Origin of the sequence: Halodurantibacterium daqingense (assembly GCF_042666235.1) — a bacterium.
In the GTDB taxonomy this organism is placed as follows: Bacteria; Pseudomonadota; Alphaproteobacteria; order Rhodobacterales; family Rhodobacteraceae; genus Halodurantibacterium; species Halodurantibacterium daqingensis.
Window position 1 is genome coordinate 1 of record NZ_JBHTFQ010000016.1, and the last position, 48,855, is coordinate 48,855.

Annotated in this window: 49 protein-coding genes and 1 tRNA gene; 23 read left to right on the plus strand and 27 right to left on the minus strand. The window is 64.9% G+C overall.

The genetic code is table 11. The features are described 5' to 3' along the window. Positions 1-50: 50 nt before the first annotated feature. Positions 51-127, plus strand: a tRNA-Met gene (locus tag ACFQXB_RS18865). Here ACFQXB_RS18865 and ACFQXB_RS18870 read toward each other — a convergent pair. From ACFQXB_RS18870 to ACFQXB_RS18885, 4 genes are all read right to left on the minus strand, one after another. After that, positions 84-1,781 carry a recombinase family protein gene (locus ACFQXB_RS18870; RefSeq protein WP_377406822.1) on the minus strand — a complete coding sequence of 566 codons (1,698 nt, stop codon included), beginning with the start codon at positions 1,779-1,781 and terminating at the stop codon, positions 84-86. The genes ACFQXB_RS18865 and ACFQXB_RS18870 overlap by 44 nt on opposite strands. 26 nt (positions 1,782-1,807) lie before the next feature. Beyond that, positions 1,808-2,233: a hypothetical protein gene (locus ACFQXB_RS18875; protein WP_377406777.1), complete on the minus strand. Its 426-nt coding sequence runs from the start codon at positions 2,231-2,233 to the stop codon at positions 1,808-1,810. Next, positions 2,220-2,498: a type II toxin-antitoxin system prevent-host-death family antitoxin gene (locus ACFQXB_RS18880; RefSeq protein WP_377406778.1), complete on the minus strand. Its 279-nt coding sequence runs from the start codon at positions 2,496-2,498 to the stop codon at positions 2,220-2,222. Before ACFQXB_RS18880 ends, ACFQXB_RS18875 begins: the two co-directional genes overlap by 14 nt. Before the next feature lie 61 nt (positions 2,499-2,559). Then, entirely contained in the window at positions 2,560-2,943 is a 384-nt protein-coding gene (locus ACFQXB_RS18885) for a hypothetical protein (RefSeq protein WP_377406779.1), read from the minus strand. Here ACFQXB_RS18885 and ACFQXB_RS18890 point away from each other — a divergent pair. Further along, positions 2,943-3,530, plus strand: a complete 588-nt coding sequence (locus tag ACFQXB_RS18890; protein ID WP_377406823.1) for a LysR family transcriptional regulator — start codon at positions 2,943-2,945, stop codon at positions 3,528-3,530. The two genes, ACFQXB_RS18885 and ACFQXB_RS18890, sit on opposite strands and share 1 nt — an antisense overlap. On the opposite strand, the gene ACFQXB_RS18895 is transcribed toward ACFQXB_RS18890, so the two are convergent. The 3 genes from ACFQXB_RS18895 to ACFQXB_RS18905 are packed head-to-tail and all read right to left on the minus strand — an operon-like array spanning position 3,508 to position 6,611. Continuing rightward, positions 3,508-4,449, minus strand: coding sequence for an AEC family transporter (locus ACFQXB_RS18895; RefSeq protein ID WP_377406780.1), 942 nt, complete (start codon positions 4,447-4,449; stop codon positions 3,508-3,510). The two genes, ACFQXB_RS18890 and ACFQXB_RS18895, sit on opposite strands and share 23 nt — an antisense overlap. A 10-nt stretch (positions 4,450-4,459) precedes the next feature. Then, on the minus strand, positions 4,460-5,383 hold the full coding sequence (locus ACFQXB_RS18900; RefSeq protein ID WP_377406781.1) for an NAD(P)-dependent oxidoreductase: 924 nt from the start codon (positions 5,381-5,383) through the stop codon (positions 4,460-4,462). A gap of 19 nt (positions 5,384-5,402) precedes the next feature. Next, positions 5,403-6,611: an aminotransferase-like domain-containing protein gene (locus ACFQXB_RS18905; protein ID WP_377406782.1), complete on the minus strand. Its 1,209-nt coding sequence runs from the start codon at positions 6,609-6,611 to the stop codon at positions 5,403-5,405. Between the two features lie 251 nt (positions 6,612-6,862). Between ACFQXB_RS18905 and ACFQXB_RS18910 the strand changes: the two genes are divergently transcribed. Then, positions 6,863-7,327 (plus strand): Lrp/AsnC family transcriptional regulator, encoded by a 465-nt coding sequence (locus tag ACFQXB_RS18910; RefSeq protein ID WP_377406783.1) that lies wholly within the window; start codon positions 6,863-6,865, stop codon positions 7,325-7,327. Positions 7,328-7,474: 147 nt separating this feature from the next. On the opposite strand, the gene ACFQXB_RS18915 is transcribed toward ACFQXB_RS18910, so the two are convergent. From ACFQXB_RS18915 to ACFQXB_RS18935, 5 genes are all read right to left on the minus strand, one after another. After that, complete coding sequence (locus ACFQXB_RS18915) at positions 7,475-8,140, minus strand: MarR family winged helix-turn-helix transcriptional regulator (RefSeq protein ID WP_377406784.1); 666 nt, start codon at positions 8,138-8,140, stop codon at positions 7,475-7,477. Between the two features lie 416 nt (positions 8,141-8,556). Beyond that, a complete protein-coding gene (locus ACFQXB_RS18920; protein ID WP_377406785.1) occupies positions 8,557-9,330 on the minus strand; it encodes an enoyl-CoA hydratase-related protein in 774 nt (257 codons plus the stop codon). A gap of 11 nt (positions 9,331-9,341) precedes the next feature. After that, on the minus strand, positions 9,342-10,109 hold the full coding sequence (locus tag ACFQXB_RS18925) for a glucose 1-dehydrogenase (protein ID WP_377406786.1): 768 nt from the start codon (positions 10,107-10,109) through the stop codon (positions 9,342-9,344). A 40-nt stretch (positions 10,110-10,149) separates the two neighbouring features. After that, positions 10,150-11,784 carry an AMP-binding protein gene (locus ACFQXB_RS18930; protein ID WP_377406787.1) on the minus strand — a complete coding sequence of 545 codons (1,635 nt, stop codon included), beginning with the start codon at positions 11,782-11,784 and terminating at the stop codon, positions 10,150-10,152. Positions 11,785-11,877: 93 nt separating this feature from the next. Then, positions 11,878-13,875, minus strand: a complete 1,998-nt coding sequence (locus tag ACFQXB_RS18935; protein ID WP_377406788.1) for an oxidoreductase — start codon at positions 13,873-13,875, stop codon at positions 11,878-11,880. 389 nt (positions 13,876-14,264) lie between these two features. Here ACFQXB_RS18935 and ACFQXB_RS18940 point away from each other — a divergent pair, with 389 nt between their 5' ends. The 19 genes from ACFQXB_RS18940 to ACFQXB_RS19030 all read left to right on the plus strand — a co-directional run bounded on the left by ACFQXB_RS18940 (position 14,265) and on the right by ACFQXB_RS19030 (position 32,386). Beyond that, positions 14,265-15,464: an ABC transporter substrate-binding protein gene (locus ACFQXB_RS18940; RefSeq protein WP_377406789.1), complete on the plus strand. Its 1,200-nt coding sequence runs from the start codon at positions 14,265-14,267 to the stop codon at positions 15,462-15,464. 72 nt (positions 15,465-15,536) lie between these two features. After that, complete coding sequence (locus ACFQXB_RS18945; RefSeq protein WP_377406790.1) at positions 15,537-16,703, plus strand: acyl-CoA dehydrogenase family protein; 1,167 nt, start codon at positions 15,537-15,539, stop codon at positions 16,701-16,703. A gap of 30 nt (positions 16,704-16,733) precedes the next feature. Beyond that, positions 16,734-17,882 (plus strand): acyl-CoA dehydrogenase family protein, encoded by a 1,149-nt coding sequence (locus tag ACFQXB_RS18950; RefSeq protein WP_377406791.1) that lies wholly within the window; start codon positions 16,734-16,736, stop codon positions 17,880-17,882. An 18-nt stretch (positions 17,883-17,900) separates the two neighbouring features. Then, complete coding sequence (locus ACFQXB_RS18955; RefSeq protein ID WP_377406792.1) at positions 17,901-18,671, plus strand: enoyl-CoA hydratase/isomerase family protein; 771 nt, start codon at positions 17,901-17,903, stop codon at positions 18,669-18,671. A gap of 24 nt (positions 18,672-18,695) precedes the next feature. After that, positions 18,696-19,811, plus strand: a complete 1,116-nt coding sequence (locus ACFQXB_RS18960) for a CaiB/BaiF CoA transferase family protein (RefSeq protein WP_377406793.1) — start codon at positions 18,696-18,698, stop codon at positions 19,809-19,811. A gap of 10 nt (positions 19,812-19,821) precedes the next feature. Beyond that, entirely contained in the window at positions 19,822-20,823 is a 1,002-nt protein-coding gene (locus tag ACFQXB_RS18965; RefSeq protein ID WP_377406794.1) for an NADPH:quinone oxidoreductase family protein, read from the plus strand. Continuing rightward, entirely contained in the window at positions 20,820-22,349 is a 1,530-nt protein-coding gene (gene paaH / locus ACFQXB_RS18970; protein ID WP_377406795.1) for a 3-hydroxyacyl-CoA dehydrogenase PaaH, read from the plus strand. The genes ACFQXB_RS18965 and paaH overlap by 4 nt, the downstream gene beginning before the upstream one ends. 57 nt (positions 22,350-22,406) lie before the next feature. Then, complete coding sequence (gene paaG, locus ACFQXB_RS18975; RefSeq protein WP_377406796.1) at positions 22,407-23,201, plus strand: 2-(1,2-epoxy-1,2-dihydrophenyl)acetyl-CoA isomerase PaaG; 795 nt, start codon at positions 22,407-22,409, stop codon at positions 23,199-23,201. A 50-nt stretch (positions 23,202-23,251) separates the two neighbouring features. Beyond that, positions 23,252-24,394: an acyl-CoA dehydrogenase family protein gene (locus tag ACFQXB_RS18980; RefSeq protein ID WP_377406797.1), complete on the plus strand. Its 1,143-nt coding sequence runs from the start codon at positions 23,252-23,254 to the stop codon at positions 24,392-24,394. Then, a complete protein-coding gene (locus tag ACFQXB_RS18985; protein WP_377406798.1) occupies positions 24,391-24,582 on the plus strand; it encodes a hypothetical protein in 192 nt (63 codons plus the stop codon). The genes ACFQXB_RS18980 and ACFQXB_RS18985 overlap by 4 nt, the downstream gene beginning before the upstream one ends. Beyond that, a complete protein-coding gene (gene pcaF / locus ACFQXB_RS18990; RefSeq protein ID WP_377406799.1) occupies positions 24,575-25,780 on the plus strand; it encodes a 3-oxoadipyl-CoA thiolase in 1,206 nt (401 codons plus the stop codon). Before ACFQXB_RS18985 ends, pcaF begins: the two co-directional genes overlap by 8 nt. 23 nt (positions 25,781-25,803) lie before the next feature. Next, positions 25,804-26,592: an ABC transporter ATP-binding protein gene (locus ACFQXB_RS18995; RefSeq protein WP_377406800.1), complete on the plus strand. Its 789-nt coding sequence runs from the start codon at positions 25,804-25,806 to the stop codon at positions 26,590-26,592. Beyond that, a complete protein-coding gene (locus ACFQXB_RS19000; protein ID WP_377406801.1) occupies positions 26,585-27,304 on the plus strand; it encodes an ABC transporter ATP-binding protein in 720 nt (239 codons plus the stop codon). Before ACFQXB_RS18995 ends, ACFQXB_RS19000 begins: the two co-directional genes overlap by 8 nt. Positions 27,305-27,313: 9 nt before the next feature. Next, positions 27,314-28,201, plus strand: coding sequence for a branched-chain amino acid ABC transporter permease (locus ACFQXB_RS19005; RefSeq protein WP_377406802.1), 888 nt, complete (start codon positions 27,314-27,316; stop codon positions 28,199-28,201). Continuing rightward, positions 28,198-29,202: a branched-chain amino acid ABC transporter permease gene (locus tag ACFQXB_RS19010; RefSeq protein ID WP_377406803.1), complete on the plus strand. Its 1,005-nt coding sequence runs from the start codon at positions 28,198-28,200 to the stop codon at positions 29,200-29,202. Before ACFQXB_RS19005 ends, ACFQXB_RS19010 begins: the two co-directional genes overlap by 4 nt. 7 nt (positions 29,203-29,209) lie before the next feature. Continuing rightward, positions 29,210-29,971 (plus strand): electron transfer flavoprotein subunit beta/FixA family protein, encoded by a 762-nt coding sequence (locus ACFQXB_RS19015; RefSeq protein ID WP_377406804.1) that lies wholly within the window; start codon positions 29,210-29,212, stop codon positions 29,969-29,971. After that, positions 29,971-30,885 carry an electron transfer flavoprotein subunit alpha/FixB family protein gene (locus ACFQXB_RS19020; RefSeq protein ID WP_377406805.1) on the plus strand — a complete coding sequence of 305 codons (915 nt, stop codon included), beginning with the start codon at positions 29,971-29,973 and terminating at the stop codon, positions 30,883-30,885. Before ACFQXB_RS19015 ends, ACFQXB_RS19020 begins: the two co-directional genes overlap by 1 nt. Positions 30,886-30,949: 64 nt before the next feature. Continuing rightward, positions 30,950-31,306 (plus strand): hypothetical protein, encoded by a 357-nt coding sequence (locus tag ACFQXB_RS20330; RefSeq protein ID WP_449301255.1) that lies wholly within the window; start codon positions 30,950-30,952, stop codon positions 31,304-31,306. Between the two features lie 156 nt (positions 31,307-31,462). Beyond that, positions 31,463-32,386: a LysR family transcriptional regulator gene (locus ACFQXB_RS19030; RefSeq protein WP_377406806.1), complete on the plus strand. Its 924-nt coding sequence runs from the start codon at positions 31,463-31,465 to the stop codon at positions 32,384-32,386. 108 nt (positions 32,387-32,494) lie between these two features. Here ACFQXB_RS19030 and ACFQXB_RS19035 read toward each other — a convergent pair whose 3' ends face one another. The 14 genes from ACFQXB_RS19035 to ACFQXB_RS19100 form a co-directional block, all read right to left on the minus strand. Next, on the minus strand, positions 32,495-32,725 hold the full coding sequence (locus ACFQXB_RS19035; protein ID WP_377406807.1) for a DUF2274 domain-containing protein: 231 nt from the start codon (positions 32,723-32,725) through the stop codon (positions 32,495-32,497). 2 nt (positions 32,726-32,727) lie between these two features. Continuing rightward, positions 32,728-33,873: a TrbI/VirB10 family protein gene (locus ACFQXB_RS19040; protein ID WP_377406808.1), complete on the minus strand. Its 1,146-nt coding sequence runs from the start codon at positions 33,871-33,873 to the stop codon at positions 32,728-32,730. Then, entirely contained in the window at positions 33,870-34,865 is a 996-nt protein-coding gene (gene trbG, locus ACFQXB_RS19045; protein WP_377406809.1) for a P-type conjugative transfer protein TrbG, read from the minus strand. The genes ACFQXB_RS19040 and trbG overlap by 4 nt, the downstream gene beginning before the upstream one ends. Then, the gene (gene trbF, locus ACFQXB_RS19050) at positions 34,862-35,551 is read right to left on the minus strand and encodes a conjugal transfer protein TrbF (RefSeq protein WP_377406810.1); all 690 of its coding nucleotides are present in this window, start codon (positions 35,549-35,551) and stop codon (positions 34,862-34,864) included. Before trbF ends, trbG begins: the two co-directional genes overlap by 4 nt. 6 nt (positions 35,552-35,557) lie before the next feature. Next, positions 35,558-36,898, minus strand: a complete 1,341-nt coding sequence (trbL, locus tag ACFQXB_RS19055) for a P-type conjugative transfer protein TrbL (protein ID WP_377406811.1) — start codon at positions 36,896-36,898, stop codon at positions 35,558-35,560. A gap of 6 nt (positions 36,899-36,904) precedes the next feature. Further along, positions 36,905-37,189: a putative entry exclusion protein TrbK-alt gene (gene trbK-alt / locus ACFQXB_RS19060; RefSeq protein ID WP_377406812.1), complete on the minus strand. Its 285-nt coding sequence runs from the start codon at positions 37,187-37,189 to the stop codon at positions 36,905-36,907. A 15-nt stretch (positions 37,190-37,204) separates the two neighbouring features. Then, the gene (gene trbJ, locus ACFQXB_RS19065) at positions 37,205-37,987 is read right to left on the minus strand and encodes a P-type conjugative transfer protein TrbJ (RefSeq protein WP_377406813.1); all 783 of its coding nucleotides are present in this window, start codon (positions 37,985-37,987) and stop codon (positions 37,205-37,207) included. Beyond that, on the minus strand, positions 37,984-40,494 hold the full coding sequence (gene trbE / locus ACFQXB_RS19070; RefSeq protein ID WP_377406814.1) for a conjugal transfer protein TrbE: 2,511 nt from the start codon (positions 40,492-40,494) through the stop codon (positions 37,984-37,986). The genes trbJ and trbE overlap by 4 nt, the downstream gene beginning before the upstream one ends. 11 nt (positions 40,495-40,505) lie before the next feature. Then, the gene (locus ACFQXB_RS19075) at positions 40,506-40,787 is read right to left on the minus strand and encodes a VirB3 family type IV secretion system protein (RefSeq protein ID WP_377406815.1); all 282 of its coding nucleotides are present in this window, start codon (positions 40,785-40,787) and stop codon (positions 40,506-40,508) included. Further along, positions 40,787-41,119, minus strand: a complete 333-nt coding sequence (locus ACFQXB_RS19080; RefSeq protein ID WP_377406816.1) for a TrbC/VirB2 family protein — start codon at positions 41,117-41,119, stop codon at positions 40,787-40,789. The genes ACFQXB_RS19075 and ACFQXB_RS19080 overlap by 1 nt, the downstream gene beginning before the upstream one ends. Next, complete coding sequence (trbB, locus tag ACFQXB_RS19085) at positions 41,116-42,099, minus strand: P-type conjugative transfer ATPase TrbB (protein WP_377406817.1); 984 nt, start codon at positions 42,097-42,099, stop codon at positions 41,116-41,118. Before trbB ends, ACFQXB_RS19080 begins: the two co-directional genes overlap by 4 nt. 174 nt (positions 42,100-42,273) lie before the next feature. Beyond that, positions 42,274-45,546 carry an error-prone DNA polymerase gene (locus tag ACFQXB_RS19090; RefSeq protein ID WP_377406818.1) on the minus strand — a complete coding sequence of 1,091 codons (3,273 nt, stop codon included), beginning with the start codon at positions 45,544-45,546 and terminating at the stop codon, positions 42,274-42,276. After that, positions 45,543-47,066, minus strand: coding sequence for a Y-family DNA polymerase (locus ACFQXB_RS19095; RefSeq protein ID WP_377406819.1), 1,524 nt, complete (start codon positions 47,064-47,066; stop codon positions 45,543-45,545). Before ACFQXB_RS19095 ends, ACFQXB_RS19090 begins: the two co-directional genes overlap by 4 nt. Continuing rightward, positions 46,981-47,742, minus strand: coding sequence for an ImuA family protein (locus ACFQXB_RS19100; protein ID WP_377406820.1), 762 nt, complete (start codon positions 47,740-47,742; stop codon positions 46,981-46,983). Before ACFQXB_RS19100 ends, ACFQXB_RS19095 begins: the two co-directional genes overlap by 86 nt. A gap of 163 nt (positions 47,743-47,905) precedes the next feature. Here ACFQXB_RS19100 and ACFQXB_RS19105 point away from each other — a divergent pair, with 163 nt between their 5' ends. After that, complete coding sequence (locus tag ACFQXB_RS19105) at positions 47,906-48,109, plus strand: hypothetical protein (protein WP_377406821.1); 204 nt, start codon at positions 47,906-47,908, stop codon at positions 48,107-48,109. Between the two features lie 153 nt (positions 48,110-48,262). Here the strand turns inward: ACFQXB_RS19105 and ACFQXB_RS19110 are convergent, their stop codons facing one another. Next, complete coding sequence (locus tag ACFQXB_RS19110) at positions 48,263-48,754, minus strand: GIY-YIG nuclease family protein (RefSeq protein WP_377406824.1); 492 nt, start codon at positions 48,752-48,754, stop codon at positions 48,263-48,265. Positions 48,755-48,855: the final 101 nt, after the last annotated feature.

Here is a 48,855-nt window from a genome sequence, read left to right on the forward strand (position 1 = left end):
ACCTAGAAAGAAACACAAAGTATCCCTCAATACGTGCAAAAAACAACCACCGCGGGGTGGAGCAGCCCGGTAGCTCGTCAGGCTCATAACCTGAAGGTCGTAGGTTCAAATCCTACCCCCGCAACCACTGATGCCAACACTCCCGTAGTTTCTACTGCGGGAGTTTTTGCTTTTGGGCTTCCCGCACTTTCCTGACGCGCCAACCAATGCAGGATCGTCCGCAGATCGCCATAGAGCGTCGCGTAGATCTCGCCGCGCGTGGAACCGGGAGTCAGGATGATCTTCTCGATCAGGCCACGGAGTGCCTCGGCCGCCTCGACCTGTTCGCCGGGATTGTCCAGGGCCTCGGTAAGGCGGGTGACCCGCTTTGCGTAGATCGTCGAGGCGATCGGCAGGACATCCGGAATGTCCTGCGGAACCTCGGCGAGACGGGCAGTCAGTTGCGCCTTACGTTCCTCCAGCCCGTCCATCTCGGCTTTCATGCTCGGATGGAGCATGCCGGCCTTGATCGCGTCGATGATGCCCCGGATGTCCTTCTCGACCTTGGCGAGTTCGCTCCGCCAGGCGTCGCCATTGGCGCGACGCTCGCGGTTCAGCCGGTTGGTCTCCTCGGCATAGGCCTTCATCGCATCGGCGGCGATCTCGGGCGCCATCAGCCGATCCTTGATCCCGGCCAGCACCCGTTGTTCGAGTTCCTCCTGGCGGATTGTGGCCTTGTTGGTGCAATTGCCTTTGCTGATATGGTTCGAGCAGGCGAACCGCCCGGCGCCGCGCAGCGAATAGGGACCCTGACAGCAACCGCAAAAGACCAGTCCGGACAACAGTGACCGCGGTCGGCGGGTGGTGTTCAGCCTGTTGTTCTGGTGGTGCGCGCGGATCGCTTCGGTCACGTTGACGTATTTCTCGGCGATGTCAGCCTGCCGCGCCTTGACCGCCTGCCAGAGTTCGTCGTCGAGAATTCGCAGTTCCGGCACCTCGGTGGTGATCCATTCGGAGACCGGGTTCATTCGCGAAACCCGTTTGCCGGTGCGGGGATCCTTGATGTAGCGCATCCGGTTCCAGACCAGGCGGCCGATGTAGAGCTCGTTGTTGATCAGCCCTGTGCCGCGCTTGACGTGGCCCCGAATTGTCGTGTCGCCCCACGGTTTGCCACCGGGGCCTTGAATGCCTTCCGCGTTCAGGGTCCGGGCGATGGTGCGGGGACCGATCCCGGCCGCGAATTCCCGGAAGATGCGGCGGACGATATCGGCTTCGGCTTCGTTGATCTCACGGTCGCCGCGGATCAACTCGCCGCGGGCATCCATCTGCTTGATGACGTTGTAGCCGAACGAGATGCCACCGCCTGATTTGCCCTCCTCGACCCTCCCGCGCAAGCCGCGGCGGGTCTTGGCGGCGAGGTCCTTCAGCATCAGGGCATTCATCGTGCCTTTCAGGCCGACATGCAGCTCGGTGATCTCACCTTCGGCCAGCGTGAACATCGGCACGCCGGCGAACTGGAGATGCTTGAACAGGGTAGCCGTATCGGCCTGGTCGCGGCTGATCCGGTCCAGAGCCTCCGAGAGCACGAGGTCGAACTGGCCCGCCTGTGCGTCCTGAAGCAACGTCTGGATGCCGGGTCGCAAGATCATGCTGGAGCCGGAGATGCTCGCATCCTTGTAGGCGCCGACGACCTTCCAGCCCTCGCGTTTCGCCTGCTCGCGGCAGATGCGGAACTGGTCCTCGATCGAGGCATCGCGCTGGTTGTCGGAGGAATAGCGGGCATAGAGGGCAACGCGGGTCATTCCCGGGTCCTTTCGCAACTCAAGGGTCAGCGGCGCACGGCGCCGCTTTTCTTTGCTCTCGCCAGTTCGAGGAAGGCAGCCTTGATCGTCGAGAACAACCCAGGCGGGATGAAACCGTAGCTGAACTCTCCGCGCTTGCCGGGAACCGGCGACAGCCCGCCATTGGGCCATTCATCGACATTGTGCTCCGAGACGATCACCCAACTCGGCGCGTCGTCGAGTCCGATGGCCTGCTTCACGCTCAAAGGGATCTTGATGCCGACCGTTTCGCCGGAGGGCGGCGTGTGGGTGATCGGCAGCAACACCACATAGCGGGGCCGAACCAGCGCATCGGTTGCAGCGACCAGGCAGGTCGGCCGGTCCTTTCCCTGAGTCTGGCCGCCGGCAGCCTCATGCGTCCAGAGATAATCGTAGCGGATGACGAGGCCGGGCTTCGGTTCAGGTGCTGCCACGTCGCCGGCCCTGTTTCAGGAGATCGTCGAGAGGCGCGTGTTCCGGGTCCATCTCGGCACGCTCCACCGCGTCGATCACCACATCGGCGGCATCCACCGTGCGATGCGTCCGCTGCGCGGCGGCGCGGAGCCAGTCATAGTGATCGGCGGACATCAGCACGAACTCGCGGCGACCGTGCCGGGTGATTTCCACCGGCTCGCGCTGCGCCTGATGCTGGAACTCGCCGAACTTGCGCTGGAATTCGAGGGAACCGACTGTCGGCATGGCGGGCATCCTATTCCTCGGGATGCCTGCATTATACGTATAGTCCGACTGAAGGCAAGCGTCATGGACTCTTGTCCGCTGAGCGTGTGGCGTGCGAGCTGGTCTGGGCCTTCTGCTCCCGCGCGACAGCCCGCTGGAATTCTTCCCGGGCGATCTGCCGACCGATGATGCGGGCCAGGGCGCGCACGGCTTGGTCGGCGGCTTCGAATGATGCCTCTCGTCCGGTCGGCGGCAGGACTTCGATCACCAGCTTTTCTTGTCTTGCATCCATCGCCTCGGATCCAAACTGCGGTTCCAGGAGAAAAGGGAAGCAGGGATTGTCATTTGGGGGAAGGGTGCTTGGGCGATCGGAGTAGTGGCGGATACCCAGGCGTAGAAATAGGACAGTCTGGCTCGAAGCCTCGGCAATAAGACAGACGTCGAGAGAGGCCTCATGACCTGCCACTGAATTTTCAGTCAGCGACGAGCGGAGCCCGGCATGGGTCGTTCGCCCGCGCCGGCGAAGCCGTCGGGCTGAGGCAGTCGGCGATCAGCTTGCAGGTGAAGGGGTTCGAGGATGAGTTTGGCGTCCGGTTGTTCGACCACTCGCGGCGGCGGCGGTCGGTTCTGACCGAGGCCGGCAGGATCGTACTGGTCAAGGCCGAGGAGATCCTTGCGCTCTACGATCAGATCGAGCCGGCACTCAGCGACGAACAATCGCTTGCTGGCCAGTTGAAGCTCGGGGCGATCCAGTCAGCGCTCAAAGGCGTACTGCCGGCCGCGCTCGCGGTGCTAAACCGCGAGCATCCGCGTGTTCGCGTGCATGTTGCGAGCGGCATGTCTCAGGACCTAGCTACAAAGGTTGCAGCAGGCGATTTGGATGCGGCGATCACATCCGAACCCATGCGGCCCCATCCGCAGGATCTCGTCTGGACGCCGCTTTACGAGGACAGATTCTGGATCGTGGCACCGCCCGGTTGCGAGCGAACACAGCTGCGCGCCGTTGGTTTCCTCTCGTGCACGGCTGATACTACAGATATGGCATCGCGCTGACGAGTAAGGTAATGGTCAAGACGGACAGCAGTGTCGAACCGATGATGGTGCGCGAAGACACCGCAGCGTCACGGCGGTAAAGTTCGGCAAGCATGAACGAACCCGTTCCCGCCGGGAGCGCGGCCAGCAGGACCACGGCCTGGGTGGCGAATGTCGAGAGATCGAAGACGAAACGCGCCAGGATCCATGCCAGCAGCGGGTGCAGCAGGAGCTTGCAGACGATCAGGAACACAGTCGCTCCGTAGCGGGCATCGCCTCCGGGCCGGTTCGACGCGACGAACAGGCCGAGTGCTACCAGAGCACAGGGCGCGGCCGCTCCTCCGAGCAGTCTCAGAAAGGTCTCTGCCGGAGCGGGCAGGACAAGGCCGGTGAGTGGAAACACCGTCGCGACAGCCGGGGCAACGAGGACCGGGTTGCGGATCAACGTGACCGCGACTTTGATCGCCAGCCGCAGCGGCCGGGCCTCGTCCTGTCGCCCGATCTCGATGAGCACGATCGCGGCGGCGAAGATCACGCACATGGTGATGATCGAGCCAATCGTGGCGGGGACCAGCGCTTCGGGGCCGAGCGCGACCAGCACGATCGGGAAACCGACGAAGCCTATGTTCGCATAGCCGGCGTTCAGCCCATCGATGGCCCCGTCTACCAGATTGCCGGTGCGGCGGACGCTGATGATCAGTGCAAGCGCCATGCTGAGCGCGGCGCTGATGGTGAAGGATGCGATGAAGCCCGGCTGCCTAAGGTCGTTCCAGTCGGCCGTGGCAACGACGTGGAACAAGAGCGCCGGCAGGGCGAGCCAGACAACGAAGCGGTTGATCTCGGCCGTGGCGTGCGGGCCGAACACGGCGGTTCGCCCCGCGAGCCAGCCTGCGAGGATCAGCGCGAAGACGGGCAGGACAATCAGAAGGGCGGCAAGCATTCCTGCCACCTTATCCGGCTGATTGTGGGGAACCGCCAGCGGCGCCGAGGGCTTCGGTCCGGGCCTCGATGGCTTTGACCGCCGAGATCATATCCTCCCGGCCGTTGCCGAGCGCGACGCTCTCGCCATAGAGCGCGCTGGCCAGGTCGAGCAGTGGCGTGGCGATCCCGAACGCTCGCGCCGCGTCGGCGATGAGCCGTGTGCTGTTGAGGGCATCCTCGGTCGCGGCCTGGACGGAGAAGTCCCGCGCGATGAACTTCGGCAGTTTCATTCGGGTGAAGTCGCAGCTCATCGGACCGGAGTCGATCGCCGCCTTGAACGTGTCGAGGTCGAGCCCGAGCCGGTCGGCGAAGTGGATCGCTTCCGCCATGCCCGCTAGCATGGTGTTCAGATAGTGGTTGACCGCGAGCTTCATCAGCAGCGCATCGCCGACCGGGCCGCAGAGCACGCTTTCCCGGCAGACGGGCGAAAGCAGCGGGCGGATCTCGGCCACCGTTTCCGGTTTGCCGCCAAGAAGTACGACTAGTTGACCGGTTTCGGCCGGTTTGCGTGATCCCGAGACAGGCGCCTCCACATAATGGCCGCCGGTGGCCTCGATCTCCCTTGCAAGCTTGCGGGAGTAGTCCGGCGGGTTTGAGCCCATTGAGACGACTACATGGCCTTTGACCAGATCGGCGAAGTGCGGCGTGCCGCGCCGCAGGACGGCATCCAGCGCCGCCTCGTTGACCAGCATGCAGATGACGACACGGGCGCGGGCGAAGACCTCATCGGCATCCGCCGCCACCCTGGCGCCGGCCTCGCGCAAGGGCTCGCAAGCCTGGGGCGAGCGGTTCCAGACCACCAGCCGCGTTCCCGCCTTCGCCAGATTGAGCGCCATCGGCTGGCCCATGACGCCGAGCCCGATGAAGCCGATATCTTCCGCTCTTTCCGTCATCACCCTGTCCACGTTTCTATCAGCTATCATTCCGCCGCAGCGCTTTCGCCAGCCGCTCGATCCCGCGTTCGAGCTTTTCCTCGTCGTTGAAGGTGAAGGAGAGCCGGATCGCCGGGGGCGTGATGCCGAGCGGATCGAACGGCTGACTGCCGCCGACGAGCACGCCCTCGGCCATGCCGAGATCGACCAGCCTGTCGAGGTCGATCCCCGGATCGCGCGCCGTAGCCCAGACGAACATGCCGCCCACTGGCGCCTCCCACGTGAACCAACCGCCGATATGCCGCGCCATGGCGGCGCAGAGCGCGTCGCGGCGCGCGCGGTAGAGACCGACGATGCGCGGATGGCATTCCTCGATCAGCCCTTCCTCGATAGCCGCTGCGGCCATGCACTGGGCCAGCCCGTTCGAGCAGAGGTCGCTCGCCTGTTTGGCAGTGGTCAGCGCCCGGATCGTGTCTGGCGCGGCGATGATCCAGCCGATCCTCAGACCCGGGGCGAGTTGCTTGGACAGGCTGGCCAGATAGATCACCGGACAGTCGTCGAGGTTCTCGCGGCCCTCGGAGGAAAGTTGCAGCAGGGTCGGCACCGGCGCTCCGTCATAGAAGAGCGAGCCGTATGGATCGTCCTCGACGAGCGGCGTTCCGGAGGCTCGCGCCGTCGCGATCAACCGCCGCCGTTCCGCTTCGCTCACCAGATGCCCGGTTGGATTGGAGAAGTTCGGGATCATGTAGGTGAAGGCTGCGCCTGCCATTGAGACTGCGAGGTCGTTGCCCGCGCGCAGCCCGAGATGGCGATAGCGCGGCCCGCGCGGCCGCCACGCATCGAACGCTCCGGCGTAGCTCGGGAACTCGCAAACCACCGTGTCGCCGGGCGTGACCAGGACCTTGCCGACGAGATCGAGCGTCTGTGTGCCGCTGGCCGTGACCAGCACGTTCTCAGCCGAGGCCGGGACACCGCGTTCCCGGTAGCGGCGGGCGATAGCCTCGCGCAGCGCCGGCAGACCCGCCGTCGGGCCGTAGCCCAAGGCATCCTCCGGCCGTTCGCGGATCACCCGTGTGGCGATTTCCGCCAACGCTGCGGACGGCAGGAGCGAGGGATCGGGCAAGCCACCCGAAAGGTTGACAAGGCCAGGAATGCGGGCAGCTTCGATGTTGCGACTGGTCAGATCGTTGGTCTCGGCAAGCCAGTGTGCGAATCGCGGAGCTAGAGCGGCGGCGGACTGGTCGGTCATGATGGCAGGGTTCCGTGGACGGCGAAGATGGTGACGGAAAGGTGTCCCCGCCTCAGCGCCTCAGCTTTCACACCCGGAGTGGGGAGAAACCATGCGATACCGTCTGCGGTCCTTCCGAACTCGACGGCGCAGAAGATAGCGCCAATCCAATGGATAAAATCACCAAATAATGCCCTATGTGCTAGAATATGTGGCTGACCATGCTACGATGTCGACTAATGATAGTCGATTGCTCCACATAGCCGAACGCCATGCCCAGAACCCTGGATGAGATCGACCTGCGCATCCTGCGCGTCCTCCAGCAGGATGGGCGCAGGACCAACGCGGAGATCGCCGAAGCGGTCGGCCTTTCACCCACACCCTGCCTGCGGCGGATTCGGCTGTTGGAGGAAGAAGGGGTCATCCGCCGCTACGTTGCGCTGCTCGACGCTGCACAACTGGGGCTTGGGCTTTCGGTGTTCGTCCGGGTCTGGCTCAAAGGGCAGGACGCGGATTCGGTCAGCAGTTTTATCGCGGCGGTCCGGCGAACGCCGGAAATCGTCGAATGCCACCTGATGGCGGGGGACTGCGACTACATCCTGCGGGTGGTGAGCCGCGACATGGACGACTATCGACGCTTCCAGATGGAGCGGCTTTCGGGGTTGCCGGGAATCCTGAACTTCAAGACAGATATCCCGATGCAGCTTGTCAAATGGTCCACCGAATTGCCGATCTGAAGCGTACCGACCAGAACAGCATCACAGTGCGTCCAAGGGCGAGGAGTCACAGGCGGCCGCTTCTCCGTTCTTTGCATGGCTCCGGTATCGGATCGGAGCGGCGCCCGCCCTGTGGCCATGAGCCGGATTGCAGGCCGCCGGGCGCATCTATTCCCGATCGGAGGAGTCTTTCGTCTCAACGCGACTAAGGTCGACATTCGCAAGATCCTTGCGAAGTTCATTGAGATAGTGAACCAGCGCAACCCGTTCGTCGAAGGTGAAACGTGATGCGGCCTGATCGTAAAACTGGTAGATCCGCTGAAGAACCTCCGACCATGTGGCACGGCCGTGTTCAGTAAGCTGAACGATTCTCGACCGTTTGTCTCCGTCGCCTGTGACGCGGCGGACGAGGCCATCGCGTTCGAGCCGCTTCAGAACGCCGTCCAGGTTTTGGCGGCTGACGACAAGATAGTCGCCAAGCTGGCTCAGAGGAATCCCGGAGGCATACTTTTCCTGTGAAAGCGCTCCGAGAACGGACCACTGCACGGTCGTAATTCCCAATTGTTGTACGGCCTGTCTTTGCAGCTCGTTCCCCAGCTGAAAGAGGCGGAAGAAGATGCGGTTGTTGAGCTGATCGTATCCAGGACCCCGTCGAGAAATCGACGCGCCCTTTTGCTGGTCCGTCCTCGTCTCCGGGCCGTTGGACCCGGGCGTGCGACGTCTCTGCTCCCGCAAGCGAACGCTTTCGGGACTTGCTGCGCCAGCGGCTGACCCATTGGGCAGGCGGTCAGCAGGTCTGCTCGCTTCCTGATCGTCTTTCATCGTTGAGCTCATGTACCCTTCCTGCCCTGACCCTGCCACGCATACTCCGCGGCAATCATGGTCGTGATCACAACGCCTCAGCCCTCTCTTTTACCTCCAGAATGGATGATCTTGAAGAACCCTTCTAGGAATGCGGGTACGGACGTCCCCGTGCAACCCCGGACACCAACTCCACAAACGGCCACATCCTGCCTTGAGGAGCAAACGAAATCTCGGCCACCGAGCCAGTGGCTACGGCGCGCTTCGACATTGGCTTCTTCCACCGCTGCGGGGATGCGACCGCCACGCCACGGAACTGGGCGTGGCGGTCGCCCCGCGAGCGAAGAGAGGCCAGGCTGGCGTGGTCCGCTGGCCCAGAAGCTGGTTCCTACGCATGCATGGCCTTCCGTCAGCAGCGGGCCGCTAGCGGCTCGGTCAGTGTGGCATGGCTAGCCGCGGAACCTCGCGGGGCGTTTCTCGAGGAAGGCCTTGACACCCTCCTTCGACTCTTCCGTCTGGTAGAACAGGCTCAACGCCTGCATGCCGATGGCCGAGATGCCGCGGATCGATTCCGAGTCCAGATTGAACGACTTCTTCGCGATGGAGATCGCCGTGGGGCTGAGCGCGGCGATTTCGGCACACCAACGCTCCACCTCCTCGTCGAGTTCCTCGGGCGGTACAACCGCGTTGATCAGGCCCATCCTGAGCGCCTCATCCGCGGGATAGCGGCGGCAGAGGAACCAGATCTCGCGTGCCTTCTTCTCGCCGACGACCCGCGCCAGCAGGGCCGTACCAAAGCCGGGATCGACGGAGCCGACCTTCGGGCCGACCTGGCCGAACTGCGCGTTCGAGGACGCGATTGCGAGATCGCAGCAGGTCACGAGGACGTTGCCCCCTCCGATGGCAAAGCCGTTGACCCGAGCGATGACAGGCTTGGGCGCATCCCGGATGACGGTCTGGAGCTCTTCGACCGGCAGGCCGATGGTCCCGCGCCCGTCATAGGCGCCATCATGGGCGGATTGGTCGCCGCCGGTGCAAAATGCCTTGGGTCCGGCTCCGGTCAGCACGATCGCCGCGACAGATTTGTCCCAGCTCGCCTTGCCGATGGCGTGGATCAGCTCCTCGCAGGTCTGGCCCCGGAAGGCATTGTATTTCTCCGGGCGGTTGATGGTGATCCAGGCCGCGGCGCCCCGGGTTTCGTAGATGATGTCCTGATATTCCATGGGGATTTTCCTCAACCGTGCATCGTAAGACCGCCAGAAACGCTGATCACCTGGCCGGTGATGAAGTCTGCGTCGCTGCTGGCGAAGAAGGCGACCATCCCCGGAATATCCGCGGGCTGGCCAAGGCGTTTCAGCGGGATCGCCTTCTGGAGCTTGTCGTAGATCTTCTGGCCATACTCGCCTTCACCGATGAAGGAGCGCAGCAGCGCGGTGTCGGTCGGGCCCGGGCAGACGACATTTACCCGCACGTTGTCGCGAGCATTTTCCCGTGCGATCGTCTTGGAGAAGGCGATCAGGCCGCCCTTGCACGCGGAATACACCGACTCTCCCGACGAGCCGACGCGTCCGGCATCGGAGGCGATGTTGATGATTTTGCCCCCGCCAGAGGCGATCATGACGGGTAGCACCGCCTTGTGGAGGTTGAGCGGCCCGAACAGGTTGATCGAGACGATCTTCTCCCAGAGGTCGGGATCGGTGTCGAGGAAAGGCTTCGCGATGTCCCAGCCCGCGTTGTTGACGAGAATGTCGATCTGGCCGAACCGCGCTTGAGCCTGCTCGACGGCGCTGCCCACTGCCTCGAAATCGGTGATGTCGAAGGCGAGGGGCAGCACATCGCCGCCTTTGGCACGGAGATGTTCAGCCAGCTTTTCAAGCGCGGCAGCATTCACGTCGGCCGCGACGAGATTCACGCCCTCGTCCACGAGACGTTCGCAGATTGCCTGCCCGATCCCGCCTGCGGCGCCAGTCACGATCGCTGTGCGTCCTTCAAGTCCTCTCATTGGTCGTCTCCATTTTGCGCCAGCGGCGCCTCAACTTTCTTCACGCAACCTGCTCGACGAGCTTGCGCAGGCGGAACTTCTGCACCTTCCCTGTCGCCGTCCGCTCGATCGGCCCAAAGATGATGCGGCGCGGCACCTTGAACTTTGCAAGGTGGGCGCGGCAGAACTCGATCACCTCTTCCTGGGTGACCTGGTTGGCGGGGCCAGGCTTCAGTTCGATGAAGGCACAGGGCGTCTCGCCCCAGCGGTCGTCCTTCATCGCCACGACCGCGGCATAAGACACCGAAGGGTGCTGGAAGAGCACATCCTCGACCTCGATGGAGGAGATGTTCTCGCCGCCCGAGATGATGATGTCCTTCGAGCGGTCCTTGATCTCGACATAGCCGTCCTCATGCACGACGGCGAGGTCGCCCGTCCGATACCAGCCGCCCGCGAAAGCCTCCTCGGTGGCTTGCGGATTCTTGAGGTAGCCCTTCATGCCGGTGTTGCTGCGATAGAGGATCTCGCCCATTACCGCCCCGTTGTGCGGCACCGGATCCAGTGTGACCGGATCGGCGACGATCATCGCATCCGTCACCACCGTGCGGACGCCCTGGCGCGCCATCATATGCGAGCGCTCCTCGGGCGGCAGGTCGTCCCATTCGCGATGCCAGTCGCAGAGCGTGGTGACGCTGTGCAACTCGGTGGCGCCATAGACGTGGCGGACAGTGAAGCCGAGCGCTTCGGTGTCGCGCAGGATCGCTGCCGGCGGGGCCGCCCCGGCCGTCATCACCGCGACCGGCCGCGTGAGCTTCAGCCCGGTCCGCGCGGCACCGTCGATCAGCATTCCCAGAACGGTCGGTGCGCCGCAGAGATGGGTGACGCCATGCTCTTCGATCGCGTTGAAAATGTCCTCGGCGATGACCTTGCGCTGGCAGACATGCGTGCCGCCGACCGCCGCGACCGCCCAGGAAAAGCACCAGCCGTTGCAGTGGAACATCGGCAAGGTCCACAGGTAGATCGAGTTGCTGTCCATCCGGTGATGCAGCAACTGGCTGAGGCAGGTCAGATACACGCCGCGGTGGTGATAGAGCACACCCTTCGGATTGCCGGTCGTTCCCGACGTGTAGTTGAGCGAGATCACCTCGAACTCGTCCTCGGGCCAATAGGTCGGCTCTTCCGCGTGGCCCTTGCGGAGCAGTTCCTCGTAGGTCAGTGTGCCGATCCTCTCGCCGCCCTCGGCCAGCGGGTCCTCGATGTCGACGACCAGCGGCTTCACCTGCGCGATTTCGAGGGCTGCCTTCGCGACCTCGCTCAGCTGCTTGTCGACGAGGAAAACCCGCGCCTCGCAGTGGTCCAGAATGAAGGCGATGGCTGCCGCATCGAGACGGATGTTGAGGGTGTTCAGAATGGCACCTGCCATCGGCACGCCGAAATGCGCCTCCAGAACGGCAGGCGTGTTGGGCGCGAGGATCGCAACCGTCTCGCCGCTGCGCACCCCGGAATGCATCAAAGCGGACGCAAGCTGCTTGCAGCGTTGAGCATGTTCGCGCCAGGTGAAGCGTTGCTCGCCATGGATGACGGCCACGCGATCTGGAAACACATCGGCGGCGCGCAGCAGGAAGTTGAGCGGGGTCAGCGGCCGGAAGTTTGCGGGCCGCTTCTGAAGGTAGCTTGCATCCAGATCGAGTGACATTTTTCCTCCTCCAAGTCTGATATTCGCGCTGTTTGTTTAGCCCCGGGTCTGCTCACGACGACCCGCCGGCGAAGGATGGGGCCATCGAGACGGTCAGATGCGATTGCCGGTGACAGCGCCTTCGAAGATCGCGCGCTTTGCGTCGAGTTCTCCCGCGAGCTTCGCGCCGCCAATGACGTGGACCGACTGGCCACGCGCCTCGAGATCATCTGCGAGCGCGCGCACCGATGTCTGGCCAGCGCAGACGACGATCGTGTCCGCCGGCAGCACCTCGACCTGCCCTCCGACCTCGATGTGAAGCCCTTCGGCGTCGATCTTCAGGTAGTTCACCTCGCCGATCTGGCGGACGCCCAGATCCTTGAGTTCCTTGCGCAGGATCCAGCCTGTGCTCTTGCCGAGCGTCTTGCCAAAAGCTCCGGGAGAACGCTTCAGTATCGTCACCGAACGGCGCGGTTTGGGCAGAACCGTCTGTCCCCCAACGCCCCAGCGACGCTCGAACTCCGCAACCGTCTGGCTGCGGTGATCCTCACCGAGCGCAAGGGTCAGGGCGACGTCATGTCCGATCCCGCCCGCACCGATGATGACAACCCGCTTGCCTGCTTTGACCGAACCGTCGAGGATGCTGGTATAGCCGACCACCCTGGGATCGTCGGCACCCGGAATGTCCAGATGCCGCGGGGCGACACCGGTGGAAACGATGACCTCATCGTAGTTCTCGCGCCCGAGGGCGGCGCTCTCCACGCGGCTGCCCGTCTGGACATGGATGCCTGCATCTGAAAGCTGACGCCGGAAGCTCTCGATCGCCCGGCCATAGTCCTCTTTGCCAGGGACCTGAGCGGCAAGGGTGAACTGGCCACCGATCTCCCTGCCTGCCTCATAGAGCGTCACATGATGACCGCGGCGTCCGGCCTCAAGCGCTGCGGCGATCCCCGCCACCCCGCCGCCAACCACCGCTACGCGCTTGGCCTCGGGCGCGGGCTCGTCGGAGAACTCCCCTTCGCGGGCCGCACGCGGGTTCACCAGGCAGCTGATGACCTGTCCGGTGAAGTAGTGGTCCAGACAGGCCTGGTTGCAGGCGATGCAGATATTGATCAGATCTCCCTTACCGTCGTGCAACTTGTTCACGAAGGCCGCATCGGCAAGGAAAGGCCGCGCCATCGAGATCAGATCCGCGGTGCCTTCGGCCACAAGACGCTCGGCATCCTCGGGAAGGTTGATCCGGTTGCTCGCGGTCACGGGGATCGAGACGACTGATCGAATACGGCGGGTCGCCTCGGCAAAAGCGGCATGCGGCACCGTCCCGGCAATGGTCGGGACAGTAGATTCGTGCCAGCCGATTCCGGTGGAGAGACAGTCGGCTCCGGCCTTTTCGACCTCACCCGCCAGCCATTGGGTCTCCTCGTCGTTCAGGCCGCCGTCGATCAGTTCCAGGGCCGATATGCGGTAGGAGAGTATGCGTTCCGGGCCGATGGCCTCGCGCACCGCGCGCACGACAGAGAGCGGGAAGCGGGCGCGGTTTTCGAGTGCGCCACCCCATTCATCGGTCCGCGCATTGGTGCGCGTGGCGAGGAACTGGCTGATCAGATAGCCTTCCGAGCCCATCACCTCGACGCCGTCGTAGCCCGCCGCGATAGCGAGCATCGCGGTATTGGCGTAGTCCGCGATCGTCTGGGTGACCTCCTCGGCGTCCAGCTCGCGCGGCATGTCGCGGTTGATGGGCGACTTGATTGCCGAGGGCGCCACGATCGCCGGATGATAGCCGTAGCGGCCCGCATGGAGGATCTGCAGGAGTATGCGCCCACCGGCGGCGTGAACGGCATCGGTAATCTTGCGGTGATCCTCGACCTGGTCGGGCCTTTCCAGCGTACCGGGTTCGTCCTTCATCCGGCCGGCAAAGTTCGGGGCGAATCCCCCGGTCACGATCAGGCCGACACCGCCCTTCGCGCGTTCGGCATAGAACCGGCCGAGCTCGTCGAACCGCTCCGGATGGCATTCCAGCCCGGTGTGCATGGACCCCATGACCACCCTATTGGGCAATGTGACCGATCCCACACGCACGGGTCGCAGCAGCGCGAAGCGCTCGTCCTGCATAGCTACCTCCTCCCTATTGGCTGTCGACGGGCACCTTCGACAGCTCCTCCTCTAAGGCTATCCGGTAGCCATTCCTGCAATCTGTGTCAATATCATTACTTGTTAGACGGACTTCCGGTTAGTGGGCCTCCACCTCCCGGCACGATCACACAAGACCTGCATCGCCAAATTTCCAAGTTTCCAAGCAGAGACAGGGATGTTGTCGCCCGACACGGCCGCTCCATGGGGTCATAGCTGTCGGAGACTGAATCAACATATTGACAGTTATTCGGATTCGCTGGTAGTCGATGTGCACGGTTGCCGAGCGCAGCCAAACAACCCGGCTTGAACCCTGGACTTGAGGAGCAGTCCCCGAGCAAGCCGCTGAAAATGGGATGGAGGAGACCCCCATGAAACTGAAAGGCGCTTTGCTCGCCTGTGCGGTCGTGCTTTCTCACGCACCCGCATGGGCGGAAACGACGATTCGGCTCGGTGTCCTCACCGACCTGAGTGGACCCTACGCCGATCTCTCCGGACGGGGGTCGGTGATCGCGACCGAAATGGCAGTCGAGGAGTTCCTCGAGCAGAACCCCGGTTTCACGATCGAGGTTCTTTCGGCCGACCATCAGAACCGGCCTGACGTCGGCTCGGCGATTCTGCGTGAATGGTACGACGCGCGCGGGGTCCATGCTGTGGTGGATGTGGCGAGTTCCGCCGTCGCCCTCGCCGCGAGCAACATCACGCGCGACGCGAACAGGGTGTTCCTTGCGTCTGGACCGGCCTCGTCCGACATCACCGGCAGCGCCTGTTCGCCCAACACGATCCAGTGGACCTATGACACCTATGCCCTGAGCCGCGGGACCGGAACGGCACTCGCGGAAGCGGGAGGCGATCGGTGGTTCTTTCTCACCGCCGACTATGCCTTCGGCCACGCAATGGAACGCGATACCTCGCACTTCGTCGAGGCCGCGGGTGGCACCGTCCTCGGCCAGGTTCGCCATCCCATCAATACGCCCGACTTTTCTTCCTTCCTGCTGCAAGCCCAGGCCTCGGGCGCCAATGTCGTCGGCCTCGCCAACGCGGGGGCCGACACGATCAACGCCGTCAAGCAAGCCTCGGAATTCGGGCTGACCTCCAGCGGAATCCGGCTGGCCGGCCTCCTCGTCTTCATCACCGATGTCTTCAGCCTGGGGATCGACGTGGCACAGGGCCTCGTGGTGACCGAAGCCTACTACTGGGACCTGAACGACGACACGCGGGCCTTCGCCGAGCGTTTCGCCGCGCGCATGAACGGGCGAATGCCGAGCCAGATCCACGCCGGTGCCTACTCGGCGACCCTCCACTATCTGCGGGCGGTGGCGGAGGCTGGCTCGCCTGAGGACGGCGCGGGGATCGTTCAGATCATGGTGGCCACCCCCACCGAGGACCAGGCCTTCGGCACCGGCTCGATCCGGATCGACGGTCGGAAGCTCCACGATATGTATCTGTTCGAGGTGAAGGCCCCGTCCGAATCCACGAGCCCCTGGGATCTCTACACGCTTCTCGCAACGATCCCGGCCGAGGAGGCTTTCCGCCCTCTCGAAGAGAGCGAGTGCCCGCTGGTCCAGTAAGCCATCATGCGGCCGCAGGAAGGTGACCTCCAGCGGCCGCACCTTGTCCTTGTTCCGCCAACGAGATCAGCCATGCAATCCTATATGCGTTTTGAACAGTCCCGCGACTGGACCGAAGAAGAAGAATTGATCATCGAACAGGTGAGGCGGATCGCGGCGGACATCGTCGCCCCCAGGGCGGGCGAGTACGACGAGACCAAGGAATTTCCCTGGCCGAGCTTCGAGGCCTTCCGGGATCTCGGCCTGAACGGGATCTTCGTGCCCGAGGAGTACGGCGGATCGCCTGTCAGCTATCGGTGCTTCCTCGAGATCGTGCGGATCATCTCCGAAGCCTGCGCCGCGACCGGGATCACCTTCGGCACCACCGGGGCAACGGTGAAACCGATCATCGAATTCGGAACCGAGCATCAAAAACAGACGTTCCTGCCGCGCTTCGCCGAAGGCGCGATCGGCGCCCTCGCCATTACCGAGCCGCATGCCGGATCGGATGCGAGCAACATGCGCACGAGGTTCCGCCCCGATGGCGACGAAATCGTCATCGACGGCGGCAAGATCTTCATCACCTCGGGCAGCGTTGCAGACTACATCCTGCTGTTCGGCAAGTGGACCGATCTGGGCGATTCCGCCAAAGCCGTTTCGGCGCTGCTGCTCGAGAAGGGTACGCCCGGCTTCGATATCGTCCGGCTGGAAAGGAAGATGGGCACAAATGCCTCGCCGACGGCCGAGATCGCGTTCAGCGACTGTCGCGTGCCGCGCGCCAACCTGATCGGCGAGCCCGGAGACGGCATGAAGATCATGCTGTCCGTACTGAACAAGTCACGCCCCAGCGTCGCCTCGCAGGCCCTGGGGATCGCTTCGGCCGCGCTGAACGACATGCTCGCCTATGCCAACGAACGGCAGCAGGGCGGCAAGCGCATCATCGAGCATCAGGCGATCTCCTTCATGATTGCCGATCATGCCACCGAACTCCTGTCGGTGCGCTTGCTGCTCGACCATGTCGGGCGGCTGGTTGATGCCGGTGTCCGCGACATGAGCGTCGAGGCGTCGATGCTGAAGACGAAGGCTTCCGATCTCGCGATGCGGCTGACGACGGATGCCGTCCAGGTCTTCGGCGGCCATGGCTATGTCAAGGAGCACCGCGTCGAGCGCCTGATGCGCGAGGCAAAGATCACGCAGATCTGGGAGGGTACCAACCAGATCCAGCGTCAAGTCGTCGCCCGCGACCTCATCGCGCGCTGACAATACCCAAAGTCGGAAAGGTGGTGGATCGTGGCTCTTGATCCCGAAACATTCAGTCTTTTGCTCGATACCGTCGGGCGCTTCGTGAACGAACGCCTGATCCCGCGGGAAGAAGAGGTCGTCGAAGCCAATGCGATCCCTGCGGACGTCGTTGCCGGGATGAAGGAACTGGGCCTTTTCGGACTCTCCATCGCCGAGGAGTTTGGCGGCCTCGGCCTGTCGATGGAGGAAGAGGTCCGCGTCGTCTTCGAACTTGGGCGCGCCTCGCCGGCCTTCCGCTCGGTCGCCGGGACGAATATCGGCATCGGCTCGCAGTCGATCGTCATCGCCGGCACTCAGGAGCAGAAGGAGAAATACCTTCCTGCGCTCGCCTCCGGCGATCTGGTCGGTTCCTTCGCATTGACCGAGCCCGACGCCGGGTCCGATGCGATGGCATTGCGCACGACGGCACGCAAGGACGGTGACCACTACATCCTCAATGGAACCAAGCGCTACATCACCAATGCGCCGAGTGCCGGTCTTTTCTCGGTCATGGCACGCACCGCGCCCGAGCGGAAGGCCGATGCGATCTCCTGCTTCCTCGTCGAGGCGGGCACCCCCGGCATCAAGCTCGGCCCGCCCGACAAGAAGATGGGCCAGCGCGGCGCGCTGACCTGCGACGTCGTCTTCGAGGACTGCCTCGTGCCGGCCTCGGCATTGCTGGGCAATCAAGAGGGCAACGGCTTCCGCACCGCAATGAAGGTACTCGACAAAGGGCGCTTGCACATTGCCGCGCTCTGCGTCGGCATCGCCGACCGGCTGATCCGCGAGTCCGTCCTCTATGCGAAGGACCGCAAGCAGTTCGGCCAGCCGATTGCCGAGTTCCAACTCATCCAGGCCATGCTGGCCGACAGCGAGGCCGATACCTATGCCGCGCGCTGCATGATCCTCGATGCCGCCGCGCGCCGCGACCGTGGCGAGAACACCACGCGACAGGCGGCCTGCGCCAAGATGTTCGCGACCGAGATGGTCAGCCGGGTCGCCGACCGGGCCGTCCAGATCTTCGGCGGCGCGGGCTACATGGCCGAATATCCGGTCGAGCGGTTCTACCGCGACGTGCGCCTGTTCAGGATCTTCGAAGGCACCACGCAGATCCAGCAGCTGGTGATCGCCCGCGAGCTGCTCAAGGCAACCGGCTGAGGGAAAGGCAAGGAAGACATGGCAGTCGAACTGATCCGGCAGGAAGAATTCGCGGTCCTGACGCTCAATCGCCCGGAAGCGCTCAACGCCCTCAACGCCCAGACGATCGGCGAGATCTCCGATGCGATCGACCAGGCGGCGAGCATGGATGTGCGCGCGCTGATCATCACCGGGGCGGGGGACAAGGCTTTCTGCGCCGGCGCCGATGTGAAGGAGATGGTCGGCATCAGCCTGATCGAGAAGAAGCGCAAGGCTGAGCGCGGACAGGCTTGCTTTGCCAAGCTCGATGCTCTGCGCGTTCCCTCAGTAGCGCTGGTCAACGGATATGCCTTTGGCGGCGGGCTGGAACTGGCACTGGCCGCGACCTTCCGGCTGGCGACCCCGAAGGCGTCGGTCGGCCTGCCTGAAGTGAAGCTGGGCCTGATGCCCGGGTATGGTGGAACGCAGCGCCTTCCCCGCGTCGTGGGGGAAGCCCGTGCGCTGGAGATGATCATGACCGGGCGCTCCGTGCGCGCCGAGGAGGCGCTGTCGATCGGGCTCGTCAATCGGATCGTCGATCACGAAAACCGCCTCGCCGAGGCCCTCGCCTTTGCGCGCGAGTTTTCGGGGTTCAGCCTCGTCTCGCTTTCCTACATCCGCGAGGCCGTCAAGCGCGCGCAGTCGGTTCCTCTGAACGAGGGGCTGAAAATGGAGGCCGAGATCTCGACGCTCGCCTTCCAGTCCAGGGACGCTGCCGAAGGGATCGCCGCCTTCATCGACAAGCGGCCTGCACAGTTCACAGACAGCTAAGCTTGCCGGGGACCGGGGGACTACATGGCACCGCTGAAGAACATTTCCGTCCTCGATTTCTCGACGCTCCTTCCCGGACCGCTCGCCAGCCTCATGCTGGCTGAAGCCGGGGCGGAGGTCGTCAAGATCGAGCGGCCGGACGGCGGCGACGCCATGCGCGGCTATGCGCCCGTGGCGAATGGGGAAAGCCTGCTCTTCGCGATGCTCAACCGCGGCAAGCGTTCGCTCACGCTCGACCTGAAATCCCCGGAAGCAATCGCGACGCTGCTGCCGCTGATCGAGAAGGCCGACGTGCTGATCGAGCAGTTCCGGCCCGGCGTCATGGATCGCCTTGGTCTTGGCTATGCCGCCCTGCGTCGGTGCAATCCGCGGCTCATCTATTGTTCGATCACCGGCTGGGGCCAGTCCGGCCCGAAGGCCACGAAGCCCGGCCACGACCTGAACTTCGTGGCGGAAGCGGGTCTGCTCGGGCTGACCACGGGACGGGACGGTGTGCCGGTTCCCTCGGCCCTTCTGGCTGGCGACATAGCGGGCGGCGCCCTGCCTGCGGTGATCAACATTCTGCTGGCGCTGCGGCAGCGCGACCTTACCGGTGAGGGAGCGCATATCGATATCGCGATGACGGAAAACCTTGTCGGCTACTTGCCCTGGGGACTTGCACGAGGTCTTTCCGGCACCGGCTGGCCGGGTCAGGGCGGCGATCTGGTGATCGGCGATTCCCCCCGCTACCAGATCTACCGGACGGCGGACGACCGCTTCCTCGCGGCGGCCCCGATCGAGGACAAGTTCTGGGCCGAGTTCGTCGCGATCATCGGCCTTCCCGACGAATTTGCAGATCCTGGCGCCCCCTTGGAGGAGACGGTTGCAGCGATCGCCGGGCTGATCCGTAGCCGCACAGGTGCGGAATGGGAAGATGCCTTCGCCGGCCGGGAGGTCTGCTGCTCGCTCGTCCTCACGCTGGAAGAGGCGGTCGCCGACGCGCACATGGGTGCGCGAAGGGTCTTCGACAGAACCTTGACGGCTGGAGGGAGGACAATCCCCGCCCTGCCCGTACCGATCGTCCGGCCCTTTCTTTCAGACCGGATCAACGCCGCGTCGCCGCGCCTCAGCGACGACACGCCGCTGTCGGCAAATTCCTGAAGGAGTCCCGATGCGCAGTTATCGAGTGTGGGAGGTCGGCTCCCCCAACAACCTGAAGCTCGACGCGATAGGCGATCTGACCCCAGCGGAGGGCGAGGTTGTTGTGGATGTCGAAGTCGCTGCCGTGGGGTTCGTCGACACGCTGGTCGTGTCCGGCCGGTATCAGGCCATCCCGCCGGCACCGTTCACGCCGGGTATGGAGTTCGCAGGTATCGTCCGAGCGGTGGGGACGAACGTGGAGGGATGCGCAATCGGTGACCGCGTCGCGGCCTATGTGCCGGGCGGTGCGTTCGCCGAGCAGGCAATCGCCAAAGTGGGTGAGTTCTATCCGGTGCCAGAGGACATCCCGCTAGACCGGGCCGTCCTGCTGTCTGGAGCCTATCTGACTGCGCATTTCGCACTCGTCGAACGGGGCCGGTTCGAGCCGGGCGAGACTGTTTTGGTCGGCGGCGCGGGCGGTGCGGTGGGTCTCGCCGCAGTTCAGATCGCGAAAGCGCTCGGAGCGGGGAAGGTCCTCGGCGCGATCCGCTCTGAGCGCGACCGCGATGCGGTCCTCGCCGCCGGCGCCGACGCGGTTGTCGATCTCGCGGGGGCCGAGCTGCGCGACGCAGTTCGTGACCAGGTATTCGCTGCAACAGGCGGACGGGGCGCCGATCTCGTCATCGATCCGATTGGCGGCGATTTCTTCGGCGCTGCGCTGCGCGCCATGGAATGGCGGGGCCGACTGGTGGTCGTCGGCTTCGCCGCAGGGGAGATTCCCACCGTCAGGGCGAACTACCTGCTGCTCAAGAACATCGCGGTGCTGGGACTGGAGGTCGGCCAGTTCCGCCGCCGCGCGCCCGCAGCGATGCAGGCCGTCCAGGCGGAACTCTTCGACCTCGCGCGCCGGGGCCTGTTGGCCCCCCGGGTCGCGCGGGAATTCGCTTTCGAGGCTCTGCCCGACGCCCTGGAGTTCGTAGCGGCCGGGCGAACCGGCGGGCGGGCGCTTGTAAGCATCGGAGGGGCGCGATGACAGCACTTTCCAAGGACAACATCGTCGCAGTGATCGGCGCGGGGGCCATGGGCGCCGGCATCGCCCAGGTCGCGGCGCAGGCGGGCCATCCCGTGCGGCTCTTCGACGCCAAGGAGGGCGCGGCCGAGCGCGGCCGGGCGGGCATCCTGGCCGGATTGGACCGACTGGTGGAGCGCGGCAGGCTCGACGCCGGCGCGCGCGAGGCAATCGCCGGACGACTTGTCGTCGCCGAAGCGCTCGATGACCTGCAGGGCGCGAGCCTTGTCATCGAGGCGATCATCGAAAATCTCGACGTGAAGCGGAAGGTATTCGCCGCGCTGGAAGGGATCGTCGGGTCCGAGACCATCCTCGCCACCAACACGTCCTCGCTCTCGGTCACCGCCATTGCGACCGGGCTCGACCATCCCGGGCGGGTCGCGGGACTGCATTTCTTCAACCCGGCGCCCGTCATGAAGCTGGTCGAAATCGTCTCTGGCCTCGCCTCCGACCGCGGCGCGCTCGACACGCTCTTCGACACGGCGCTGGCTTGGGGCAAAGCAGCCGTGCGCACCACCTCGACCCCGGGCTTCATCGTCAATCGCGTCGCCCGACCGTTTTATGCCGAAGGCCTGCGCCTCCTGGAGGAGGGTGCGGCCGATGCCGCCACGATCGACGCGATCCTGCGTGAGGCTGGTGGCTTCCGGATGGGGCCCTTCGAGTTGATGGACCTGATCGGCCATGACGTGAACTACGCGGTCACCCGTTCGGTCTTCGACGCCTACTTCGGCGACCCCCGCTTTCGCCCGTCGCTCACGCAACAGGAGCTGGTCGCGGCCGGCTGGCTCGGTCGGAAGTCTGGCCGGGGTTTCTACGACTACGGGACCGATGCGGAGAAGCCCGCTCCCGCCGACGCCCCGCCGGGACCGCGCCCGGACCGCGTCGTAGTCGAAGGCGATCTCGGACCGGCCGAGCCGCTTGCCGCCGCGCTGCAATCCGCTGGCATTCCCCTTCGGCGGGAACCAGGAGAGGGACGCATTCGCATCGACGGTGCGACGCTCGCGCCGGGGGACGGACGCACGGCCACGTCCCGGGTGGCGGAAGGGGAAGCGGTGGATCTGGTCCTCTTCGACCTCGCGCTCGACTACGCAAGCGCCGCGCGGATTGCGGTCGCAAAGGCGGACCAGGCTCCGGCGGGTGCGCTCTCCGCCGCGGCGGGCCTGCTCCAGTCGATCGGCAAGGCGGTTTCCGTCGTGGATGATGTGCCGGGCCTCGTCGTGCTCCGCACGCTGGCCATGCTGGCGAACGAGGGGGCCGAGGCCGTGCTCCAGAGGGTCGCCTCGGCCGCCGACATCGACCGCGCGATGACCCTCGGCGTCAACTATCCCAGGGGGCCGCTCGCCTGGGCGGATGCCGAGGGCGCTGCGCGGATCCTCAGGGCTCTGGAAGCGATGCAGGCCGCCTATGGCGATGATCGCTACCGCGCCTCGCAGCAGTTGCGCCGCTGCGTCGCGGCTGGTCGGCGATTGTTGCCGGCGGAAACGGGCTGACGGAACGGACGAACTGGCCAAGGGCCGAAACAAAGATGCGAAGGGATGGAGATTGTAATGGAAGACCTCGTACTGCTTGCCGAACATGACGGCTGGAGTCAGGTGACGCTCAACCGCCCGGAACGGCTGAACTCGCTCAACGAGCCGCTTCTCGAGCGCCTTGCCGAGGTTCTCGGCCGATTGGCGGAGGATCCTGCCTGCCGGGCCATCGTGCTGACCGGCACGGGGCGGGCCTTCTGCGCCGGCCAGGATCTCGAAGACTGCCGGCCCGGCCCCGACGGCCAGAGCCTCGATCTCGCCGGGATCATGGAACGTCTCTACAACCCGCTCGTCCTGCTCCTGCGCTCGATGCCGAAGCCGGTGATCTGCGCGGTGAACGGGGTGGCTGCGGGCGGTGGAGCCAATGTCGCGCTGGCCGGGGACATCGTGCTGGCCGCGCATTCGGCCAAGTTCATTCAGGCCTTCGCCAAGATCGCGCTGATCCCCGATTGCGGCGGCACCTGGTTCCTCCCGCGACTGATCGGGGACGCGCGCACCCGGGCCCTGGCGCTGCTTGCCCAGCCAGTCAGCGCGGAACAGGCGGAGAGCTGGGGCATGATCTGGCGCGCCGTCCCGGATGCGGAACTGCTGCCCGAGGCGCAAGCGCTTGCCGAACATCTCGCCACGCAGCCGACGCAGACCTTCGGCCTGCTGAAAGAGGCGCTCGCAGCATCGGCGACCAACGACCTTGCTACCCAGCTCGATCTGGAGCGCGAGCTTCAGGCGAAAGCGGCTCAATCGAACGATTTCGCCGAGGGGCTGCAGGCATTCTTCGAGAAACGCGCGCCGGTGTTTTCGGGTCGAGCTTTCTGAACACGCAATCTCGAGCTGACACCCGGCGTCGGCGAAAGGGGGGGAATGACATGAACCTGACACCCGAACAGAAACACTGGCAAGAGACCGCGCGTTCCTTCGCGGAACGGGAGATCGCGCCACTCAGCCGAATGATGGACCAGACCGACGAGTTCCCGGTCGATCTGTTCAGGAAGATCAGCGATGCCGGCCTCTACGGCCTTTCGCTGCCTTCGGCCTATGGCGGCGTTGGTGCGGACATGGTGTCGGCGGCCTTCGCGCTGGTCGAGATTTCCAAGGCGAACGCCAGCGTCGGCTTCACGCTGGATGCGCATTGGCTTTCTGCCGACACAATCCTTCACTTCGGAACGGAAGAGCAAAAGCACAAATACCTGCCGAAAACCGCCAAGGATGCGCTTTGCGCCTTCGCGCTGACCGAGCCGACCGGCGGTTCGGATGCTGCTGCGATCCTGACCACCGCGACCCGCGACGGCGACGATTTCGTCCTGAACGGCACCAAGACATGGTGCACCAATTCCGAAGTCGCCGGCATCCTGATCGTCATGGCGAAGACCGATCCCGAAAAGGGCGACAAGGGCATGTCGGCGTTTCTGGTCGAGGCCGATACGCCCGGCCTGACCATCGTGCGCCGGGAAAAGAAGATGGGGTTGCGGGGCGGCTCGATGTCCTGCGAACTCTCGCTGAAGGATTGTCGGATCCCCGCCAGCAACCTCCTCGGCAAGGAGGGGGAAGGATTTCTGGTCGCCATGAAGGGGCTCGACGTCGCCAGGATCTGTATCTCGGCCGTCGCGATCGGCACCGCCGAGGCCGCCTACGATCATTCCAGGAAGCACGCCCGCGAGCGCCAGGCATTTGGCGCGCGGATCGGAACCTTCCAGGGCGTGCAGTTCAAGCTGGCCGATATGGCGATCGGTCTTCAGGCCGCCCGGCTTCTGCTGCATCAGGTCGCGACCATGGCTGGCAACGGCCAGAACCACCGGAAGGAATCCGCGATCCTGAAGGTCTTCGCCTCGGATCTGGCGATGCAGTCGGCTTCGGAGTCCGTGCAGATCTACGGCGGGAACGGATACAGCACCGACTATCCCGTCGAACAGCTCTTCCGCGACGCGAAGGTCCTGCAGATCGGTGAAGGGACGAACGAAGTATTGCGCATGCTGATCGGGCGCACGGTTCTTGCGGAGCGTGAGCAATGACCTTGTTGCCCATGCACATCACGGCACCTGTCGTTCGCGCAGGTCCTGGCGGCAAAGACGTTTCGACACATCAGCGCCTTGCCGCGCGCGCGGCGGCGTTTCTCGCGTCGAGCTTTCCGCAACGACCATCGACCGGCTTTCGGGCCGACGGGGAGGAGGCCATCGAGGGCCTGACAATTCATGGGTGAAGCCTATATCTGCGATGCAATTCGCACGCCCGTCGGTCGCTATGGGGGGGCGCTCTCGTCCGTCCGCGCCGACGATCTCTCGGCGATCCCTATCGCCGCACTCATGGCGGCGAATGCCTCGGTCGACTGGGCGGCAATCGACGATGTGATCCTCGGCTGTGCCAACCAGGCAGGGGAGGACAACCGCAACGTCGCTCGAATGGCCGCGCTGCTCGCGGGCCTGCCCGTTGGAATTCCCGGCTCAACTGTGAACCGGCTCTGCGGATCGGGGATGGATGCGATCGGTACGGCGGCCCGTGCGATCCGGGCGGGCGAAGCGCGGCTGATGATCGCGGGCGGTGTGGAAAGCATGTCGCGTGCGCCCTTTGTCATGGGCAAGGCCGACACCGCCTTTTCGCGCGCGGCAAAGATCGAAGACACCACCATCGGCTGGCGCTTCATCAACGCGGCGATGAAGGCCCTGCACGGGGTCGATTCTATGCCCGAGACGGCCGAGAACGTCGCAGTCGACTTCGGCGTCTCGCGCGAAGATCAGGATGCCTTCGCGCTGCGCAGCCAGCAACGCGCCGGGGCGGCGCTCGCCTCGGGCCGCTTCACCCGCGAGATCACGCCTGTCACCATACCCCAGAAGAAGGGCGACCCGCGCCTCGTCGACAGCGACGAGCATCCTCGCCCCGAAACGACCTTGGAACAGCTTGCGAAGTTGCGCGGCGTCGTCCGTCCGGATGGCAGCGTCACCGCCGGCAATGCCTCCGGTGTGAACGACGGCGCCTGCGCGCTGATTCTGGCCTCGGAGGAGGAGGCCGCGCGCCAGGGACTCGCACCCCGCGCACGCATTCTCGGCATGGCGACGGCGGGGGTGCCGCCGCGCATCATGGGAATGGGTCCTGCTCCGGCGACGCGGAAAGTGCTTGCCATGACCGGCCTGGAGCTTTCGCAGATGGACGTCATCGAACTGAACGAGGCTTTCGCATCACAGGCCCTCGCCGTTCTGCGCGACCTCGGTCTCCCGGACGACGCTGCGCATGTGAACCCCAACGGAGGGGCCATCGCGCTTGGTCATCCGCTTGGGATGTCGGGAGCGCGCCTGATCACCACCGCGCTGCACGAACTGGAGGAAACCGGCGGTCGCTACGCGCTCTGCACGATGTGCATCGGCGTTGGACAGGGGATCGCAACGGTCATCGAACGCATCTGAGCAATAGAGCAGGGAGGGAAAAAATGGGAGGAGCGGATACCGGCCAAGGGCCGGGCGCGCCGGCCGACTACATTCTGGAAACGCGGGGCCTCACCAGGGAGTTCGGCGGTTTCATGGCTGTTCGGGACGTCGACCTGCGTGTCCGACGCCACACAATCCACGCGCTGATCGGCCCGAACGGGGCGGGAAAAACTACGGTCTTCAACCTGTTGACCAAGTTCCTGACACCATCGGGCGGCACCATCTCCTATAACGGCCGCGACGTCACCACCGTGGGTCCGGCTGCGATGGCACGGCTTGGGATGGTGCGGTCCTTTCAGATATCGTCCGTCTTCGCCAACCTCACCGTGATCGAGAATGTCCGTGTTGCATTGCAGCAGAAGCTCGGGACCTCGCTGCATTTCTGGCGCCCGAAGCGTTCGCTCTATTCGCTGCACGCGCGCGCCGACGAACTGATCGAGTGGGTCGGGCTCGAGACCTATCGTGACGTCCTCGCCGGGGACCTCTCCTACGGCCGCAGGCGCGCGCTCGAATTCGCGACGACGCTTGCGCTGGAGCCTGAGCTTTTGCTGCTCGATGAGCCGATGGCCGGGCTCGGCCATGAAGACATTGCCCGCATCGCCGATCTGATCCGTCGCGTGTCGCAGGGCCGAACCGTCCTCATGGTCGAGCACAATCTCGATGTCGTCTCGAATCTCTCCGACCGGATCACGGTCCTGACGCGCGGCAGCATCCTGGCGGAGGGCGGCTATGCCGAGGTCTCGCAGAATCCCGCCGTGCGCGAAGCCTACATCGGAGGCGCCCATGCCTGACGTCTATCATGAGACACGCCTGCGGGTGGAGGAGCTGAACGCCTTCTATGGCGACAGCCACGTCCTGCACGGCATCAACCTTCAGGTGAACCGCGGCGAGCTCGTCACGCTGCTCGGGCGCAACGGCGCAGGCAAGACCTCGACGCTCCGCGCAATCATGGGGCTGATCCGGCGCCGCGGCGACATCCGCTTCGACGGCGCGGACCTTTCCCGCATGGCGACGCATAGGATTGCGCGGCTCGGGATCGGCTATGTGCCTGAAGAGCGCGCCATCTTCTCCAGCCTCGACGTGACGGAGAACCTTCTTCTGCCGCCGGTGATCCGTCCTGGCGGGATGACCGCCGAGGATATCCATCAGCTGTTTCCAAATCTGAAGGAACGCGCGAAGAGCCAGGGCACGAAACTCTCCGGCGGCGAGCAACAGATGCTGGCCATGGCGCGAATTCTGCGCACCGGCGCGGATTTCCTGCTGCTGGACGAGATCACCGAGGGGTTGGCGCCGGTCATCATCGAGCAGATCGGCATCGCTGTCGAACTGCTCAAGTCCCGGGGCTACACGATCCTGCTCGTCGAGCAGAACTTTCCCTTCGCAAGCCGGATCGCCGACCGTCACTACGTCGTCGAACACGGCCGGGTCGTCGACATGGTGACAAGGGAAGATCTGTCCAACCCTGCCGCTACCGACCGGCTTCATTCGTATCTTGGCGTCTAGGAGGGCAAGATGGATATTGTTTTCGGCATTCCAGTCCAGGTGCTGCTCGGCCAGGTTCTGATCGGCCTGATCAACGGCGCATTCTATGCGCTGCTGAGCCTTGGCCTCGCCATCATTTTCGGGCTGCTCAACATCATCAACTTCGCTCACGGCACGTTCTACATGCTGGGGGCCTTCGCCGCATGGGCGCTGATGAGCTTCTTCGGCATCGGCTACTGGTGGGCATTGTTCCTGGCGCCGGTGATGGTCGGTCTCTTTGCCGCGCTGCTCGAACGCAGCATCATCCGGCGGATCTACAACCTCGATCACATCTACGGCCTGTTGCTGACCTTCGGGGTCGCGATCTTTATCGAGGGGCTGTTCCGGAATCGCTTCGGCGTCTCGGGCATGGCCTATCCCATTCCGACCCAATTGCAGGGAGCTCAGAATCTGGGTTTCATGATCCTGCCGACCTACCGCGGCTGGGTGCTCGTCGCCTCGCTCGTCGTATGCGCCGCAACCTGGTATCTGATCGAGAAGACCAGACTGGGATCCTATCTCCGCGCCGCGACCGAGAATCCGCAGATCGTTCAGTCCTTCGGGATCAACGTCCCGCTCATGATCACCCTCACTTTCGCCTTCGGGACCGGCCTCGCCGCGCTGGCCGGTGTCATGGCGGCACCGATCTACCAGGTTAGCCCGGTCATGGGATCGGGGATGATCATCGTTGTCTTCGCCGTCGTCGTGATCGGCGGGATGGGTTCCATCCTCGGGGCAATCATCTCGGGCTTCGGTCTCGGGCTGGTCGAGGGGCTGACCAAGGTTTTCTACCCCGAGGCGTCCAACACCATCATCTTCATCGTCATGGCCATCGTCCTTCTCGTCAAGCCGGGCGGCCTGTTCGGGAGGACGGCATGAACAAGACCGGAACCGATACCGTGACTTCCAACTTCAACCGCACGCGGGCGGTCCGGCTCGCGCTCATTGTGCTCGCGCTCGCGCTGCTCGCCATCGCACCCTTCTTCATCTACCCGGTGTTCCTGATGAAGGCGCTGTGTTTCGCGCTCTTCGCCTGCGCCTTCAATCTGCTGATCGGCTATGGAGGTCTGCTGTCTTTCGGGCATGCGGCCTTCTTCGGGGCCTCGGCCTATCTCTGCGGCTACGCGGCAAGGGATCTCGGTCTCTCACCTGAACTGAGCATCCTCTTCGGCACCGCCTGTGCGGCGGTTCTGGGCCTCATCATCGGCGGACTCGCCATCCGCCGCCACGGGATCTACTTCGCCATGGTGACGCTGGCGCTGGCCCAGATGGTCTACTTCCTGGCGGTGCAGGCGCGCTTCACGGGGGGCGAGAACGGCATGCAGAATATCCCCCGGGGCCGTCTGTTCGGGCTGATCGACCTCAGTAACACGTTGAATATGTATGCATTCGTAGTGGCGATTTTCCTGATCGGCTTCGCCATTATTCATCGCACGGTGGAATCGCCCTTTGGTCAGGTTCTTCGCGCGATCCGGGACAACGAGAACCGCGCCGTATCGCTCGGATACGATGCGAACCGGCACAAACTCCTGGCCTTCGTCATCTCGGCGGCCATGACCGGCCTGGCAGGCTCGACCAAGGCACTTGTTTTCGAGCTTGCGTCGCTGACCGATGTTCACTGGACGATGTCGGGCGAGGTCGTACTGATGACGCTTCTGGGTGGCATGGGCACCATGCTGGGCCCGGTTGTCGGCGCCTTCCTCATCGTCGCGATGCAGACCTTCCTTGCGGAGGTCGGCTCTTGGACGATGGCGATTCAGGGTGCGACCTTCATCCTCTGCGTCCTCATGTTCCGCTCGGGAATTGTCGGAACCCTCCGCAAACTCTTTCCTCGCGAAGCCGAACCAGCTCCGCGAGCAAAATCCACGAAACAGGAGTGATTTTTCCATGAAGGTGCTCGTGCCCGTGAAACGGGTCATCGACTACAACGTCAAGCCGAGGGTTCGGCCGGACGGGAGCGGTGTCGATCTGGCCAATGTCAAGATGTCGATGAACCCGTTCGACGAGATCGCGGTGGAAGAGGCGATCCGTCTGAAGGAGAAGGGCGTCGCGAGCGAGATCGTCGCGGTCTCCATCGGCGTGAAACAGGCGCAGGAGACCCTGCGCACCGCGCTGGCGATGGGCGCCGACCGGGCGATCCTGATCATCGCGGCCGATGACGTGCACACTGATATCGAACCCCTTGCCGTGGCCAAGCTGCTGGCGGCGGTCGCGAAGGAAGAGCAACCGGGCCTGATCCTGGCCGGCAAGCAGGCAATCGACAACGACCTCAACGCCACCGGCCAGATGCTGGCGGCGCTGCTGGGTTGGAGCCAGGCCACCTTCGCCTCGGAAGTGGTGGTCGAGGGTGATCATGCCGTGGTCACCCGCGAGGTGGACGGCGGGCTGCAGACGATCAAGGCGAAGCTGCCGGCGGTGGTTTCGGTCGATCTGCGGCTGAACGAACCGCGCTATGCCTCGCTGCCCAACATCATGAAGGCCAAGAAGAAGCCCCTCGATGAGAAGACGCCCGCCGCTTACGGCGTCGATATCGCGCCCCGGCTGACGGTGGTGAAGACCTCGGAGCCCGCGGGGCGGAAGGCCGGGGTGAAGGTTGGTTCGGTGGACGAGTTGGTCGCGAAACTGAAAGACCAAGCGGGGGTGATCTGATGGCGGTTCTTTTGCTTGCCGATGTGAACGGCGGGGCGCTGGCGACGGATGCGGTGGCCAAGGCGCTGGCCGGGGTGGCGTCCCTGGGCGAGGTCCATGTGCTGGTGGTGGGTCCCGCGGCCGCGGCGGACGAGGCCACCAAGCTAGAGGGTACGGCCAAGGTGCTGCATGCCGAGGACCCCGGCCATGGCCTGGCCGAGCCGGTGGCGGATCTGATCGTCAGCCTCGCGGGCGGCTACAGCCACATCGCCGCGGCGGCCACCGCCTTCTCCAAGAACGTGCTGCCGCGGGTGGCGGCACTTCTGGACGTGATGGTGCTGACCGATGTGACCGCGGTGGTCGATGCCGAGACGTATCAACGCCCGATCTATGCGGGCAACGCCATCCAGACCGTGAAATCGGGCGACAAGGTGAAGGTGTTCACCATCCGCACCGCGGCCTTCTCCGCGGTGGGCTCGGGCGGCGCGGCCCCGGTGGAGGCGGTGGGGGCGAAGGCCTCTGATCTGTCGTCCTGGGTCGAGGACAGGGTGGCGGCCTCGGACCGGCCTGAGTTGACCTCGGCCAGGATCGTGGTCTCGGGCGGGCGCGGGCTTGGGTCGGAGGAGAACTTCAAGCTGATCGAAGCGCTGGCGGACAAGCTGGGCGCGGCGGTCGGCGCTTCGCGGGCGGCGGTCGACTCGGGCTTCGCGCCGAACGACTGGCAGGTGGGGCAGACCGGCAAGGTGGTTGCGCCGCAGCTTTACATCGCGGTGGGCATCTCGGGCGCGATCCAGCACCTGGCGGGGATGAAGGACTCGAAGGTCATCGTCGCGATCAACAAGGACGAGGACGCCCCAATCTTCCAGGTCGCCGACTACGGTCTGGTGGCCGACCTGTTCCAGACACTTCCCGATCTCACGCAGAAGCTCGGCTAGTGCGCTATCGCGCAAAGCGACCGGATCCGTCTCGGCAAGGGCAGACCAGGAGAAATGAAGCACCATGATCTTCACACCCTATGGCGACCCACAGCACTCGCCTGAAAACCTTGTAGAGACGGACTTCCTCGATTTCCGATCACCCTCGGTTCAGGCCTTCATCGAGGAGGCTCTGGGGCAACGCAGCAATCCGGAAGCGATGGCCGTCGATCTGTTCTACGCTGCCTGTCTCGCGCCATGGACCGTACGAGCCGCGCGATGCAGGCGGCGGGGACCGGTTTCTACACGATTGGCTCGTCCGGCCAACCGTTACTGGCGGCTGTTCCGCGAGGCAATCCATCCCCATCAGAGCGTTCTCAAGGACCGGCTCTGCGGCGCCGTCGAGGTCGATGAAAGCTACTTCGGCCCGACAGGCCGCTGAGCGGTCCGGGTTGTACCGGGTCGGTCGAGCCGGAGATTGTCGGAACTGCCTGCGTTGCTGCCTACTCTCGGAGCCGGCGAGTGGTATCCATTTGCACTTTGAAGGGAGCAAATGGAGGCTTGCGACTTGTTGTTTTTCTCGGCACTGGAGGCGGTCATGCCGGATATTTCACTGGATTTTAGATATCTCCGCTACGTTCTCTTGGTTGCGCAGTATGGGAGTTTTCGCGCTGCTGCAGAGAGCGAGAACTTGAGTCAATCGACGGTTAGTCGGCGGGTGAGCATCTTCGAGCGCAGGGTGGGTGTCACTTTATTTGAGAGAAGCCATAACGGCGCGCGGTTGACTGCGGCAGGTGAGCGGTTCGTTCATACGGCTGCGCACAGCGCGGAACGTCTTCAGGAAGCGATCAGAGAGGTTCGTCAGGCAGTCAGGGGAGAGGCCGGGTGTCTCCGAATCGGCCTTATGACATCATTGGTCTCGGGGCCGTTGGTCGAGGTCATTGCGGAGTTCCACGAAGCCAACCCCAAGATCGAACTCACTTTTGAGGAAACCGCGAGCGATGGTGCGATCGCAAGCTTGCGCTGCCGGCGGATGGACGCGGCCTTCCTGCCGAACGTAGGTAAGCTGGCTGGGTGTGAGTCGCTGCCTTTGTATGAGGAGGATGTGTACATAGCAGTATCCAGCGGGCACCCGCTTGCGACTGAGCGCTGCGTGTCCTGGGAAGACGTCATGGGCGAGGAGTTCCTCCTACCTGTAGGCGGAGCGGGCGGGGAACTCGACGATCTATTCTTGCGACGGCTTGCTGAAGGTCGGCCGGTCCTGCGGCGGTCGATGCAGTATATTGGCAGAGATAATCTTTTGAACCTTGTCGGGCGGAATTGCGGTGTGTCCCTCGCACTCGAGTCCACGGCGCAGACGCACAGACCCGATGTAGTTTTTCTGCGATTGCTAGGTCTTTCGGAGAAGGTGAAGTTTAGTTTGGTATGGTCCGTCTTAAATCAGAATCCAGCACGGCAGAGCTTTGTCGAGACGGCGGCGAATTGGGTAGCTAGTATGCCGTCACGCGGTATTGCCGGTTAGATCGTCATTTGCATTCGGTTGTACGAGAAATGGCGGATTTTGCTCCCTGTGCATACCTGATCTGCGGCTAGGCATGAGTGCGGAGCTCAGTTTTGACAGAGCAGAAGATCACGTTTTTCCTGCAAGACTACGCCGCGCCTTTGTGAACTCGCGGTCGGTCGAGATGAACCGCTCCAGCATGGGGACGATCAGGCGGGCTGGGTCACAAATCGGCTGTCCAGTCTCGCGTGCAAGGATTTCGGCGTAGGCCGCGAGATCCCGGTGAAGTGCCCCGGGCAACTCGATGCTGACCTTTACCGGCTTGTCCTCGACAAGCGCACCTAGTTTCAGCTTCGCCATGATCATCCTCCGAAAGGTTGGAGTACCAGATCGCGGGTTACGACAACACGGAGAGAGAAGCCCTGCCGGATCGTCAGAGTGGGCGGGACCTGTAGCTGGCGCTGCACGATCTGCTGACCGACATCGTCGATCGTATCGAGAGCGCCCTCGCGAAGCGCTTGCACCAGGCGATCTTCGTCATCGGTGGCAAGCTCGGTCACGAATGCGAGGAGCGTCGCCAGTCCGGCAGCACGGGCGACGTTGCCCCAGTGGTAGTCGACGCCGTCTTCCAGGCCCGCGAAGCCTTGGGCATCTGTCCCGGGCAGTCGTTCCAGGGTGATCGAGCGTCCGTTCGGGAAAATCAGGCGGTTCCAGACGAGAAGGACGCGCCGCTGTCCGAAGCCGACATCACTGCTGTACTCGCCGACGATGCGCGTGCCCTGAGGTACGAGCAGGTAGCGGCCCGAGGGGCTGTCATAGACGTTCTCGGTAACCTGGGCGGTGATTTGTCCGGGGAGGTCCGAGCGGATCCCCGTGATCAGCGCGGCTGGGATTACCGCGCCGGCCTGAAGTAGGAACGGCGAGGCGGGTTCCAGTATCCGTTCCGTGGAGACCGGCTGCCGGTCGGGTGAGGCGTTCAGGAAGGCAAGCTGGCGGTCCTGCGTCGTCTGCCCGCCGATCGGCATGGCACCCGGCCCGGGAAAGTTCGGGGGTGGGGCGCTTGCGGCCATATTGCTCGCGGGTGCGGTTTGGAAGAACACCTGACTCAGGCGGGCAGCTTCCTCTTCGGCCAGGCGGCGCTGTTCGTCCGGATCGGGTGTTGGGGCGACTATGACCGGCGGCGCGGCAGGCTGGCCACGGGTCTGGGCGTCTAGGATCGGTCGGCCAAGGTCGCCAGGAAGTGGTGGCCCCAGGACCGGGCCAGTGTAATCGCTGGGCAAGCCCGCCAGACCGTCGGCAGTTGGACGGTTTTCGACGGAGAAGAGCTCTTCGCCGCCCGGGCCGCTGCCGCGGGGCTGCAATGCGTAGATCAGCGCGCCGGCGACGGCCAGCGAGGCTGCTATGCCGACGCCCGTCAGGACCTTGCGGGACAGACGTGTTACCACCGGAGGGTTGGGGCGCAGGCGCATGGGCGCCGCTGCCTCGGCTGTTGGCGCTGGGTTGGTCATGACGGGGATACTCCGGTCGCGGCAGCTCTCGGTGCCTCGGTTGTTCGCCCGGGTTCGACGCGGACGATCCTGACGACCTGCTGCCGATCCCCACTGCCGAGCCGCAGCTCGGCTGCGCCGAAGATGCGATCCACAATCAGGATGTTCTGGTAGATGCGGCTGTTGACGACCTGCGGCTCGCCGTCATTGCCGAGAACGAACAGGGGCGGCATCTCGCCCTGGGCGATCCCGCGCGGAAAAACCACGTAGGTGCGGCGGCCATCGTCGAAGATCGAGACGGGTCGCCAGGGCGGAGCGTCGCCGGTGAGCCCGTAGCGGTAGTTGCGAGCCGATTGAGGCGGGATGATCGGGGTCGTGACCGCAGGCTGGCGCTGACCGGCCGGGGGTGCCGGATAGGCCCAGGCCACGGCTGGCATATAGGGGGCCTCGGTCGCCCGCAGTTCGAGCATGTAGACCCTGCGATCGGTGGTGATCATGAGGTTGGTCGAGATGTCGTCGCGGGTGGGCTTGACGAGGACATGGACGCGGCGGTTCGCACCGGAGCCGCTCTCGGTATCGCCGATAACCCACCTTGCGGTGTCGCCTGCGGCGATCGGCCCCGCTCCGGCGAGGCTCTCCCCAGGCTCCAGCGCGATATTGGTGATCTGTCCAGGCGAGGTATAGACTTGGTAGAGCGCGCCTTCGGACCACGGATAGACCTGGACGGCGTTGAAATAGCCCTCGCGACGCGGTTCAACCCTGGCGGCGGCATTGGCATTGGTCACACGGGCTTCAGGTGTGCCCGCCGCCGCGCCGCCGCGTGCGGGCGTCCATCCCGGAGGGATATGCAAGGGGCGTGGTTGGTCGCTCTGAGGGGCCGGCGGGACCGCAGGCAGAGGCGGGATCTCGCCGTCGTAGCTGAACTGCGGCGGGCGGTTCGTGGCGCAGCCGGCGAGGAGAGATGCCGAGAGGAGCAGGGTTGCAACCGCGGGTGTTCGTATCCGTCGGATCATTGCGACATCTCCCGCGACCAGTTGATCGCATTGACGTAGATTCCAAGGGGGTTGTTCCGAAGCCGTTCGGCTGTCCGGGGCGTCTGCAATACGACCGTCAGGATCGCGGTCCACCGCTCGGTGGTGGAAAGCTGACCGCTTTCATAGTGTCGCTCTGTCCAGGCGATGCGGAAGCTGTCCGGGGAGGCCCTGATGACGCTCGACACCTCCACGGCCACCTGCTGGCGGCCGACGCGGGCGAAGGGATCGTTGGTACGTGCGAAGTCGTTGAGTGCCGCCGCGCCGCGGTCCGTCGTGAACTCATAGGCCCTCAGCCAGTTCTCGCGCACGACGATCGGGTCGGCTGAGATCGATCGCACCTGCTCGATGAACCGTCCGAGGTGCCAGGCGATTTGAGGGTCGCTCGGGCGATAGTCGGCCCTTGCCGGTGCCACCGCCTGCGCTTGCCCGAGATTGTCGACCTGTACGACCCATGGGACGACTGTTCCGCGCGCCGACTGCCAGATCAGGGCGCCTGCGAACCCTGCCGAGAGGATCAGGCAACTGAACGCCATCAGGCGCCAGTTCCGCGCCTGGACACGGGCCGATCCGATGCGTTCGTCCCAGGCCTGCGCGGCCTTCTGAAAAGGCGTTTGGGGCTCGGGTGCCTTGCCGTAGTGGGTTGAAGGGCGTCTGAAGAGGTTCATGGGCGTTTACCTGTCGGACAGATTGATGGAGGCCCCGCCGCCATGGCTGTCTCCGGCGCGGATGGCATGTGTGGCGACGGAAATGCCGCGGCTCAGCGCTTGGCTGCGGCGCATTTTCTGGGCCCAGGCTGGGGGTCCGCCTGCGGCGGCCGGGGCAGCATCGGCGGCACCGCCGATCGTCCCCATGGAACTGGTGCCACCCGTCGCAGCAAAGCTGCCCTTCGCGCCATCGGAGAAGCTGGAGCGGACACTGTCGGCGGCGCGGCCGGCGGCCCGGCGCAGTGGGGAAAGCGCTGTCGAGCCGGCGGCTCGCGCAACCCCCCCTATGCCAGCGGCTATGCCGCCGGCGCCGGACTGACCGACCGAGCCCAGGGAATAAGCCGTCGAGGCGGCACCGGCGGCAGAAGCGCCGCCGCGGACAGCGGCAGCGCCACCCGAGAGCACGGCGCCGCCGGTGCGCGCCGCGAGCATGGCGCCGCCCCCTGCCGCCATCGCGGCGCCGCCAATGGCGAGGCCGGTTCCGACAGCGGCCCCCGCGCCGAGCTGCGGTCCGCCGGAAACGAGACCGTTCGCGATCCCGGGGCCGAATATCCCCAAACCGAGCAATGACAGGGCCGCGAGGACCACGGCCATGGCATCGTCGACCGTGGGGGTCGCACCACCGAAACCGGCAGTGAACTGTGAGAACAGGGTGGAACCGATGCCCACGATGACGGCGAGAACCAGAATTTTGATTCCGCTGGAGACGACGTTTCCCAACACCCTTTCCGCCATAAACGAGGTCTTGTTGAACAGGCCGAACGGCACGAGGACGAATCCGGCCAAAGTCGTCAACTTGAACTCCAGCAGCGTCACGAACAGCTGCACGGCCAAAATGAAGAATGCCAGGGTCACCAGCGCCCAGGCGAAGAGAAGGCAGGCGATCTGGATGAAGTTCTCGAAAAAGCTAACCCAGCCCATCAGGTCGGAGATGGACTCGAGAAGCGGGCGTCCGGCATCAAGGCCGGTCTGTGCGACACGGCCCGGACGCAAGAGATCGCTGGCCGAAAAGCCGGTTCCGGATCCGAGGAGTCCCAACCCGGCGAAGCTGTTGAAAACGATCTGGGCGAGCGAGTTCCAATTGTTGATCAAATAGGCAAAGGCCCCGACAAACAAGGTTTTTCGCACCAGCTTCGCGATGATGTCGTCTTCGGCTCCCCATGCCCAAAACAGTGCGGCCAAGGTGACATCGATCACGATCAAAGTGGTGGCAATGAACGCGACCTCTCCGCCGAGAAGGCCGAAGCCGGAATCGATATAGGAGGTGAATATCCCGAGAAAGTTGTCGATTACGCCGGAGCCGCCCATCTCCCGTCACTCCGATGCCGGCTGAGTTCGGGCAGACGAGCGGTTGCGACCGAGGAAGCGGTCGCGGGTTTCGGCCCAGGCTGCGAGGCAGCCCGGGTCGTTTGCCGCCGCTTCACCCATCTGCTGGCAGCGGCGCAGATCCGCCCTCAGCGGATCAGGCGGGGGCAGGAGAGAAGGCGCCGCGGCCGGTGGAACGGGCGCGTCTTCACGCACCATCTCGACGACGGCCGCGGTAATCGCGAAGGCGACGAAGATGATCGCGCCGATCCGGACCAGTACCTTGCTCTCCATCGGTTCCCCCGTCCGTCAGTTGTTGAACATTCGGACGTTGCCGGGTTGGTAGCCGGTGCCCGGTGTGAGGAATCGGAGCCTCTGGATGCGCCCTTGCTCCGCCGCGGCGGCGCGTTCGGCTTCGACAAGAGCCTCGGCGCGTCCGGTGGCGGCGAGGAGTGCGGTCAGGTCGGCCAGCTGCTGCGATTGCAGGGCCAGCAACTGATTGCCGGCTTGCGTAGCTTGGAGCGCGCCGACGGCGTTCTGGCTCTGACCTACCAGCGCGGCCATTTCGTTGCGCTGGGCCTCGATGTTCCCGACCACGCCGGCCTGCATGCGCATGGCGTCCTGAAGCCCGCCCATGGTGTTGGTCCAGCGGGTGCGGGCGTCGGCGACGAGCTGCTGTTCGGGCACCGAGAGGGTGAGGGCGCTGTATTCCTGTTGGAAGATCTGGTCGACTTGCTGGACCTCGAAGGCGATGTTCTGCGCCTGGTCGATCAGTTGCTGCGTGCGCCGCACGTTCTGCTGGAGTTGCTGGAGCGAGGAATGCGGCAGGCTCGCGAGGTTGCGCGCCTGGTTGATGAGCATTTGGGCTTCGTTTTGCAGGCTGGCGATCTGGTTGTTGATCTGCTCGAGCGTGCGCGCGGCGGTCAGCAGGTTTTCGCTGTGATTGGTCGGATCGTAGACGATGCGGCCGAATCCGAAGAATGCGTGGGCGGGTGATGCCAGCATCGGCGCCAAGGCAAGAGGCGCCGCGAGGGCGAGAGCAAACGCCGAGGCGCTCGCCAGGCGGGTCAGGCTGCGATGGTGACGGGTCATGGGAAGATCTCCTCTTCGCTGGGGGGCTCGGGGTCGTCGGGAGCAGGCTCGATGTCCTGCGCGTGTTCGGACGGTGCGGGCGCGAGATTGGCGAGATCCGGGATGAGCTCGGCCGCCCAGTCGACACCGCGCGAGCGGAGCCATGCGGCGAGGAACGCCTCGCGACCGTGTTCGGCGAGAAGGCCGGTGATGCGGCTCTGATCGGACTTGGCGGATGCCGCGCAAAGTGCGAGGCCGACTTCACTCAAACCCAATTCGAACAGCCGGTTTCCTCGGCGGCTCTGGCAGTAATAGTCGCGTTTCGGCATCGCTCTCGCCAGCAGCTCGATCTGCCTGTCATTCAGGCCGAACCGCCGGTAAATCGCGGTGATCTGCGGTTCGATGGCCCGCTCGTTGGGGAGCAAGAGCCTCGTCGGGCAGCTCTCGATGATCGCCGGCGCAATGGCACTCTTTTCCAGCTGGGCCAGCGACTGGGTAGCGAACACGACGCAGGCGTTTTTCTTGCGCAGCGTGACCAGCCATTCTCCCAGTTGCCTCGAGAAGGCCGGATCGCCGAGTGCGAGCCAGCCCTCGTCGATCACGATCATCGTCGGACTGCCGTCCAGGCGGTCCGTGATGCGGTGGAACAGATAGGCGAGGACGGCCGGGGCCGCGCTGGTTTCAAGCAGTCCCTCGGTTTCGAAGGCGACCACAGATGCATCGCCGAGGCTTTCCGTCTCGGCATCGAGCAGCCGCCCATGGGGGCCGCCGACGCAGAAGGGTTGAAGGGCGAGCTTGAGGTCGTTGGACTGGAGCAGCACGCTCAATCCCGTGAGGGTGCGTTCCTCGACCGGCGCGGAGGCGAGCGAGGTCAGCGCCGTCCAGATATGTTCCTTCACGTCCGGGGAGACGGATACCCCTTCGCGCGCCAGGATGGCGGTGATCCAGTCCGCCGCCCAGGCGCGATCCGGCGCATGGTCGATGCGTGCGAGCGGTTGGAGCGATACCGGGGCGCCATCGCCTTCGGTGAGCCGCCCTCCGAGGTCATGCCAGTCGCCGCCCATGGCGAGAGTCGGCGCGCGGATCGAACCGCCATAGTCGAAGGCGAAGACGTGTGAGCCCCGATACCGCCTGAACTGCAAGACCATAAGGGCCAGCAGCACAGACTTGCCTGCGCCCGTCGGGCCGATGACGAGGGTGTGGCCTACGTCACCGACATGAAGCGAGAGCCGGAACGGAGTGCTTCCCTCGGTTTTGCCATAAAGCAAGGGGGGTGCGTCGAGGTGCTCGTCGCGGGGTTCGCCCGCCCAGACGGCGGACAGCGGGATCATATGGGCGAGGTTGAGGGTGGAGATCGGCGGCTGGCGCACATTTGCATAGGCATGACCGGGGACCGAGCCGAGCCAGGCGTCGACGGCGTTGACCGTCTCGATCATCGCCGTGAAATCCCTCCCCTGGACGACTTTCTCGGCCAGCCGGACCTTCTCGTCAGCGATGCGGGGATCGGCGTCCCAGACCACGATGGTTGCCGTGACATAGGCGAGGCCGGCCATGTCGGCGCCGAGTTCCTGCAATGCCGCGTCGGCATCGAGGGCCTTGTTGGCGGCATCGGAATCGATCAATGCCGACTGCTCGTTTGTCATCACCTCTTTCAGGATCGCCGCGATCGATTTGCGCTTGGCGAACCACTGCCGGCGGATCTTTGTCAGCAGTTTCGTCGCATCGGTCTTGTCGATGAGGATCGCTCGGGTCGACCAGCGGTACGGGAAGGCAAGGCGGTTCAGGTCGTCGAGGAGTCCAGGGGTCGTCGCCGTCGGAAATCCGGTGATCGTCAGCACGCGGAGGTGTTGATCGCCGAGGCGCGGCGCCAGCCCGCCGATGAGCGGCTGATCGGCAAGCAACGCATCGAGATACATCGGTGTCTCGGGAACACGGACCTGCTGTTGGTTGGTCGAGATCGTGGAGTGAAGGTAGGTCAGCGTCTCGGGAGCGCCGAGCCACGTGCATTCGGGCATGAACCCGTCCAGCAATGCCAGAACCCGATCGGCACGGTCGACGAAGCCTTGCAGGATGTCCTGCGCGTTGACGCCGGTGCGATCGCGGCCTTCGTAGAGCCAAGTCTCTGCGATCGCGGCCTCTTCCGCCGGGGGCAGATAGAGGATGGTCAGGAAGTATTCGGACACGAAATGCGTGCCCTGTTCCTCGAAAGCCGCCTTGCGCTCGGCGTCGAGGAGAGCGGAAGCCGCATCCGGGAATATGTCTTCCGGATAGGTGGACGCCTCGCGGCGCTGGGCCTCAACGAAGATGGCCCATCCTGATCCGAGACGACGGAAAGCACTGTTGATCCGCGCGGCGATGGCGACCAGCTCGGCCGCGACGGCAGAATCGAGATCCGGCCCGCGGAATCGGGCCGTGCGCTGGAGGGAGCCATCCTTATTGAGTACAACCCCTTCGGCGACCAGCGCTGCCCAGGGCAGAAAGTCCGCGAGCCGGGCGGCGGTACGGCGATACTCGGTGAGATTGAGCACCATAGCCTCCTTCAGACCGAAAGGTGGCTGGGGATGCGGAGATGGCGCCGTCCGACCTCGACGAACTGCGGGTCGCGCTTCGCGGCCCATACGGCGGCAAAATGCCCCAGAGCCCAGATGATCAGGCCGGGAAGCCAGAGCTGAAGGCCGAGGCCGATGGCCCCGGCCAGCGTTCCGTTCAGGATCGCGATGGACCGCGGTGCGCCGCCGAGCAGAATCTGCTCGGTCAGCGCCCGATGGACCGCGACGGTGAATCCCGGCACCTCGGCAAGTTGCTCGAAGCTTGCCGACATCAGATCAACGCCCCGCCGGCGAACGAGAAGAAGCTGAGGAAGAAGGAACTCGCTGCGAAGGCGATCGAGATGCCGAAAACGATCTGGATCAACCTTCTGAACCCGCCGCCTGTATCCCCGAACGCTAGCGTCAAGCCCGTCACGATGATGATGATCACGGCGACGATGCGCGCCACAGGGCCTTCGATCGATTGCAGGATGCTCGTCAGTGGCGCTTCCCAGGGCATGGACGAACCTGCAGCATTCGCGGCGGGGGTCATGAGCAGGCTGACATAGGTGAAGGTAGCGGCGGTTGCGATGTGGTGGCGGATACGCTGGGCATAGCGGATCATTCGGGTTCTCCTGTCGTGTGGGAGGTGGCTTGGGAAACGCGGTAGTCGCCGCCCGGACCAAGGCCATCCACCCGGGCCAGTTCGACCAGCCGGCGGGATGCGCCGCGGCCCGCAAGAACGGCCACAAGATCGATGGTTTCCGCGATCAGGGCGCGCGGAACGGTGATGACGGCTTCCTGGATGAGCTGCTCGAGCCGGCGCAGGGCGCCGATGCCGGAACCGGCATGGATAGTGCCGATGCCGCCGGGGTGCCCGGTTCCCCAGGCTTTGAGCAGGTCGAGCGCTTCGGATCCGCGGACCTCACCGATGGGTATGCGGTCGGGGCGCAGGCGCAGCGAGGACCGCACCAGGTCTGACAGGGATGCGACGCCATCCTTGGTGCGCATCGCCACCAGATTGGGGGCGGCGCATTGCAGTTCCCGGGTATCTTCGATGATGACCACGCGGTCGGACGTGCCGGCGACCTCCGAGAGAAGCGCGTTGGTCAGCGTGGTCTTGCCCGTGCTGGTGCCGCCTGCGACGAGAATGTTGGCGCGGGTTGAGACGGCGATGCGCAGAACCTCTGCCTGGGCGGCCGACATGATGCCGGCCGCGACATAGTCGTCGAGGGTGAATACCGCCACGGCAGGCTTGCGGATGGCGAAGGCCGGACCCGTGACCACCGGCGGGAGCAATCCCTCGAACCGTTCGCCCGTTTCCGGTAGCTCCGCCGAGATGCGTGGGCTGCGCGCGTGAACCTCGGCCCCGACATGGTGCGCGACGAGGCGCACGATCCGCTCGCCGTCCGCCGGTTCCAGCCGTTCGCCCGTATCGCACAGGCCTTCGGAGAGCCGGTCGATCCAGAGCCTTCCATCGGGGTTGAGCATCACCTCAACGACTGCCGGATCCTCCAGAAACCTGGCGATGGCCGGCCCGAGCGCGGTGCGGAGCATGCGTGCGCCGCGCTGAATCGCTTCGGGTTTATGGTGAGTGGCCGACATGCTGTCCCCGTTCTCCTGCGGGCGCTCGATGGCGGCCCTGAATCGGGGACAAGTAGAAGAGACAGAAAACCCGGCCTGACAACAAGGGAGATAGGGTCGGAGTACAGGATCGCAGGAATAGAAAGAAAAGGGATGGTTCGCTTGCAGGACCTGGCAACTGGTCCCCGCCAGGCGCTACCGGAAATCCCGCGTCTTCACCCGGATCGAGTCGACAGGCAGATCGGCCGGGAGAATGGTCCGCGTACGCGGGCTCTTTGACGGATGACCGCGTGGATCAGGCGTGGGCGTTCCGTGCCGGAACTCGTCGCCACGGCCATGCGGCAGTGGGAATGCGGACTCGCGCTCGCCGACGCTGGCCAGGTCGCGGGAGAGATCGGCGATGTGGTGCGCCACCAGATGCACCACTTCGCCTTCGCGCTGGATACGGCCTTTCACGGCGATCATCCCTGCCGACAGGATGACCCGGCGATACTGCGCGAACACCTTCTGCCAGACGACCAGGTTGGCGATCCCGGTCTCGTCTTCGAGCGTGATGAACATCACGCCCTTGGCCGAACCGGGCCGCTGGCGGACCAGCACCATCCCCGCCGCCTCCAGCCAGCGCCGGTCGCGTGACCCCATCGCCTCGGCGCAGGTAACGATCCGGCGCTGGGCGAGATCGGTGCGCAGGAAGGACACCGGATAACGGCGCAGCGACAGGCCGGTATGGGCGTAGTCCTCGACCACCTCGCGCCCGGCGGCCATCGGCCGCAGCGCGATAGCAGGCTCGACGACTTCCGCGACCATCTCCCCCTCGCGCCGGGCAGCGGCGGAGAACAGCGGGAGTTCCTCGTCGCGCAGACCCTTGATCGACCAGATGGCCTCGCGCCGCGCCAGGCCGAAGGCCGGGCGGAAACCGTCCGCCTCAGCGATCTGCGTCAGGGCGGCGACGGGCACCACCGCCCGTCGCCAGAGATCCTCGATCGAGGCGAAGGGTTCATCCGCCCGCGCAACGGTGATGGCGGCGGCGTTGGCATTGGCGAGACCCTTGACCATACGCAGGCCAAGGCGGACGGCGAAGCGGCTCTCGTCCCCGGTCGGCTCCAGCGTGCAATCCCAGCGGGAGGCATTGACGCAGACCGGCCGGATCTCGACGCCATGATCGCGCGCATCGCGCACGATCTGGGAGGGCGCGTAGAAGCCCATCGGCTGGCTGTTGAGCAACGCTGCGGAGAAAGCGTCGGGATGCCAGCATTTCAGCCAGGCCGAGGCATAGGCGATCAGCGCGAATGAGGCGGCATGGCTTTCGGGGAAGCCATAGGAGCCGAAGCCCTCCAGCTGCCGGAAGGTGCGCTCGGCGAAGTCCTGTTCATAGCCCTTGGCGACCATGCCGGTGATCAGCTTCTCGCGGAATTTCGAGACGCCGCCCGTGTGCTTGAAGGTGGCCATCGACTTGCGCAGCATGTCGGCCTCGCCGGGGGTGAAGCCCGCGCATTCGATGGCGACCCGCATGGCCTGCTCCTGGAACAATGGCACGCCGAGGGTCTTGCCCAGCACCTTCTCCAGCTCGGGTGTCGGATAGTCGACGTCTTCCAGACCCGCGCGCCGGCGCAGATAGGGATGGGCCATATCGCCCTGTATCGGCCCTGGCCGGACGATGGCGACCTGCACCACCAGGTCGTAATAGGTCCGGGGCCGCAGCCGCGGCAGCATCGACATCTGTGCCCGGCTCTCGATCTGGAATGTCCCCAAGGTATCCGCCTTGCGGATCATCGCATAGGTGCGCGGGTCTTCAGCGGGGATGGTGGCCAGGTCGAGGTCGATCGCCTTGTGCTCGGAGATGAGATCGAGGCCCCGGCGCATGCAGGTCAGCATGCCAAGCGCCAGGACATCCACCTTCATGAAGCGGAGCGCGTCGATATCGTCCTTGTCCCATTCGATGATCTGGCGATCCTCCATCGCCGCCGGCTCGATCGGCACCAGATCGTCCAGCCGGTCCTGGGTTAGCACGAAGCCTCCAGGGTGCTGGCTGAGGTGGCGCGGCGCCCCGCGCAGCTGCGCCGCCAGCTCCAGCGTCAACCGCAGCCGGCGATCCTCGGGGTTCAGGTTGAGGTCGCGGAGCTGCTGGTCCGAGACGCCGGTTTCGGACCAGCCCCAGAGTTGGCCGGAGAGCGTCTGGATCAGATCCTCCGGCAGACCCATCGCCTTGCCGACATCCCGAAGCGCCCCTTTCGAGCGATAGCGGATCACGGTGGCGGTCAGCGCCGCGCGGTCGCGGCCATAGTTCTCATAGACCCACTGGATCACATCCTCGCGTCGCTCATGCTCGAAATCCACATCAATATCGGGCGGTTCGCGCCTTTCTTCGGACACGAAGCGTTCGAAGAGGAGATCGTTGCGGCCAGGGTCGATCGCAGTGATGCCAAGAACAAAACAGACGGCAGAATTGGCTGCGGACCCGCGCCCCTGACACAGAATACCGCGCGACCGGGCAAAGCGGACGATGCTGTTCACGGTAAGGAAATAGGGTGCGTAGTCGAGCTTGCCGATCAATGTCAGCTCATGGCGCAGGGCTGCCGTCACCTCGTCGGGGATGCCTTCGGGATAGCGGCTCGCCGCGCCTTCCCAGGTCAGGCGCTCCAGTGTCTCCTGCGGGGACAGCTTCGGATCATCGCGTTCCTCGGGATATTGATAGGCGAGCTGGTCGAGGTTGAAGCTGCAGCGCCCGGCGATCTCCACCGTCCGGACCAGCGCTTCCGGCCAGCGTGCGAACAGCCGGTGCATCTCGGCGGGTGGCTTCAGATAGCGATCAGCGTGGCGCTCGCGCCGCAGCCCGAGGGCATCGATGGTGGTGGTGTGCCGGATCGCGGTCACCACGTCCTGCAGCATGCGCCGACCCGGCTCGTGGAACAGCACGTCATTGGTCACCACCGTCGGCACGCCGATCCGCTGCGCGAGCATGGACAGTTCCCAAAGCCGCATCTGATCGTTGGGCCTGCGCCGCAGGGTCAGGGCCAGATAGGCGCGGTCGCCGAAGGTATCGAGCAGCCGGCGCAGCCGCATCCCGCACAGATCGTCGGCCAGGTCCGGGACGAGAACGGCGATCAGCCCCTCGCCATAGGCCGCGAGGTCGGCCCATTCGAGGTGGCATTTGCCCTTCCCGGCCCGGCTCTTGCCGAGGGACAGCAGCCGGCAGAGGCGCGCGTAGGCGTCGCGGTCGGTCGGATAGACCAGCACCGACATGCCGCAGGCGAGATCGAGGCGGCAGCCGACGATCAGCCGGACGCCGGTCGCCTTTGCCGCCTCATGGGCGCGCACGATCCCGGCCAGCGTGTTGCGGTCAACCACCGCCAGCGCCTCGATCCCCATCGCCGCCGCAGTCTCGAAGAGCTCCTCGGCCGAGGAGGCGCCGCGCAGGAAGGAGAATTGCGAGGTCACCTGCAATTCGGCGTAGCGGGGCGTGCTCATCCGAAGACCCCGTGCAGGAACCAGCGATGCGAGCCGGTGGCCGCATCCTCGCCATCGCCAGCACGGAAGATCCAGAAGCGCTCGCCCGCGTCATCCTCGATGCGGAAATAGTCACGCACCGCTGCAAGCTCGGCATCGCGCTTCCACCATTCGCCGAAGATCCGCTCGGGACCATCGGCCCGCCGGACCCGCCTGCGGACCCCGCGCCAGGAAATCCAGTTCGGCGGATGGTCGGGCAGGAGCGCCATGGTCTCGATGGGTTCGGGCCGTGGCAGGAGGCGCGACGGGCGCGGCCAGTGATCGGGCCAACCCGCGCCGGTATCCTCTGCCAGCGCCGGCACACGACAGACCGAGCGCTCGGGGACATCGCTCGCCACGGGTGCGAGGCGGTAGATCGCCTTTGTGCCGACCCGGTTGGCCAGCGTGTCGATCAGGCCGGAGAGGTCCGGCGCCGGCGCCTCGATCAGGCTGCTGGCCGCCTGCCGGGCGGCGAGCGGTTCCGCCAGCGCGGCGGCGAGCGACATGATCTCGATCCCGAAACCCGGCGCGATGGTCTCGATCTTGTCGCAGAGCAGACGGGCCAGCCGCTTGCGATCCCGCACCGGCGTCGCCAGACCGATGCGGACGGTCTCGATCCGGTTGTCGACGCGGTGGCAGAGCAGATCGAGGCGGCGCGCGCCGAGCCCTCGCTCCTCCAGGATCGTGCAGAGGGCATCGACCAACTTGCCGACATAGCGCGCGATGGTCTCGGCCGCGCCAATGGGTTCTGCGAAACTGCGGCGGACCTCGATCAGCCCCTCCGGGCGCAACGGCTCGATCGGCTCGGTTGCATCGCCAAGCGCATGGTCCAGCCGCCGGCACAACTCCGGCCCGAAGCGGCGGGTCAGCGGCGCGCGCGGCTGGCCGATCAGGTCGCCAATCCGGGCAAAGCCCAGATCGCGCAGCCCCGCCGGGATCGCCGGCGGCAATCGCAACGCCTCCAGAGGCAGCGGCGAGAGAAGAGCCTCGGCCGCGCCCGGCGCTGCGATCAGCATGGGATCGGCGCCGTAGCGCGCCAGCGCATGGGCCGCGCCCCAGGTGTCGGCGATGGCGGCGCGGGCGGCCACACCCGAGAGGGTGAGGCGGCCGACCAGCGCTTCGAGCATCGCGGCCTCGCCGCCATGCAGATGGTCGGCGCCTGTGGAGTCGATCACGATCCCGTCCGGCAGATCGGCGGCGACGATCGGACTGAACCGCTGCAACACCCATAGCGCCAGGCGTTCCAGGCTTTCCGCGTCGGCCTTGGGATCGGCGGTCTCGATCACCAGTCCCGGCACCAGCGCCTGGGCCTTGGTCAGGGGCATGCCGACCCGCAGCCCGAGTGCCCGCGCGGCGGCATCGGCCGCGGTGACCACGCGCCGGTTGCGATCCCGTCCCGCGATGATCAGCGGCGCCTCAACCGGCGGCGCTGCGTCGCCAGCCTTCCGCCGCAGCCGATCCGTCGGCCAGGTCGGCAGGAAGACCGAGATGACCCGAGCCATCGCATGCCTCCAGTTCGATATCGAGACTTTCCCCCGCCCGCGCCCGGATCAGTTCGATCAGCCAGCGCGCCCGCCCGACGCCGGGAACCGGCAACGGCGCTGAAGGCAGGACCGAGACCCGCCAGCGCGTCATGGCCGCCGTCGGCTGCCCGAAATCGCTGGCCTCGGCCTGCCGCCGCCAGCGCCTGAGCGCGATCCCGATGGTCTTCGTCCCCTTCGCGGCCAGATGCAGCCGCCGCGAGGCGGTCATCGACATCCGCGTGACATCGGCCACCACCGCGCCGAGCCCGCCGTGGCGCAACCCTTCCTCCACGCAGGCCAGGACCGTCTTGTCGTCACCGGCCTCGACATGGATCACCCGGTCGGGTGCAAGGCCGGCCTGTTCGAGACCTGGAGCGAAGAGGTCCTGCTGGGTGACGCACCAAAGCACCTTGCCCTCGGTCCGCGCGGCGATACCTGCAGCGAAACTCGCGGCCGCCGCGCCATCCACCGCACCATGCCCGCCGCCCGCCACCTCATGCAGGCAGCCGAGCGCAAGCCCGCCGCCCGGCAGCCGGCTGTCGAGCGCGGGAAGGCCGAAGGGCAGAACCTCGCGCGACAGCAAGCCGTCGCCCTCGAGCTGCGCGATGCGTGCTCGGAGGGCGGCGATAGCAGGGCTGGTGGCAGGACTGGACACGCGGGAACGGGCTCCGGCTCTTTCCTTAGGCGAAATTCGCGGTTATGTTCGTTATTTGTTCTCATCCTTTCGGTGAGTCAATCGGGCTCCGGCTTTGGGGATGATCACGATTTCGGCGAGACGGCGAGCGGACCGGCTTCGGCCATCCAGGAGGAAACCGGAAATGCTAACAAAGATTCATATACTTGCCGCGCTCGCGGTCCTCGGCGCGATGGTGACCGTGGGTGCCGCCGGGGTCAGGCACCTGTTGGAAACCGCAGGCCAGATCGGCTGGACCCTTGCCTGGCTGATTCTATGCCTTGCCGCCGGGGCGACGGGCCGGGTGGGCCTCAGTATGCTGCTGTCCCCGCGCGGTCGGGCAGGCTAGGCTCGCCGGAGCAAGGCGGTCGGCTCTTCGCGGATCGTCTGTCGGATCCCCCACGGCAGGAGGGATCGCCATAGGCCCGCAGCTCGAAGAGGGAACGCGATGTGCATTGCATGCTCATGTTATGTCCCCATTCGTTGTTTGTCTTGAGGCCAGTCAATACTCTGGCCCGTCACGGTCATCCGGGGATAGTTCCGAGAAGTCGGTGAGCGTGTCGCACTGGATGCAGTAGTACATCTGCGAGGCCTCCTGAAAATGCATGCCGCAAAGGCACCCGCAGAAGGGACAACATTCGTCGATTTCGAGGTCGGCCCATTCCCACACGCCGAGATATTCGGGAACGGCGTCGCGATCGTAGCCGGTGATCTCAAAGGCATCGGCGTTCTTCGCGACGAAGCCGCGCTGTCCGACTTCCATGAGAAAAGGCAGGACGTCGGCCGGCTCGATGTGAAACCACTCGCCGCGGCCGCGCCGGGATGCGAGGCGACGATGCAGGTCGCGCTCGGTCGCGAAATCGTCGGCCGACGTGATCCAGCCAAGGAGCTTGAGTTCGAGCGGATTGCCGGTCTGCAGGTCGTTTCGCCGGCGTCCAATGTCCTTGGCCACGCCGACCTTGATCGGCGAGCACCCCTTTTCATCCTCGCCTATGAAGGGCGTTGTTGCGTAACTGACGCCTGAGGCATGATGGCCCCTTTCCCCGTCAGCATCAGGCCACGCGAACGATCTCGGCCGTTCCTAGGGCTGAGAAG

Excerpts from the sequence above, each read along its gene's own strand:
- ACFQXB_RS18870 (WP_377406822.1), bottom strand. The coding sequence starts at position 1,781 with ATGACCCGCGTTGCCCTCTATGCCCGCTATTCCTCCGACAACCAGCGC.
- ACFQXB_RS18880 (WP_377406778.1), bottom strand. The coding sequence starts at position 2,498 with ATGCCGACAGTCGGTTCCCTCGAATTCCAGCGCAAGTTCGGCGAGTTC.
- ACFQXB_RS18895 (WP_377406780.1), bottom strand. The coding sequence starts at position 4,449 with ATGCTTGCCGCCCTTCTGATTGTCCTGCCCGTCTTCGCGCTGATCCTC.
- ACFQXB_RS18900 (WP_377406781.1), bottom strand. The coding sequence starts at position 5,383 with ATGACGGAAAGAGCGGAAGATATCGGCTTCATCGGGCTCGGCGTCATG.
- ACFQXB_RS18905 (WP_377406782.1), bottom strand. The coding sequence starts at position 6,611 with ATGACCGACCAGTCCGCCGCCGCTCTAGCTCCGCGATTCGCACACTGG.
- ACFQXB_RS18910 (WP_377406783.1), top strand. The coding sequence starts at position 6,863 with ATGCCCAGAACCCTGGATGAGATCGACCTGCGCATCCTGCGCGTCCTC.
- ACFQXB_RS18915 (WP_377406784.1), bottom strand. The coding sequence starts at position 8,140 with ATGAGCTCAACGATGAAAGACGATCAGGAAGCGAGCAGACCTGCTGAC.
- ACFQXB_RS18920 (WP_377406785.1), bottom strand. The coding sequence starts at position 9,330 with ATGGAATATCAGGACATCATCTACGAAACCCGGGGCGCCGCGGCCTGG.
- ACFQXB_RS18925 (WP_377406786.1), bottom strand. The coding sequence starts at position 10,109 with ATGAGAGGACTTGAAGGACGCACAGCGATCGTGACTGGCGCCGCAGGC.
- ACFQXB_RS18930 (WP_377406787.1), bottom strand. The coding sequence starts at position 11,784 with ATGTCACTCGATCTGGATGCAAGCTACCTTCAGAAGCGGCCCGCAAAC.
- ACFQXB_RS18935 (WP_377406788.1), bottom strand. The coding sequence starts at position 13,875 with ATGCAGGACGAGCGCTTCGCGCTGCTGCGACCCGTGCGTGTGGGATCG.
- ACFQXB_RS18940 (WP_377406789.1), top strand. The coding sequence starts at position 14,265 with ATGAAACTGAAAGGCGCTTTGCTCGCCTGTGCGGTCGTGCTTTCTCAC.
- ACFQXB_RS18945 (WP_377406790.1), top strand. The coding sequence starts at position 15,537 with ATGCAATCCTATATGCGTTTTGAACAGTCCCGCGACTGGACCGAAGAA.
- ACFQXB_RS18955 (WP_377406792.1), top strand. The coding sequence starts at position 17,901 with ATGGCAGTCGAACTGATCCGGCAGGAAGAATTCGCGGTCCTGACGCTC.
- ACFQXB_RS18960 (WP_377406793.1), top strand. The coding sequence starts at position 18,696 with ATGGCACCGCTGAAGAACATTTCCGTCCTCGATTTCTCGACGCTCCTT.
- ACFQXB_RS18965 (WP_377406794.1), top strand. The coding sequence starts at position 19,822 with ATGCGCAGTTATCGAGTGTGGGAGGTCGGCTCCCCCAACAACCTGAAG.
- paaH (WP_377406795.1), top strand. The coding sequence starts at position 20,820 with ATGACAGCACTTTCCAAGGACAACATCGTCGCAGTGATCGGCGCGGGG.
- paaG (WP_377406796.1), top strand. The coding sequence starts at position 22,407 with ATGGAAGACCTCGTACTGCTTGCCGAACATGACGGCTGGAGTCAGGTG.
- ACFQXB_RS18980 (WP_377406797.1), top strand. The coding sequence starts at position 23,252 with ATGAACCTGACACCCGAACAGAAACACTGGCAAGAGACCGCGCGTTCC.
- ACFQXB_RS18985 (WP_377406798.1), top strand. The coding sequence starts at position 24,391 with ATGACCTTGTTGCCCATGCACATCACGGCACCTGTCGTTCGCGCAGGT.
- pcaF (WP_377406799.1), top strand. The coding sequence starts at position 24,575 with ATGGGTGAAGCCTATATCTGCGATGCAATTCGCACGCCCGTCGGTCGC.
- ACFQXB_RS18995 (WP_377406800.1), top strand. The coding sequence starts at position 25,804 with ATGGGAGGAGCGGATACCGGCCAAGGGCCGGGCGCGCCGGCCGACTAC.
- ACFQXB_RS19000 (WP_377406801.1), top strand. The coding sequence starts at position 26,585 with ATGCCTGACGTCTATCATGAGACACGCCTGCGGGTGGAGGAGCTGAAC.
- ACFQXB_RS19005 (WP_377406802.1), top strand. The coding sequence starts at position 27,314 with ATGGATATTGTTTTCGGCATTCCAGTCCAGGTGCTGCTCGGCCAGGTT.
- ACFQXB_RS19010 (WP_377406803.1), top strand. The coding sequence starts at position 28,198 with ATGAACAAGACCGGAACCGATACCGTGACTTCCAACTTCAACCGCACG.
- ACFQXB_RS19015 (WP_377406804.1), top strand. The coding sequence starts at position 29,210 with ATGAAGGTGCTCGTGCCCGTGAAACGGGTCATCGACTACAACGTCAAG.
- ACFQXB_RS19020 (WP_377406805.1), top strand. The coding sequence starts at position 29,971 with ATGGCGGTTCTTTTGCTTGCCGATGTGAACGGCGGGGCGCTGGCGACG.
- ACFQXB_RS20330 (WP_449301255.1), top strand. The coding sequence starts at position 30,950 with ATGATCTTCACACCCTATGGCGACCCACAGCACTCGCCTGAAAACCTT.
- ACFQXB_RS19030 (WP_377406806.1), top strand. The coding sequence starts at position 31,463 with ATGCCGGATATTTCACTGGATTTTAGATATCTCCGCTACGTTCTCTTG.
- ACFQXB_RS19035 (WP_377406807.1), bottom strand. The coding sequence starts at position 32,725 with ATGGCGAAGCTGAAACTAGGTGCGCTTGTCGAGGACAAGCCGGTAAAG.
- ACFQXB_RS19040 (WP_377406808.1), bottom strand. The coding sequence starts at position 33,873 with ATGACCAACCCAGCGCCAACAGCCGAGGCAGCGGCGCCCATGCGCCTG.
- trbG (WP_377406809.1), bottom strand. The coding sequence starts at position 34,865 with ATGATCCGACGGATACGAACACCCGCGGTTGCAACCCTGCTCCTCTCG.
- trbF (WP_377406810.1), bottom strand. The coding sequence starts at position 35,551 with ATGAACCTCTTCAGACGCCCTTCAACCCACTACGGCAAGGCACCCGAG.
- trbL (WP_377406811.1), bottom strand. The coding sequence starts at position 36,898 with ATGGGCGGCTCCGGCGTAATCGACAACTTTCTCGGGATATTCACCTCC.
- trbK-alt (WP_377406812.1), bottom strand. The coding sequence starts at position 37,189 with ATGGAGAGCAAGGTACTGGTCCGGATCGGCGCGATCATCTTCGTCGCC.
- trbJ (WP_377406813.1), bottom strand. The coding sequence starts at position 37,987 with ATGACCCGTCACCATCGCAGCCTGACCCGCCTGGCGAGCGCCTCGGCG.
- ACFQXB_RS19075 (WP_377406815.1), bottom strand. The coding sequence starts at position 40,787 with ATGTCGGCAAGCTTCGAGCAACTTGCCGAGGTGCCGGGATTCACCGTC.
- ACFQXB_RS19080 (WP_377406816.1), bottom strand. The coding sequence starts at position 41,119 with ATGATCCGCTATGCCCAGCGTATCCGCCACCACATCGCAACCGCCGCT.
- trbB (WP_377406817.1), bottom strand. The coding sequence starts at position 42,099 with ATGTCGGCCACTCACCATAAACCCGAAGCGATTCAGCGCGGCGCACGC.
- ACFQXB_RS19090 (WP_377406818.1), bottom strand. The coding sequence starts at position 45,546 with ATGAGCACGCCCCGCTACGCCGAATTGCAGGTGACCTCGCAATTCTCC.
- ACFQXB_RS19095 (WP_377406819.1), bottom strand. The coding sequence starts at position 47,066 with ATGGCTCGGGTCATCTCGGTCTTCCTGCCGACCTGGCCGACGGATCGG.
- ACFQXB_RS19105 (WP_377406821.1), top strand. The coding sequence starts at position 47,906 with ATGCTAACAAAGATTCATATACTTGCCGCGCTCGCGGTCCTCGGCGCG.